Annotated in this window: 45 protein-coding genes and 3 pseudogenes (2 of these 48 cut by a window edge); 19 read left to right on the top strand and 29 right to left on the bottom strand. The window is 40.5% G+C overall.

The genetic code is table 11. The annotated features are described in order from the left end of the window. The 4 genes from cobN to PL9214_RS22400 all read right to left on the bottom strand — a co-directional run. A protein-coding gene (gene cobN / locus PL9214_RS22415; protein WP_072721057.1) for a cobaltochelatase subunit CobN crosses the window boundary here: on the bottom strand, positions 1 to 789 show its beginning. 2,949 nt of this gene lie to the left of the window's left edge; only the first 789 of its 3,738 coding nucleotides appear in the window; its start codon is at positions 787 to 789; its stop codon lies beyond the left edge, outside the window. Between the two features lie 19 nt (positions 790 to 808). Further along, complete coding sequence (locus PL9214_RS22410) at positions 809 to 1,180, bottom strand: cupin domain-containing protein (protein WP_072721055.1); 372 nt, start codon at positions 1,178 to 1,180, stop codon at positions 809 to 811. 172 nt (positions 1,181 to 1,352) lie between these two features. Beyond that, the gene (locus PL9214_RS22405; RefSeq protein ID WP_072721054.1) at positions 1,353 to 2,828 is read right to left on the bottom strand and encodes an alpha-amylase; all 1,476 of its coding nucleotides are present in this window, start codon (positions 2,826 to 2,828) and stop codon (positions 1,353 to 1,355) included. A 253-nt stretch (positions 2,829 to 3,081) separates the two neighbouring features. After that, positions 3,082 to 4,284: an argininosuccinate synthase gene (locus tag PL9214_RS22400; RefSeq protein ID WP_072721052.1), complete on the bottom strand. Its 1,203-nt coding sequence runs from the start codon at positions 4,282 to 4,284 to the stop codon at positions 3,082 to 3,084. A 174-nt stretch (positions 4,285 to 4,458) separates the two neighbouring features. Between PL9214_RS22400 and PL9214_RS22395 the strand changes: the two are divergent. Beyond that, a pseudogene (locus tag PL9214_RS22395) lies at positions 4,459 to 4,953 on the top strand (glycosyltransferase family 2 protein); the annotation flags it as partial. 56 nt (positions 4,954 to 5,009) lie between these two features. On the opposite strand, the gene PL9214_RS22390 reads toward PL9214_RS22395, so the two are convergent. Continuing rightward, a complete protein-coding gene (locus tag PL9214_RS22390) occupies positions 5,010 to 5,828 on the bottom strand; it encodes a squalene/phytoene synthase family protein (protein WP_072721051.1) in 819 nt (272 codons plus the stop codon). Positions 5,829 to 6,195: 367 nt separating this feature from the next. On the opposite strand from PL9214_RS22390, the gene PL9214_RS22380 reads away from it, so the two are divergent. Further along, entirely contained in the window at positions 6,196 to 7,404 is a 1,209-nt protein-coding gene (locus PL9214_RS22380) for a protein kinase domain-containing protein (RefSeq protein ID WP_072721047.1), read from the top strand. Between the two features lie 174 nt (positions 7,405 to 7,578). Here PL9214_RS22380 and PL9214_RS22375 read toward each other — a convergent pair whose 3' ends face one another. From PL9214_RS22375 to PL9214_RS22360, 3 genes are all read right to left on the bottom strand, one after another. Further along, positions 7,579 to 7,803, bottom strand: a complete 225-nt coding sequence (locus PL9214_RS22375) for a DUF4327 family protein (protein ID WP_072721045.1) — start codon at positions 7,801 to 7,803, stop codon at positions 7,579 to 7,581. A gap of 730 nt (positions 7,804 to 8,533) precedes the next feature. Further along, positions 8,534 to 9,136, bottom strand: coding sequence for a hypothetical protein (locus tag PL9214_RS22365; RefSeq protein WP_072721041.1), 603 nt, complete (start codon positions 9,134 to 9,136; stop codon positions 8,534 to 8,536). A 317-nt stretch (positions 9,137 to 9,453) separates the two neighbouring features. Beyond that, positions 9,454 to 9,972, bottom strand: coding sequence for a KGK domain-containing protein (locus tag PL9214_RS22360; RefSeq protein ID WP_072721039.1), 519 nt, complete (start codon positions 9,970 to 9,972; stop codon positions 9,454 to 9,456). 253 nt (positions 9,973 to 10,225) lie between these two features. Here PL9214_RS22360 and purD point away from each other — a divergent pair, with 253 nt between their 5' ends. From purD to PL9214_RS22315, 8 genes and pseudogenes are all read left to right on the top strand, one after another. Further along, positions 10,226 to 11,491 (top strand): phosphoribosylamine--glycine ligase, encoded by a 1,266-nt coding sequence (gene purD, locus PL9214_RS22355; RefSeq protein WP_072721037.1) that lies wholly within the window; start codon positions 10,226 to 10,228, stop codon positions 11,489 to 11,491. Positions 11,492 to 11,869: 378 nt separating this feature from the next. After that, entirely contained in the window at positions 11,870 to 14,116 is a 2,247-nt protein-coding gene (locus PL9214_RS22350) for an ATP-binding protein (protein WP_072721212.1), read from the top strand. 56 nt (positions 14,117 to 14,172) lie between these two features. Next, the gene (locus tag PL9214_RS22345; protein WP_072721035.1) at positions 14,173 to 15,855 is read left to right on the top strand and encodes a mechanosensitive ion channel family protein; all 1,683 of its coding nucleotides are present in this window, start codon (positions 14,173 to 14,175) and stop codon (positions 15,853 to 15,855) included. A gap of 230 nt (positions 15,856 to 16,085) precedes the next feature. Next, entirely contained in the window at positions 16,086 to 18,002 is a 1,917-nt protein-coding gene (locus PL9214_RS22340; protein WP_186440439.1) for an N-acetylmuramoyl-L-alanine amidase, read from the top strand. Between the two features lie 699 nt (positions 18,003 to 18,701). Further along, a complete protein-coding gene (locus PL9214_RS33110; protein ID WP_254175460.1) occupies positions 18,702 to 18,917 on the top strand; it encodes a reverse transcriptase N-terminal domain-containing protein in 216 nt (71 codons plus the stop codon). Then, positions 18,833 to 19,147 (top strand): annotated as a pseudogene (locus PL9214_RS22330) (HNH endonuclease); the annotation flags it as partial. The gene PL9214_RS33110 and the pseudogene PL9214_RS22330, both read left to right, overlap by 85 nt. Before the next feature lie 307 nt (positions 19,148 to 19,454). Continuing rightward, positions 19,455 to 23,804 carry a transporter substrate-binding protein gene (locus tag PL9214_RS22320; protein WP_083580128.1) on the top strand — a complete coding sequence of 1,450 codons (4,350 nt, stop codon included), beginning with the start codon at positions 19,455 to 19,457 and terminating at the stop codon, positions 23,802 to 23,804. 256 nt (positions 23,805 to 24,060) lie between these two features. Further along, entirely contained in the window at positions 24,061 to 24,816 is a 756-nt protein-coding gene (locus PL9214_RS22315; protein WP_072721031.1) for a fasciclin domain-containing protein, read from the top strand. A gap of 128 nt (positions 24,817 to 24,944) precedes the next feature. Here the strand turns inward: PL9214_RS22315 and PL9214_RS22310 are convergent, their stop codons facing one another. The 5 genes and pseudogenes from PL9214_RS22310 to PL9214_RS22290 all read right to left on the bottom strand — a co-directional run bounded on the left by PL9214_RS22310 (position 24,945) and on the right by PL9214_RS22290 (position 30,209). Further along, positions 24,945 to 25,865, bottom strand: a complete 921-nt coding sequence (locus PL9214_RS22310; RefSeq protein WP_072721030.1) for an NAD-dependent epimerase/dehydratase family protein — start codon at positions 25,863 to 25,865, stop codon at positions 24,945 to 24,947. Between the two features lie 70 nt (positions 25,866 to 25,935). Continuing rightward, complete coding sequence (locus PL9214_RS22305; protein WP_072721029.1) at positions 25,936 to 26,955, bottom strand: glycosyltransferase family 2 protein; 1,020 nt, start codon at positions 26,953 to 26,955, stop codon at positions 25,936 to 25,938. 34 nt (positions 26,956 to 26,989) lie between these two features. Continuing rightward, a complete protein-coding gene (locus PL9214_RS22300) occupies positions 26,990 to 28,132 on the bottom strand; it encodes a polysaccharide deacetylase family protein (protein WP_072721027.1) in 1,143 nt (380 codons plus the stop codon). A 307-nt stretch (positions 28,133 to 28,439) separates the two neighbouring features. Beyond that, positions 28,440 to 29,051: pseudogene (gene clpP / locus PL9214_RS22295) on the bottom strand (ATP-dependent Clp endopeptidase proteolytic subunit ClpP); the annotation flags it as partial. A gap of 42 nt (positions 29,052 to 29,093) precedes the next feature. Next, on the bottom strand, positions 29,094 to 30,209 hold the full coding sequence (locus tag PL9214_RS22290) for an acyltransferase family protein (protein ID WP_072721023.1): 1,116 nt from the start codon (positions 30,207 to 30,209) through the stop codon (positions 29,094 to 29,096). 861 nt (positions 30,210 to 31,070) lie between these two features. On the opposite strand from PL9214_RS22290, the gene PL9214_RS22285 reads away from it, so the two are divergent. Next, positions 31,071 to 31,634: a hypothetical protein gene (locus PL9214_RS22285; RefSeq protein WP_072721021.1), complete on the top strand. Its 564-nt coding sequence runs from the start codon at positions 31,071 to 31,073 to the stop codon at positions 31,632 to 31,634. On the opposite strand, the gene hypF is transcribed toward PL9214_RS22285, so the two are convergent. Then, positions 31,582 to 34,041, bottom strand: coding sequence for a carbamoyltransferase HypF (hypF, locus tag PL9214_RS22280; protein ID WP_072721019.1), 2,460 nt, complete (start codon positions 34,039 to 34,041; stop codon positions 31,582 to 31,584). The two genes, PL9214_RS22285 and hypF, sit on opposite strands and share 53 nt — an antisense overlap. A gap of 77 nt (positions 34,042 to 34,118) precedes the next feature. Between hypF and PL9214_RS32785 the strand changes: the two genes are divergently transcribed. The 3 genes from PL9214_RS32785 (at position 34,119) to PL9214_RS22265 (ending at position 36,149) form a co-directional block, all read left to right on the top strand. Then, positions 34,119 to 34,403 carry a calcium-binding protein gene (locus PL9214_RS32785; RefSeq protein ID WP_072721017.1) on the top strand — a complete coding sequence of 95 codons (285 nt, stop codon included), beginning with the start codon at positions 34,119 to 34,121 and terminating at the stop codon, positions 34,401 to 34,403. Then, positions 34,378 to 34,599 carry a hypothetical protein gene (locus PL9214_RS22270; RefSeq protein ID WP_072721015.1) on the top strand — a complete coding sequence of 74 codons (222 nt, stop codon included), beginning with the start codon at positions 34,378 to 34,380 and terminating at the stop codon, positions 34,597 to 34,599. Before PL9214_RS32785 ends, PL9214_RS22270 begins: the two co-directional genes overlap by 26 nt. A 269-nt stretch (positions 34,600 to 34,868) precedes the next feature. Next, positions 34,869 to 36,149 (top strand): pentapeptide repeat-containing protein, encoded by a 1,281-nt coding sequence (locus PL9214_RS22265; RefSeq protein WP_186440434.1) that lies wholly within the window; start codon positions 34,869 to 34,871, stop codon positions 36,147 to 36,149. 13 nt (positions 36,150 to 36,162) lie between these two features. Here the strand turns inward: PL9214_RS22265 and PL9214_RS22260 are convergent, their stop codons facing one another. The 15 genes from PL9214_RS22260 to hoxE all read right to left on the bottom strand — a co-directional run bounded on the left by PL9214_RS22260 (position 36,163) and on the right by hoxE (position 49,033). Continuing rightward, positions 36,163 to 36,432, bottom strand: coding sequence for a DMT family transporter (locus tag PL9214_RS22260; RefSeq protein ID WP_245824334.1), 270 nt, complete (start codon positions 36,430 to 36,432; stop codon positions 36,163 to 36,165). A gap of 71 nt (positions 36,433 to 36,503) precedes the next feature. Continuing rightward, positions 36,504 to 38,120, bottom strand: coding sequence for a mechanosensitive ion channel family protein (locus PL9214_RS22255; RefSeq protein WP_245824333.1), 1,617 nt, complete (start codon positions 38,118 to 38,120; stop codon positions 36,504 to 36,506). 69 nt (positions 38,121 to 38,189) lie between these two features. Further along, on the bottom strand, positions 38,190 to 38,969 hold the full coding sequence (hypB, locus tag PL9214_RS22250) for a hydrogenase nickel incorporation protein HypB (RefSeq protein WP_072721009.1): 780 nt from the start codon (positions 38,967 to 38,969) through the stop codon (positions 38,190 to 38,192). Position 38,970: 1 nt separating this feature from the next. Continuing rightward, on the bottom strand, positions 38,971 to 39,312 hold the full coding sequence (hypA, locus tag PL9214_RS22245; protein ID WP_072721007.1) for a hydrogenase maturation nickel metallochaperone HypA: 342 nt from the start codon (positions 39,310 to 39,312) through the stop codon (positions 38,971 to 38,973). A gap of 85 nt (positions 39,313 to 39,397) precedes the next feature. After that, positions 39,398 to 39,829 carry a hydrogenase maturation protease gene (locus PL9214_RS22240; RefSeq protein ID WP_072721206.1) on the bottom strand — a complete coding sequence of 144 codons (432 nt, stop codon included), beginning with the start codon at positions 39,827 to 39,829 and terminating at the stop codon, positions 39,398 to 39,400. A gap of 20 nt (positions 39,830 to 39,849) precedes the next feature. Next, positions 39,850 to 41,016: a SpoIIE family protein phosphatase gene (locus tag PL9214_RS22235; protein ID WP_072721005.1), complete on the bottom strand. Its 1,167-nt coding sequence runs from the start codon at positions 41,014 to 41,016 to the stop codon at positions 39,850 to 39,852. Between the two features lie 22 nt (positions 41,017 to 41,038). After that, positions 41,039 to 41,539: a PAS domain-containing protein gene (locus tag PL9214_RS22230; protein ID WP_072721002.1), complete on the bottom strand. Its 501-nt coding sequence runs from the start codon at positions 41,537 to 41,539 to the stop codon at positions 41,039 to 41,041. A gap of 2 nt (positions 41,540 to 41,541) precedes the next feature. After that, positions 41,542 to 41,805, bottom strand: a complete 264-nt coding sequence (locus PL9214_RS22225) for a (2Fe-2S) ferredoxin domain-containing protein (protein ID WP_072721000.1) — start codon at positions 41,803 to 41,805, stop codon at positions 41,542 to 41,544. Between the two features lie 72 nt (positions 41,806 to 41,877). Further along, complete coding sequence (locus PL9214_RS22220; protein WP_072720999.1) at positions 41,878 to 43,308, bottom strand: Ni/Fe hydrogenase subunit alpha; 1,431 nt, start codon at positions 43,306 to 43,308, stop codon at positions 41,878 to 41,880. A 63-nt stretch (positions 43,309 to 43,371) separates the two neighbouring features. Next, positions 43,372 to 43,920, bottom strand: a complete 549-nt coding sequence (locus tag PL9214_RS22215; protein WP_072720997.1) for an NADH-quinone oxidoreductase subunit B family protein — start codon at positions 43,918 to 43,920, stop codon at positions 43,372 to 43,374. After that, entirely contained in the window at positions 43,908 to 44,624 is a 717-nt protein-coding gene (hoxU, locus tag PL9214_RS22210) for a bidirectional hydrogenase complex protein HoxU (protein WP_072720996.1), read from the bottom strand. The genes PL9214_RS22215 and hoxU overlap by 13 nt, the downstream gene beginning before the upstream one ends. Before the next feature lie 140 nt (positions 44,625 to 44,764). Continuing rightward, positions 44,765 to 46,414 carry a hydroxylamine reductase gene (hcp, locus tag PL9214_RS22205; protein ID WP_072720994.1) on the bottom strand — a complete coding sequence of 550 codons (1,650 nt, stop codon included), beginning with the start codon at positions 46,412 to 46,414 and terminating at the stop codon, positions 44,765 to 44,767. A 51-nt stretch (positions 46,415 to 46,465) separates the two neighbouring features. Beyond that, positions 46,466 to 46,771, bottom strand: a complete 306-nt coding sequence (locus PL9214_RS22200; RefSeq protein WP_072720993.1) for an antibiotic biosynthesis monooxygenase family protein — start codon at positions 46,769 to 46,771, stop codon at positions 46,466 to 46,468. 63 nt (positions 46,772 to 46,834) lie between these two features. After that, positions 46,835 to 48,451: a NuoF family protein gene (locus PL9214_RS22195; protein WP_072720991.1), complete on the bottom strand. Its 1,617-nt coding sequence runs from the start codon at positions 48,449 to 48,451 to the stop codon at positions 46,835 to 46,837. Between the two features lie 60 nt (positions 48,452 to 48,511). Continuing rightward, the gene (hoxE, locus tag PL9214_RS22190; RefSeq protein ID WP_072720990.1) at positions 48,512 to 49,033 is read right to left on the bottom strand and encodes a bidirectional hydrogenase complex protein HoxE; all 522 of its coding nucleotides are present in this window, start codon (positions 49,031 to 49,033) and stop codon (positions 48,512 to 48,514) included. 402 nt (positions 49,034 to 49,435) lie between these two features. On the opposite strand from hoxE, the gene PL9214_RS22185 reads away from it, so the two are divergent. The 5 genes from PL9214_RS22185 to PL9214_RS22165 form a co-directional block, all read left to right on the top strand. Further along, a complete protein-coding gene (locus PL9214_RS22185; protein WP_072720989.1) occupies positions 49,436 to 49,669 on the top strand; it encodes a HypC/HybG/HupF family hydrogenase formation chaperone in 234 nt (77 codons plus the stop codon). A gap of 155 nt (positions 49,670 to 49,824) precedes the next feature. Then, a complete protein-coding gene (gene pflA, locus PL9214_RS22180; protein ID WP_072720987.1) occupies positions 49,825 to 50,610 on the top strand; it encodes a pyruvate formate-lyase-activating protein in 786 nt (261 codons plus the stop codon). Positions 50,611 to 50,772: 162 nt separating this feature from the next. After that, a complete protein-coding gene (gene pflB, locus PL9214_RS22175) occupies positions 50,773 to 53,049 on the top strand; it encodes a formate C-acetyltransferase (protein ID WP_072720985.1) in 2,277 nt (758 codons plus the stop codon). 529 nt (positions 53,050 to 53,578) lie between these two features. Beyond that, on the top strand, positions 53,579 to 57,235 hold the full coding sequence (gene nifJ / locus PL9214_RS22170; protein WP_072720983.1) for a pyruvate:ferredoxin (flavodoxin) oxidoreductase: 3,657 nt from the start codon (positions 53,579 to 53,581) through the stop codon (positions 57,233 to 57,235). Positions 57,236 to 57,342: 107 nt separating this feature from the next. Further along, positions 57,343 to 57,671, top strand: partial view of a dihydroorotate dehydrogenase-like protein gene (locus tag PL9214_RS22165; RefSeq protein ID WP_072720981.1) — the start only. 682 nt of this gene lie beyond the right edge of the window; only the first 329 of its 1,011 coding nucleotides appear in the window; it begins with the start codon at positions 57,343 to 57,345; its stop codon lies beyond the right edge, outside the window.

Genomic DNA, 57,671 nt, shown 5'->3' with positions numbered 1-57,671 from the left:
TGAAAAGCTGGTTGTATTGATTAGTAATTGAATTCTTTGAGGTTGAAAATAGGTTAAAACTTCCGTTTGAAGATCAGGATCTCGCAGCGAAGAAACGAAAATCGGAATGGGTTCTAAGTTATATTGAACTAAGGCTTGACAGAGGGAATCAATCGGATCTAAATTACCAGATAGGTAATGAGCGCGATAAAATATAATTCCAACTTTAGCAATATAATTCTTAGATTTTAAATTAGAATTCCATTGATAATAACCAACTTTTGGGATAACAACTGGAGGAGTAACAGAATAATTTTTATTAAAAATATGATTAGCAATTAATAATAATGCTTGAGTAAAATTATCAACCCCTCCTTCGGTTAAATATCGCCAAACTTGATTAACAATCGATAACGATACCGTTGAATGACTGATTAAATCCGGGTCAGGACGATCATCACCCGGAAGAATAATTAATTGTGCTTTAGTTTTAGTAACAGTTTCTTGTAATACTTCTAACCCATACGACCAATAAGAACGTCCTCCTAATAATCTTAAAATAATGATTTTTGCTTTTTCTAAAATTTTTTCTGCATAGGTATCAATGGTTAATTGTTGTTGTAATTGTAATAAATTTGTAACTCGCAAACTGGGAAAATTGGCTGGAAGTTTAGACCCTAGGGATGCTAAGGTTTGAATGTCTGTATCCGCCGCCGTTAAAAAAATAATGGGTGCTGGGGTTTGTTCAATAAAAATAACCCCTTCTGTATCCGGGTTCCATCCTCCGGGTGTAGCTGCAATTCTGTGCATTTTTAATTCAAAAATAATATCAATTAATGTCCTGATCCCGATGAACAATATTAGGAGAAAAAGCCGGAATACAAACCGCCACATATTCCGCACCATCTTCCGTTGGTGTACTATAACGTACCCATTCTCCTTTGTAAGTAATCACCGCTTGTCCTGCTAAAATATCCCGTTGACCGCCTTCATATTCTACCCGTAATACTCCCTTTAAAACAACTGTAAATTCATCAAATTCTGGTCGCTGTCCCGGTTCAATCCATCCCCCCGGAGAGTTCATATAAGCGATACTAACTGCGTCGGTTTTACTATTCACTCGTCCGATATATTCATCAATTAATTTTGGTTTATTTCCTGCTGCTGTAATTCGACTGGGTTGTTCAATAAAATCAGGCATGGTAATTTGTTAACAAAATATTTGAGGGTTAAAATTCTGAACAAGAAAAGACTCTTAAAAAATCTAATCAATATTAACATTCTCAGCTTGTTCAGAATTTATTATAACTTATTTTCAAGTTTGAAAAACTATCGCACTCTTAGAAATTGATTAAAATCCGAAATTTAAAACCCTACTTCTGAACCCAAATGGAAACAGAACCCCCTTTACAAGAAAATTCACCCCAACCAGAATCATTTGTTTCAATGGGTGCTTGAATATTCCCCGTCAGGTCATAAAATTTGGTGTTGGGTTTACCCACTTCCATTGGTTTAATTCCTTCTGGGCCATCACTTAAAATCACCGCCATTGCTTTCGGATGTTGTTCATCTCCTAAGCGAGTCCAACCAATAATATCGGGGTGATCAAAATAGTCATATTGAGAGCCATAGCAGAAATTTTGACGCGCATAAAGACACTGATCAATAAACTCTTTATGGGAGGGTAAAACAATTTTATACGTATTGCTATCCCGTCCTTTATCTTCATATTCTGCACCGTAATAATCGGCATAAAAAATACAAGGATAACCCTCTTGACGCAATAAAATAATGGCATAAGCTAAGGGTTTAAACCAAGGTTCAACGACTGATTCTAAGGCTTGTAACGGTTGAGAATCATGGTTTTCAACAAAAGTAACGGCATTCATAGCACTTCCTTTAATTAAAGTTCCATCCAGAATCGTCCGCATATCATAATATCCCCCAGCCTTACTAGCATAATGAAAATTATAATGAAGGGCAACATCAAACACCGACATTCGTTGACCAACAGTGTCTAAATACCAATTCAAGATGCCAGTATCAGGCGCCCAATATTCTCCAACGGTAAAAAGTTCCCGACCTGCATATTTTTCCATGGCATCCAACCATTCTGGGAAAAACCAAGCGGAAATATGTTTAATAGCATCTAAGCGAAATCCATCCACATCTGTTGTGTCGAGATACCATTTCCCCCAGTTGATAATTTCAGTTCTGACTTCTTCATATTGGAAATCTAAATCTGCTCCCATTAGATAAGCAAAATTGCCATTTTCCAAGGCAACATAATCATCAAAAATTTTGCCTTCAAATAAATAAACGGTTCCTGATTCTTTGGTAAATTCATCATAATCAACAGCATCAAAATGCCACCAATGCCACTCAAATTTAGAATATTTTCCTTGGCGACCTGGAAAGTTAAAGATAGTATAAGCTTTAATATCTCGTAAATCTCCTTTTGGATTTTTCCGATCATATTGAGGAAAAGGAGTTGCTTTTGCCACTTCTGTTCCATCTGCCCCGATTCTGTGATTTAATACCGTATCAGCATAAACTTCAATTCCTGCTTGATGTAAGCTGTTTATCGCATCTAAATATTCTTGACGAGTGCCATATTTCGTTCTAATTGACCCTTTTTGATCAAATTCTCCCAAATCATAAATATCATAAACGGCATATCCCACATCCATTCCACCACTTGCGCCTTTGTAAGCCGGGGGTAACCATAAAGCCGTAATTCCTGCATCCGCTAACTCTTGGGCGTTAATTTTTGTTTTATCCCACAAGGTTCCATCAGCCGGGAGATACCAATGGAAATATTGCATCATCACACCATTAATTTTTGCCATGTTCCCTCATTGATATAAAATCGTAAGTATGGATTGGGTTTGGGGTTAAGTCTCTTAAATCCTTTGATTTAGATTAAAATAATCGCCTTTCTCCTTCCCTGGGAATATTATACTGAGAGTAATCATCCTAGACACCTTTTATAGAAATTTAGCGAGATTGTTGATATGGTAATGTTTGAACGATATGAAGACCAGGGACATATTATATTTTGATTGGCTCGTAGGGTGAGCAAGGACTCACCCTCTGATGAATTTAACCTCTCATTTTTTCCGACCAAACGCGAGTCGGTAAACCCCAAACATAAATGAAACCTTCGGCTGCTTTGTGATCAAAAACATCCTCAGAACCATAGGTTGCTAAGTCGTGACTATAGAGAGAATTTTCAGATTTGCGACCCACAACAGTTGCATTTCCTTTGAACAATTTCACCCGAACTGTACCAGAAACTCGGGCTTGAGTTTGTTGGATAAAGGCATCTAAAGCTGCTTTTAACGGACTATACCACAGGCCATTATAAACTAACTGACTATAGGTTTCTTCAATGCCCCGTTTATACCGAGTCACATCGGCGGTTAACGTTAAACTTTCTAAATCTCGGTGGGCATTAATTAACACAATCATCGCCGGAGATTCGTAAATTTCTCGTGATTTAATGCCGACTAAACGGTTTTCAATCATGTCAATGCGTCCGATGCCATGATTTCCGGCAATTTCATTTAATTTTCCAATTAACTGAACCCCGTTCATAGTTTCCCCGTTTAAACTGATAGGAACCCCATTCTCAAACCCAATTTCAACATATTCCGGTTCGTTAGGCGTTTCAGCAATGGGTTTTGTCATTGCATAAACTTCTTCTAAAGGTTCCGTCCAAGGATCTTCTAATGGCCCTGCTTCAATGGCAATTCCCAATAAGTTTTTATCTAAACTGTAGGGTGAGGATTTTTTCACCGGGAATGTAATACCGAATTTTTCCCCATAGGCGATGGTTTCTTCCCGACTCATTCCCCATTCCCGCGCGGGGGCTAAAATTTTCAATTTCGGGTTTAATGCACCCACAGACACATCAAACCGCACTTGGTCGTTGCCTTTTCCGGTACAACCATGAGCAATAGCATCCGCACCGTATTTTTCGGCGACTTCCACTAAGGTTTTCGCAATGAGCGGACGAGCTAAGGCTGTAGCGAGAGGATAACGGTTTTCATACAACGCATTGGCTTGAATGGCGGGGAAAGCGTAATCTTTAACGAAACTCTCCTGCACATCAATGACTAACGATTCTACAGCACCAGAGTCTAAAGCTTTTTGTTTGACTGGCCCCAGTTCATCCCCCTGTCCTAAGTCTACGGCGAGGGTAATCACTTCTTTAACGCCAAATTCATTTTTCAAGTAGGGGATACAAACGGAGGTATCCACTCCACCGGAATAAGCAAGCACAACTTTTTCAGCGCGACCCATGATTAATATGTTCTCCTGAAGTAACCAAATGTTACATTATCTCGTCTTTGATGCTCTTTGGATGTCAGGGATTGAGAATATTTAGTTTAGGGTCGCAGAAACACGAGGCGGCTAGATTTTCTGACTGTGAGTAGTTAATAATAAGATTGATTGAGGTTTTAGGTTATAAAAACTGTGTTTTTAAGTGTTGTCATTCCCACCTATAATCGTTTACCGATTTTACAAAAGTGTTTACAAGCCTTAGAACAACAACAATATCATTATCCGATTACCGATTATGAAGTGGTTGTTGTCGATGATGGTTCAACGGATGGCACATTAATCTGGTTAGAGGAAAATCGGTTAAAATTGCCCCATGTCCGGGTATTTTGTCAATCCCATCAAGGGCCAGCGGCTGCCAGAAATTTAGGGGTAGAACAGGCAAAAGGGGAGACTATTATTTTTATTGATAGTGATTTAGTGGTGACAGAAACGTTTTTACAATCCCATGCAGAGACATTAGCAGAAGGATACAAAACTTCAGATAAAATTTTTACCTATGGTCGAGTGATTAATACTTGTAATTTTGAGAATCCCACGTCTGAACCTTATAAAATTACAGATTTTTCTGCGGCTTATTTTGCGACAGGAAATGTTGTGATCGCTCGTCATTGGTTAATTGAAGCGGGATNCAAGCCGCCCTGACACACTGACCCCTCTCCCCCTCTCCCCTTCCCCCCTATCTCCTACTTCCCTCCACAAACCTGTTCAATTAACTGCACAACAGCACTGCGAGTCAGTTTGTCTTGACCATCAGCTAAGACATCTAACGTCGCATGAGCTAAGGCTAAAGGAATGCGACAAAAATCCAACGCTGGGCCAGAGGGTAAAGCTTCGGTATAGGCATCCGCTAAGGCTAAATTCCGTTTAGCGTAGTTGTGCATTTGTTCCGGTGTCCAACCATCAGGGAAGAAATCCACCCCTCGGTGGTTATCGTCTTTGTAATTGCGGAGAATATTCACCGCCTGTAACCCTCGACCAAAGCCAATGGCGTGAACCCGGTTGGTCTGTGTACCATCGTACCAAGCCCATAAATCCGACAACAATAGCCCCACAGAACCCGCCACACTAAAGGTATATTGATCTAACTCCGCTTCGGTTTCAATCCGCCAATTACGTTCAGCCCAAAATGCCATGCGGTCAGCCATCGCCGCCGTTGCATCCCAAATCCGAGGGGCAATTCGTTCTGGGGCTAACTTCGCCCATTCTCCCACCCGGAGGGTGACTTCTTCTAACATTCCCGTGTGGGAAAATTCTGCAAACCAATCATCAGCAATGGTTTCTCGACAGACCGATGCTTGAAAATTTTGGCTCATTCTATGCAGCAATCGGGCTTTTGTCGCATTATCTAAATCAGGGTGATCTTCAACTTCATCAATCGCCCGCATACACAAATACGCAGAAGCAACCGCTTCTTGGAGTAGGGGAGGTAAACGACTAATGGGGATATAAAATGTTCGACTTGTATCTTGTAAAACGGACAAGGGATCTTTTTGCCAATTCATTCCTTTTACTCCTCACACCAAGAAGCGATTTAATCGCTGTACTTTCGCGCTCGATATTGTACACTGGATTCCAGTAACACTCCAGGCTTGAATCTGCAATTCTCTGGATCATCATCTTGCTAGTCCAGTTTTCATCGAAAATTTTGGGTAGAAACCCCTAACTTCTAGTTAGGCTTTACATTAATTTGAACTGGGACTTTACATTAATTTGAACTGGGATTAGAATAATTAAAACCACGATGACCTTAATTGACGGGTGAGATTCCCAGTGGTGGGACGCTCTAANATAACTGACAACTGATAACTGATAACTGATAACTGATAACTGATAACTGATAACTGATAACTGATAACTGATAACTGATTTATGTTAATTCTCACCTGGTTAGATCCGCACCAAAAAACACCCCTGAAACAATGGACATTTGTACAACAAAGTATTATCCGCATTGGACGGGCGGCGGATAATCAGGTTGTCATTGTTGATCCTTTAGTGTCCCGTTATCATTTGGAATTACACCCTCCCCAAGATGAAAGCCAGAGTTCTCCTTGGGTGCTGGTGAGTAAAGGAACCAATGGAACTTTTGTTAATGGAGTTCTGACCACTCAAGGGTTAGTGGGAGATGGAGCTTTAATTGAATTAGCCAAAGATGGGCCTTTATTACAAGTTAAACTCCAAGGGAGTGTGATTGCAATTCCCGTCAATGCACCCCCCTGTAACCACGAGGGAAATGCTAAGGGGAATTTATTTTGTATTCATTGCGGATTTCCCATTCAGGTAGAACGGACTGTCCGACAGTATCAAGTGTTGAGAACCATCGGACGAGGGGGAATGGGAACAACAACATTGGCGTGGGACTCCACTACAGCCAAATCTGCTGTACCTGTTGTCGTTGTTCTGAAAGAAATGAATACGGATATGGCACAAATTGCTAAAGCACAAGAATTATTTGAACGGGAAGCCCGTACCTTAAAGAGTTTAAAGCATCCAGGTATTCCCCAGTTTTATGACTTTTTTGTGGATGAGGGTAAAAAATATTTAGTGATGGAAATGATCCATGGAACGGATCTCGAACAGTATATCCATCAACGGGGGCCAGTGATTCCCCAACAAGCCATACAGTGGATGATGCAGACCTGTGAGATCTTGAACTATATTCACTCACTCGATCCGCCTCTGATCCATCGAGATATCAAACCTGCCAATTTACTGTTGCGGCGACGAGATCACCACATTGTTGTTTTGGACTTTGGAGCCGTGAAGGAAATTGGAACCCCTCCAGGAACCCGCATTGGTGCTGAAGGATACAGTGCTCCCGAACAAGATCGAGGACAGCCTCTTACTCAGTCGGATTTGTATGCGATCGGTACAACGTTAATTTTTTTACTGACCGCCGAAACACCCTTAAAATTTTATGGCAAACGGGGGAATAGTTATGGTTTTGACCTCGATAACGTTCCCACCATTACACCTCAACTGCGAAAAGTTATTGAACAAGCCACCGAATACCGACCCAAAGAGCGTTATCCAACGGCTCAAGATCTATCTCAAGCTTTAGCCCATTGCCTAAATTGATCAAATTTCAAATTGTGAGGAAGAAAAACGCAAAGGAAGGGGAAAGGGCAATGGACTCAAAGCTGATGGAGAGAAATACAAAACTTGAAACAGCAGCTTTAATAAAGGGTGAATTCAAGATTTAGGGCAAACCGACTGAAATCTAAAATCCGGGAAAGGGAGAGAAATCGGTTTCTACTCTTCGTCTTCATCCCAAGCTTCAACGGCTAATAACTCGCTGATGGGATCTTGCATGGAGAAACCAAACTCTAACAATTCCTGCTTCCAAAATTTCCATTCATCACCATAGAGAAGGGCAATTTTCCACAGACTCTCGGAAGGTTTGATAATGTCAGACTTGACCAGGGAATGCACCTGACGTTGAAACTTATCCATCGGGTGTATAACCTTTTGGCTCATAATACCTCTTAAGTTGTTCTAATTCTAAAGTTGTTAACGCTTTTCAACCTGAACGTTTTCCTTTGCGTAGATGGTCGATGCTGGTGAAAGCAACTTCCTCAATCCTAAATATAGCATAAGCTTTGAAAAAAAGTAATCTTTTTTTAGCGAATCTAGGGGTTGATTTCACGAATTCAAGAGTTAGAGGAGGTTCGGGTTTCACCCCAATATCCACCAATCGCTCTCTTTCCAGCAAAACCCAATCCTCAGAACTTCCTTACACCCTGAATTTGGGAAATAGGGGGAATGGATGGGAAGTTCCCTTGACCCAGAAATATTGACAGTTGGGTTCTCATAGCCAATCGCAAAATGGTTTGAATCTGACTCTGAAGCCTATCATATTAGGGAAAAGGATCGACTGTAATCTCTATATAGATAGATTAAATCTACGCGGATTTTAGCGAGATCTACCATGACCACTCAAACTTGAAGGACAAGGGGGAAACAGTGAGATCTTCAGGTATAGCTCAACAATTATACTGCTAATGGTATGCAGAGGATTGTTCAGCTAATGATGTTATCGCGTCAAGTGATAAATCTATCTTGGGATAGTAGCGTAAATTCGGATTGTTTGGTGTTGCTTGTATTGTAGCGTGTTTTTTGAGCGTTGTAACCAGTTTTTTTAGGGGAATAGGTTAAAGGGGAATTTTTCCTGAACCGAGGATTAGAATGGCTCATTCATCAGATCTGACTAATCCGTATCTGTAATACATAATAGCCAAATTTGATAGTTTCGCTTATCTAGTCCGAACCAAGTTACATCCCAAGCGACATCAGCAAACCACTCTGTCCAAGGTTCTTGAGAAATATACATCTGAACTTCGTCATACCGACTTTGAAATAGTGCCTCGCAAAATTTCATCCCTAAATCTTTGGCTTGTTTCGCAGTTCCTTCAAATTCTTCATAAGCACCTCCAAACACTAAAATCTCTGCTAATTCTCCATCCAAGGTAAAGGAACTCGTATCGTCTGTTAAATCTAAGGAGGTTGCTAAGGGGATTTCAATTTCTAAAGCGGATAAACCATCCATCACCGGAGGTAAGGTAACAAATTGTTCAAAAAAATTGATTTCATTGAGTAAATCCCGTGAACCAAACCACTCTAAGACGGGGTGAGGAGAAAGTTGAAACCGAGCAAATTCTGCACCCCCATTCAGATGAGTTTTTCGTAACTGCTTTAAGAGTTCGTCAATAGCCGGATCTTTTAACGGCACAGATACAACTTCTAATTCCTGCCACATTTCGTCAATTTCTTCTTCCGAAGGACGGTATTGCTCTCGATTGGGAACTAACATTAACCCTGATCTCCAGTTAACAACATTTCTTCTACACTTTACTGGAATCTTTAAAAACCGACAAGATTACCTCCAAAAATATTATAAAAATTAACACAAAAAATAGATTTTTAATGATATTGATATTGATCATATTATCCTCAAACTAAATCAAGAGAAATGGAAAATTTTTACTAACATTTTTGTTCTTAAAAATGGAGGAATTTGCAGGTTTTACAGTGATGCTAATTCTGATTATAAAAAAGAGCCTGCTTGTAAGGTGTAGTTAACCTCAAAAAACGGTTTTTAAGGGTTTCCTAAAATATCCCTAAACTCTATTATTGATAAAGTTTTAGTTTTTCTCTCAATTCATCTAAGGAAGAATCAGGGGTTTCTATTTGTTCGAGTGACGTTTCTAATGATTCGGATTCATCGGGACAGAATTGTAATTCTATCTCAATTTCAGATTTTGGATAAGGTGAAGAATCTGAATCATAAGTAAAATTTTTATAGTCTTCAGGAAAAAGATTAACTGTGCTTTTTATTATTAATTTCCCACTAATCCAACTTTTACCAGAGCTTAAACTTAATAATTTACATTCAACAGACGCACTAACATTACTCCAAGAGCTTTGCGTTAAGGGTAGTTTGACTTTATTATCAATTATATAATTATAATTATTAAGAGTATTAAATAAAATTTCTAACCTTTTATCTGATGGGAAATTTCGGTCATGATAAATTTTATCATTCAAAGAATCCATCACAAATTCTTTAAACCGAGCAACGGTAAAAGTATCTTTATCAATTAATAAAAGATCGTCATCACAAGTTAAAGGATAAAAATTATCAGTCATTGCGCTTAACCTCAAAAGCAAATGTGTTTTAAAATTATACTAAATTATACATAGCAAATTTCAATCTATTGTAGAAATGGCTTGAAATTCAATTCATCGTAGGGGCGAGGCGCGCCTCGCCCTTACACAGTTATATAGATATTTTTCCAGGTTATTTTTTTGAGTTAAAATATAGCAATCCTCAACCGGATGTAAAAACAACCGCCACAATTGTACAATCAAAAACTGCTAATCAATTCGAGAACAAAAAACCGTGAAAATTCTAGTCGTTGGAAATGGGGGACGGGAACACGCCATTGCTTGGACATTACTCCAGTCACCCAACGTTGAACAAGTGTTTTGTACCCCTGGAAATGGGGGAACTGCCACCCTCAAAGGCTGCCAAAATTATCCGATATCCGTAGAAGACTTTGAAGGTATCAAAACCTTAGTGGAAACTCAGGGAATATCCTTGGTTGTCGTCGGGCCAGAATTACCCCTCGCCCTAGGAATTACGGACTATTTACAACAACACAATATTAAAGTATTCGGCCCTAACCAAGCCGGAGCGCAACTCGAAGCCAGTAAAGCTTGGTCAAAAGCCTTTATGGAAGAAGCGGGAATTCCCACTGCGAAGGCGGCTGTCTTTACCGATGCAGCCAGTGCTAAAGCTTATGTGCAAACTGCCCCTATTGTCGTTAAAGCGGATGGGTTAGCTGCGGGAAAAGGGGTCACGGTTGCCACAACCGTTGAAATAGCCCATGAAGCTATTGATAGTATTTTTGCTGGGGAATTTGGCCAGGATAACCTGCGAGTTGTCGTGGAAGACTTTTTAACCGGACAGGAAGCCTCCGTACTTGCCCTCACCGACGGCCTAACCATTCGCCCCTTGGTTCCCGCCCAAGACCATAAACAAGCCGGAGAAGGGGATACTGGCCCCAATACGGGGGGAATGGGTGCTTACGCCCCAACTCCCATTGTTCCGGCTGAACTGATGCCCCGTGTCCAACAAGAGGTTTTAGAACCTACTTTAGCCACCCTGCGTCAACGGGGAATAGATTATCGAGGAGTGGTGTATGCGGGGTTGATGATTTCCCCAGAAGGCGAAATTCAGGTTTTAGAATTTAACTGTCGGTTTGGCGACCCGGAAACCCAAGCGGTTCTCGCTTTATTAGACACCCCCTTAGATGAAGTGTTACTCGCCTGTTGTGAACAACGCCTAGAACAAGTTCCTCTCACCTGGAAACCTGGGGTTTCTGTTTGTGTGGTGTTAGCCTCCGGGGGTTATCCAGGTTCCTATCAAAAAGGCCAGGTTATTACTGGAATAGAAGAAGCAGAAGCATCGGGGGCCATCGTCTTCCATGCCGGAACCAAACTACAAGACGGCCAAATTCTCACCGATGGTGGACGAGTTTTAGGGGTTACAGCCATTGGGTCTACCTTCAAAGAAGCCATCACCCAAACCTACAAAGCCGTTGACTATATTAACTTTGAAGGATTCTACTGTCGTCGGGATATTGGGTTTAGGGTTGACCGTTAACAGTTATCAGTTATCAGTTATCAGTTATCAGTTAAGAAGTAGATAGTTGATTCACTCATAAAGCTAGAGTTTGTAGTGACTGGATTAAGCTGGCTTTCAGGAGATAGCCAGACATTAGGGGGATTTATCAAGATTCTAGCTAATAATCCACACCTGACAGCAAGCCGCCCTGACACACTGATAACTGATCACTGATGACTGATAACTGATTACTGCTGTTAGGATGTATAGTGTTGTTAACAAAACTTAATGCTGACTGGGGATAAAACTCTGCATCTCCACAGATGAATATGGTATATCGACAAATCAGGAACCCTAACTGTATTGCCGATGAACCCAGAGTTACCCCCGAACCCTCAATCCCCAAATCGTCCTAAAATGCTGAGAGTCCTCAAACAAATAGGTGACATTATTGGCAAATGGTGGTCAGAGTTTACCCTGCAAACTCGGTTAATGGCGGGGGCAACCCTGGTGGTTTCTTTGTTGATGAGTAGTTTAACGTTTTGGGCAGTTAATACCATTCAGGAAGATGCTCGTCTGAATGATACCCGTTACGGTCGAGATTTAGGGTTACTTTTAGCCGCCAATGTTGCCCCTCTAATTGCTGAAGAAAAACGGGATGAAGTCGCACGATTTTCTCGTCAATTTTACACCAGTACCTCTAGTGTCCGCTATATGTTATATGCGGATCAAGAGGGGGAAATTTATCTAGGTTTACCCTTTTCTGATTCGGCGGTACAAAATTCCTTAACACTGCGGCGACGGATGCAATTACCAGATAATTTTTTAGCCAGTGTGGAGTCAGGAAATTTAGCTGATTTACCGATGGTTAGACAACATTTAACTCCCGCCGGAGAAGTGACGGATGTTTTTGTTCCTTTGATGCACAATGGCAGTTATTTAGGCATTTTAGCCATCGGAATTAATCCAAATCCGACCGTTGTGGTGTCCTCGAATTTAACCCGTGATGTTACCTTAGCGGTGTTTGTTTCTATTTGGGTGATGGTGATTTTAGGGGCGGTTTTTAATGCGTTAACGATTACTCAACCGATTAAGGAATTGGTGCAAGGGGTTAAAAATATTACGGCGGGAAATTTTAATCAACGGGTAGATTTGCCCTTTGGGGGAGAATTAGGAGAATTAATATCGAGTTTCAATGAAATGGCAGAACGCCTAGAAAGTTTTGAAGAACAAAATTTTGAAGAACTAACAGCCGAAAAAGCGAAATTAGAAACCTTAGTTTCAACCATTGCTGATGGGGCGGTTTTAATTGATGCAGAACTGAATTTAATGTTAGTGAATCCCACAGCACGCCGTCTCTTTGGGTGGGAAGGAACAACGGTTATTGGCAATAATGTGCTTAATTTTTTACCCACTTTAGTGGCGGAAGAATTATCTCAACCTTTACAAAATATTGCCTGTGGAACCCTTGAGGGGGGAGAGTTTCGCTGTTCCTTGGGAGAACCAACTAATCGCACATTAAGAATTTTATTAACAACGGTTTTATTACATAAATCTCCGGGGACTGAACCTCTGTGTCATAGTTGTATTAATGATACGAATAATACTTGTGAATTATCAGAACGTCCCTATGTTCAAGAATGTACGTTATATGAAAAGGACACCGAAGACCACAGACTGGAAATAGACAATTATGATGTTATGGCAACCCATCCTGAAGAAGGGAATTATCGGGAAAGTTTAAAAGGAATTGCCATGACCATTCAGGATATTACCCGTGAAGTGGAGTTGAATGATGCGAAAAGTCAGTTTATTAGTAATGTTTCCCACGAATTAAGAACACCGTTATTTAATATAAAATCTTTTATTGAAACGTTGCATGATTATGGGGAAGATTTAACGGAGGAAGAACGACAAGAATTTTTAGCAACGGCGAATCATGAAACGGATCGTTTAACTCGTTTAGTCAATGATGTGTTAGATTTATCTCGATTAGAATCTTGTCGGATTTATCATTTTGAACCTGTTGATATGGCACAAGTCGTCGAACAAACCTTGAGAACCTATCAACTGAATGCTAAGGATAAAGGCATTGAACTGAGTCGAGAAATTGAACCGGATTTACCCTCAGTTTTAGGACATTATGATTTATTGTTGCAAGTTTTAACCAATTTAGTCGGGAATTCTTTGAAATTTACCTCTTCGGGGGGACGAGTGATTATTCGGGTTTATCTGTTAGAAGAAGATGATCTCAAGATTGATCAAGAACTTGAAGAAATAGAAAAAGGGGGCTGGATTATTTCACCTCCTCCCCCTCGTCCTGTTGATTTGCATTTAGTTGAAAATAAGCAGAAAACTCGTTATATTCGCACAGAAGTTTCTGATACAGGGACGGGAATTGCACCGGAAGATCAAGATGCTGTTTTTACTCGGTTTTTCCGAGTGGAAAATCGAGTTCATACTTTAGAAGGAACCGGATTAGGGTTGTCTATTGTTAAAAATATTATTGAAAAACATCGCAGTCAAGTGCATTTAATTAGTGAGTTAGGTGTGGGAACAACTTTCTGGTTTGATTTAGCCATCTGTCAGGAAGACACCCAATCTATAACCTTCAATAATGATATTTTGATGGGGGAACAATCGATCTCTATTTCTAAAGTTTAGAGGAGTATAATTTTAAATTTATTTTCCTAAACTGTTTAATTTAACTATTTGTTAAAATGCGTTTTTTTAAGTCTAAATATCCAGGAATTTTTTTGATCAGTTTAATGCTGATTACCTTGAGTTTAATCACGATACCGAAAGCTTGGGGACAAGTCCAAAATGCAAATTCTTTGAACAATTTTGTCAGCCCTGGAGATGATTCCGCTTTTGTACAAGGTACTGTCAGATTAGATGGTCAAGAATTGTTTCAAATTAGTGCCCCTCGTGTCAGTAATGATGACAATGGAAATCCTGCGATTAATAGGCGGATTAGAAAGATAGAAAATCGGCTTTTATTTATTATTAATAGTAATTTTGATCTGAATAGTTTACAGATTTTTTATCAAATAAAAAATAATTTACCTGTAATTTATGCCTCTTGGAAAGAGCGAGAAAGACCCTATGAAATCATGACTGTTACGTCATTAGATGCCGAAATTGATGGTGTTGATCCTGAAAGCCATGCTATGGAATTAATTCCGATTATTAAGGAAGGAATTTTCCAAGCCAAATCAGAACGTCAGCCTGACTTTTTAAATCGAAAATTTGCCATTGCTTTTTCTCTATTCTTGGGAATTTCAATAGCAACAGCTTTAATTTCATATCGACAAGAACAATTAAAGAAAAAATGGAAAATTCTCTCGGAAAATATTCCATCCCATCCTTTAAATCATGATAAATCAAAACCGATTACTGATGTTAATTCTGAGCAATCAAATCAAGAGTTTATTGAAATTAAAAAGCAAATTAATTGGAACACATTTCAACGCCAAGCTTTGCAGATATTAAAAATCATCATCGTTTACACGGCTTTTTTTATTATTTTAGGCTTGTTTCCTCAAACTCGCTATTATCAATTAATTTTAAAAGCTATTAATATTCTATTAATTATCACAATTTTTATCTATCTTTCTAATCGCTTAACTCTTTTGTTTATTGATCGGTTTATGACTGCCTTAGAAGATTCGTCTTTTTTTATTGTTAATCCTGATGTTTCTCGTCGTAGCTCTTTACGAGCTTACACCTTAGCGCAAACTTTAAAAAGTATTGCGATTGTGGTTTGGTTGATCATTTGGATTATTACGATTCTGACGGTTTTAAAAGTCAATTCTGCCAGTATTTTAGCCGCAGGGGGGTTAATTAGTTTAGCTTTATCAATTATGTTCAATGATTTAATTAAAGATATTATTGCTGGGGTCTTTATTCTGATTGATGATCAATTTGCAGTAGGAGATGTGATTACCATTGGTCAACTAACTGGTAAAGTCGAGAATATGAATTTACGAATTACTCAACTGCGAAATACAAACGGGAATTTAATTACTGTCCCCAACCGAATTATTACCAGCGTTGAAAATCTTTCTAATGGTTGGTCACAAGTTGATTTAACCTTAAGTGTGGAGTATAATACTGATGTTGATCACGCGATTCAAGTGATTAATGAAGTGGCTCAAACCATGAAGCAAGACCCGGACTGGAATTTCTATATTTTAGAACCACCAACGGTTTTAGGAGTCGATGAACTCAATCATACCGGAATGGGAATTCGGATTTTTATTAAAACCCAACCTCTACAACAATGGCCGGTAGCACGGGAATATCGACGCCGTTTAAAAATTGCCTTTGATCAACATCAGATTTCTATTGGTATTCCCCAACAAAATATTCAATTGACAAATTCTCACCGAATTAATCAATAACTGGATGTAAATAAAACTTGCGATCGCTAAATTATGATATGATTCACTCGCTTTGCTGATTCTGTCCCAGTAGGACAAATCGCTGTTGTTAAGACGGTGTGAGGATTCGAGCTTCGGACTGTCCAGCAACAACCGATGACATCGAAGACAATCCCAATTTGGTGTGGCTGTGGGAGTGTAAAACCTTGACCCAGGTTCAATTTTTAATTCAGGTTCTTAGCGTGTCACGAATGGGAAAAACTCTATTTTTGCGTTGGTTAATACCCAGTTTAACGAGCTTTTTGATCCTAACCGCTCCCGCCGAAGCCGCGAGGCTGCAATCTTGGCAATTTGAAACGGCTCAAAACCGCCTAACGTTTACAACCGATAGCGGGGTACAACCCAAAGCTCAACTTTTGTCCAACCCCACCCGCTTAGTCATTGATTTACCCGGAACCAGCTTAGGGGGTGTTACCCGTCAGCAGGTGATTGGAGGTGCTATTCGGGAAATTCGAGTCGGTCAGGTGGATAATCAAACCGCTCGGATTGTTGTGGAATTAGCCAATGGTTACACCCTCGATCCTCAAGGGGTACAGTTTCGCGGCATTTCCTCAAGTCAGTGGAGCGTACAACTGCCTTCGCCTCAACTGATCGGTACATCTGCACCGAACCCGGTAGCACAGCCCAATCCTGTAGCGACAACCCCTCGCCCTTTGCCCCCGCAGCCTCCAACGCCCCAACAGACGGTTAATCGTTCAATTCCCAATCAAGCAAATACAACCTTAGCTCAGGTCGAAATTCGCGATAATGGCATTGTGCTGCACACCACAGGCAAAATGCCAGATATTGAATTTAAACAAAGTCAAGATCGCAGTTGGATGACCTTAGATATCTTGGGTGCAACCTTGGCGAGTCGGTCAACCAGTGCTGGAAAACAGGTGAATCGAGATGGGGTGACGATTACGCAAGTTACCCAACTGTCCAGCAGCCCTCCGGTGGTTCGAGTTACCATGAGTACTCCGAAGCGGAATCAAAATTGGCAAGCTAGAGCCTCCGCCGGAGGGGTAGCGGTTTGGCCCCAAGGAGGGACACCTCCAGCCGTTCAACTTTCGGCGGGGTTTGCGACGATTAAATCCGTTGAAATCCGTAACCAACAACTTCTCATCCAAGCGGATCAACCGTTGAACTATAGTAGTGGCTGGGATGCTGAAACTCAGTCCTATAGTATTACGTTTTTCTCTGCCGCTTTAGCTGAGGGAGTCTCTCTACCCCAACGACAGGTTGGGAGTCCGATTATTTGGACAAGGGTGCGTCGAGAAGACCCGGAAACCTTTACCTTATTAATTAAACCCGCAACCCGGATTGAAGTGGGTCAAATTAGCCAAAGTAGTCCGAAACAACTGGCTTTACCTTTTGTCGGAGAAGGGTTAGGGCTTCAGCCGGCCGAACGCACTCCCGTGGCTACAGTTCCAACTCCTAATCCTAGACCTCTTCCTCCCAGAACGAATACGAATCCCTTACCGTTTCCCCCTCGTTCTAATCCTCCGCAAACGAATCCGAATCCGTTTCCGTTTCCGTTTCCGCCACGTTCAGCAACTCCACCGTCTAACCTTCCCCTTCCCAATAGTCGAGTTGTGGTGATTATTGATCCCGGACACGGGGGAAGTGATGTGGGTGCTGTGGGTGTGGGAGACCTGCGAGAAAAAGATGTCGTCTTCTCGATTTCTCAACAAGTGGCTCAGATTTTGCAACAAAATGGGGTGCAAGCGGTGATGACTCGTTTGGATGATCGCACCGTTGAGTTAGAACCCCGTGTGGATATGGCCAATCGCATGAATGCAACGTTGTTTGTCAGTATTCACGCCAATGCCGCCACCAATGCAGCCGCCAGTGGGATTGAAACTTATTACTACAGTAGTGGGTCTCGTCTAGCTCAATATATTCAAAATAGTATTATGAGCAGTTTTTCACAACTGCCCAATCGAGGGGTTAAACAAGCGCGTTTTTATGTGTTGCGAAATACCTCGATGCCTTCGGTATTAATCGAAACGGGGTTTGTGACGAATAATTATGATGCCTATATGTTAGGTGATCCGGCTCAACGCAGTCGTATGGCCCAAGCGATTGTCCAAGGAATTCTCCAATATTTACGCGATAATCGATATTAGAGTGCGAGACGTTCCTGTCAAAGTCTAGGTATAAACCCGAAACGTAAGCAGGGAGATGGGTTCAGTCAATTGGTTAAATCCAATCAAGCCTGTCTTAACGTTGGAAATGTGACCTTAAAAGGAAGGTCAACCCCGGAGTCAATGGTAAGGATTACCGAACCTCAACAGGTAGAGTATCCCATACCAAAGGGGTAAGGCAATTCCCACAGTGTCAGACTGATTATCAAAACGCTGAAGCTGGGAATAACGGGAAAACGGATATAAGTCAAATATCTAAGTAATTTCTCTAGCCAATTGCCTATGAATAACGAAAGTGAACATCTGGCTTGAACTGTCGAAACGATTAAGTAGCGAAATTGACTTGATTACGCTGCGTTCAAAAGAACAAGGGGAAAGGTAGAGATTTTCTAATTTCATTTACAAAGGTAAGGTTTTTCTTTCGGAACACTTACTAAGACTCCCAAAAGTACCCCGGCAGAGAGGATGATTCTAAAGGTAATAATCCCATTTTCAAGGAACGTTAAAACCCCTCACCCACTCCTACAGAGGTCGAATACTGTTAGGTAGCTACAAATCTAAAGCGTATGTTGTGAGGGCGAGAGATGGAACTCAGAAGCTAAGGATTGAATGTAATGTTCAATATATGCTGATAGAGTCCGGTTTAGTTGTTAGGTAAGGTTTCAATTAGCAGTTAAAACGGTGAAAACGAGTATAACCAAGACTACGGCTGCATGGAATTCTATCAATTGGGCGAAAGTTCAACGGATAGTATTTAAGCTGCAAAAGAGAATTTACCAGGCATCATTATCAGGACAAAATGCAAAGGCTCGAGACCTGAAGCATCACCTTATGACGGAAACTGGACTTACTGGAGTACAAGAAAAGGAACCTCTTACGATGTTCCCAAACGAGTAGCAACTTTGCTCAAAAAGCAAAAAGGTAAATGTAACTTCTGTGGTCAATATTTCACCCCGGAAGATATTGCAGAAATCGACCATATTATCCCAACATCGAAAGGTGGAAAAGATGAATATAAAAACCTGCAATTATTACATCGCCATTGTCACGATATTAAAACGGCAACAGATGGGTCTAATAACCCAAAAGAAACCGGATGCTCTGATGATAACAGTCAACTAAACTAGGAGCTGTGTGCGGTGAAAGTCGCAAGCACGGTTTTGAATGGGAGGTGAGGGTTGTAAAGCCCTCATCGACCCCTAATCGGTTGCAGGTTAACCGTTGATAGGTTAGGGTTGACGGTTAACTACCAACGTCATCAAAATTTGCTGCTAAGATCATTAAATTATCGCATTAGAGATTTAAGCTCATCGAAGCTTAGACTGTTGTGATAGGACAGTCTATCAATAGGTGGGGCATCAGGGTAAAGAAATTTGAGGGTGCGGCTATCTTACCCGAAATTGAAAGTTTAGTTCTACCAGCCGTTAATCAATTATGCCAGGTGTACGAGTCGGGTTACTGCATTCTCTCAGTGGAGCAATGGCTTATCGGGAAAGGCTTTTGCTAGAAGCAGAATTAATGGCGATCGCCGAAATTAATGCTCAGGGTGGGGTTTTAGGACACATCATTGAGCCAATGATTGAGGATGGAGCCTCAGACTGTTTCACGTTTGAGCGAAAAGCAAAAAAACTGATTCAACAGGAGAATCTAACCACCTTATTTGGGTGTTGGACTTCAGCCAGCCGTCATGGGGTTAAACCGGTGCTGGAAAATTTTAATGCTCAATTGTGGTATCCAGCACCTTATGAAGGATTGGAAAATTGTACCCAAATTTTCTATACCGGATTTTGTGCGAATCAACAAGTTGAAGCCACAATTACTTGGTTACTGCGAAATCAAAAGATTCGGTGTTATTTATTGGGTTGGGATCAGGTGTTTTCCCATACTCTAAATAAATTGATGAAAGTTCACCTAAGATCTCACGGGGGACAGGTTGTAGGAGAAGCTTATGTTCCTTCTTCGACACGGGATTTTGAACCGATTATTACCCGTATTCGGCAGGCGCAACCGGATATTATTATTAATACCTTAAGAGGCGATCGCAATTTAGTATTTTATCGCCAATTTTATGAAAGTGGGATTCGCGCTTCTGAGATCCCGATTTTAGCAACTTCTTTATCGGAAGATGAAGTTCAACAACTTCACAATGCGGCGATTGGTCATTTAAGTTGTTTTCATTATTTTCAAAGTCTCAATACTCCAGAAAATCATCAATTTGTCCAATCCTTTAAACACCGTTATGGAGAAGATCGGGTTACAAATGACCCTATGGCAACGGCTTATAGTCAACTTTATCTATGGAAACAATCTGTTGAATTAGCAGAGTCCTTTGATGTGGAACGCATTCGTATTGCCTCCTACGGACAGCGTTTCCTCGCTCCGGGTGGGTTGGTTCGTTTAGAAACAAATCATCATGTTGCTAAAGTTTGCCGAATTGGTCAAGTTTTACCGAATCAGCAATTTGAGGTTTTATACACCAGTGAACAACCGATTAAACCTTTACCTTGGTTAGGGTTTAATGAAGCTAATTTTAATGCCTCTGATATTGTCTTTGAATTATTAGCTGAAGTGAGTCAAGGAATTGAACGCGCCGAACAGTTAGAGCAAAAATCTATAGAATTAGAAGCTACAAAAGCTCAACTTCAACAGGAAATTGAAATCAGAAAACAATTTGAAGCAGCGTTACAAAAAGCCAATGAAGAATTAGAAAATAAAGTGACAGAACGCACAGCAGCTTTAAAAGAATCGAATGATAATTTAGTACAAGAAATTGTGCAACATCAACAAGCTGAAAGTGCACTTCGTATGGCAAGAGATCAACTGCAAACGGTCTTAGATGCAGTTCCGGGTAACGTTTCTTGGATTAATTCAGATCTCCGTTATATTGAAGTGAATGACCGATTAGCTAATATGCTAAATCTCCCCAGGGAGGCTTTTATCGGTCAACATATTGGCTTTTTAGGAACCAGTTCCGAATTCCAAGGCTTTGTACAAGATTTATTTGATAGTCCTGAAATTGATGCTTATCGAGAAGTGAGAACCCTAATTCAGGGTCAATGGCGACATTATTTAATGGTGGCTCAAAAATATAATAATAATCAAGCGGCTTTTGTGGTCGGAATCGATATTACGGCTCGAAAACAAGCTGAAGAATCCTTGAGAACGGCAAAGGATCAATTGCAAACGGTACTAGAAGCCGTTCCCGGTACGGTTTCTTGGATTAGTTCAGATTTGTGTTATATCGAAGTTAATCAACGGTTAGCGGAGATGTTTAACCTGCCTAGGGAAGCTTTTGTAGGTCAACATATTGGGTTTTTAGGCGGTAGTTCTGAATTCCAAGACTTTGTACAAGATTTATTTAAGAGTCCTGAAATTGATGCTTATCGAGAAGTGAGAACAAAAGTTCAAAAAAAATGGCGACATTATTTAATCGTTGCTCAAAAATATAATAATAATCAAGCGGCTTTTGTCGTTGGAATTGATATTACGGCTCGAAAACAAGCTGAAGAATCCTTGAGAACGGCTAAAGATCAATTACAAACGGTATTAGAAGCAGTTCCTGGAAGTGTTTCTTGGATTAGTTCAGATTTGCGTTATATCGAAGTGAATCAACGGTTGGCGGATATGTTCAACTTGCCTAAAGAACATTTTATCGGTCAACATATTGGGTTTTTAGGAGACAATTCTGAGTTTACTCAATTTGTCCAACATTTATTTGATAGTTCGATTATTGATGCCTTTCAAGAACTCTCTGTTTCTATTAATGAACAGGTACGACATTATTTAATGGTGGCTCAAAAATATAATAATAATCAAGCGGCTTTTGTGGTCGGAATTGATATTACGGCGCGTAAGAATGCAGAAGAAGCCTTACGATTAACCCAAGATCAATTAGAAGCGGTATTAGATGTGATTCCAGGGACAGTTTCTTGGATTAGTTCAGATTTACGCTATTTAGGAGTTAATCGTTATTTAGCATCAACCTTTGACTTAAAACCCGAAGATTTCGTCGGTCAAGATATTGGATTTTTAAAAGCTAGTTTTCAGTTTAATAGTTTCGTTCAAGGCTTTTTTCATCAGTCCGAAAGAGATGCTTATCAGGAAGTAATGTCCGTGATTAAAGGCAAACCTCGAAACTATTTAATTGTTGCTCATAAATATAATAATAATCAAGCGGCTTTCTTTGTGGGAATTGATATTACTGAACGCAAACAAGCAGAAGAAGCTTTAAAACAAGCAGAAGCAAACTATCGCAGCATTTTTGAGAACGCCGTTGAGGGTATTTTCCAAAGTACACCGACAGGAGTGTATTTAAGTGCAAATCCGGCTTTAGCTCGAATTTATGGCTATCAATCTCCTGAAGAATTAATGGAAAATTTAACGAATATTCAAGATCTATTGTATGTTGAACCCCAACGTCGTCAAGAGTTTGTTCGACTCTTAGAAGAACAGGGGTCAATTGTAGGATTTGAATCCCAAATTCGTCGCTTAGATGGACAGTTGACTTGGATTTCAGAAAATGCGTTTGCGGTGCGAGATGAAGCGGGTACTTTACTTTATTATGAAGGAACTGTTGAAGATATTAATGAGCGAAAACAAGCTGAAGTTGCCCTGCAAAAGGCAATGGAAGAGTTAGAAATCCGTGTTGAAGAACGGACGGCTGCTTTACGCGAAGCCAACCATCAATTAGTTCGAGAAATAGCCGAAAGAACCCGGATTGAAGTCGCTTTACGAGAATCAGAAGCAGAATTAAGAGCCTTATTTGCGGCGATGACCGATGTAATTACGGTTTTTGATGGAGAAGGAAGATATAAAAAGATTGTGAGCACCAATTCCGAAGTTTTATATAGTCCTACGGAGGAACGTCTTGGCAAAAGTGTATTTGAAGTTTTTCCTCCGAGTCATGCCGCTTTATTTTATGACCAAATTCAAAGAGTATTAGAAACAAAGCAAACTTTAAATATTGAATATAGTTTAAATTCGGCCGAATCTGAACCCGGACATCATGCACCTAATTCCTCTGATTTCATGGCAGGGGATGAAGTTTGGTTTGCTGCAACTGTTTCTCCCATGCCTGATAACTGTGTGATTTGGGTCGCTCGCAATACAACAGAACGACGCAGGGTTTTAGAAGCCTTAAAAGCAGAACGGGAAAAATCGGAACGGTTATTACTCAATATTCTACCGCAATCCATTGCAGAACAACTCAAACAAAACCCCCATTCAATTGCTGAACGCTTTGAACAAGCTACGATTATGTTTGCTGATATTGTCGATTTTACCGGATTTTCCGCCCGTATTTCTCCATCGGAATTAGTCGATTTACTCAATCAAATTTTCTCGGCTTTTGATGAATTAGCCGACAAACACAATTTAGAAAAAATTAAAACCATTGGAGATTCTTATATGGTCGCTGGAGGTTTACCCATGCCTCGTGAAGACCATGCAGAAGCAATGGCAGAAATGGCTTTAGATATGCAGGCAGAAATTCAACGATTTCAACGAGAAACGAACCAATCTTTTAATTTAAGAATTGGCATTAATACAGGGCCGGTTGTTGCGGGTGTAATTGGCACGAAAAAATTTATTTATGATTTATGGGGAGATGCCGTTAATATTGCCTCCCGCATGGAATCTCAAGGGGAAGGAGGAAAAATCCAAGTCACGGCTACCACCAAAAACCTGCTCAATGGGAAATATAACTTTGAAGAACGGGGTTTAATTGACGTTAAGGGTCGGGGACAAATGCTCACCTATTGGTTGACCCAACGCCAATTTTTCTAACAAAATGAAGGTTAGAATTATCCCCCAATTTCTTCAAGTGTTTTGAGACAAGAATCTGCCATTTTAGCAAATCTGGCAAGCGGAAATTTTTCGAGGTGCATTCCTCGGTAACTTAAAGCCTTCAGGGGTTGAGGCGGTTTGGAGACTGAATTTTGCAACAGGACTTGAAATTTTGTGAAGATATGTTACTATGCGTAGAATTACATACGCAGTTTGTGTACCTGTTTACAAACAAAACGCCTAAATTATGAATAGCATGGCTCAAACAACCCAAAAATTTCTGACTTTATTAGCAACTGTCAGCAGTGTCGCTGTCCTGGCAGCCTGTGGTCAGCCTACTGCCACCAATACTACCCCTGAACAACCTGCGACTCAACAAGCAGCCACGACTCCTGAGTCTACAACCTCTACAACAACAGCCACCACGGCTTCCCCCTCTCCAGGTGCTGATACCACAGCCAGTACAGCTACTACTGCTTCCCCCTCTCCGGGTGCTGATGCTACAGCCAGCACAGCTACCACAACTCCTGCCGTTGCTTCCGAAAATACTGGAACAGATGCAGCTTTAGTTTCCAACGAGTCAGAAACCGTTGTTCAAATTGCCAGCAGCAACCCCTCTTTCAGTACCTTCACTAAAGCCGTTGAAGCGGCTGGGTTAACAGAAACCCTATCTGGTGCAGGCAATTACACCGTTTTTGCCCCTACCGATGAAGCTTTTGCCGCCTTACCTGCGGGAACTTTAGAAGAGTTAATGAAGCCAGAAAATAAAGAAAAATTGGCTAAAATTCTCCAGTATCATATTCTCCCGAATAAAGTCGCTTCGGCTGAAATTCAACCCGGCGAAGTCGCTACAGTTGAAGGAGATCCGGTTAATTTAGAAGTGGCTGAAGGCAAAGTTAAAGTTAATGGTGCTGAAGTTGTTCAACCGGATATTAATGCCAGCAATGGTGTTATTCATGTGATCAAGGTTGTCATTCTTCCCCCTGAAACTCCTGCTCCTAAAGCTCAATAAAATTTAAGGAGTTCTCAAATTCAAGATTAATCGATTTTGAGATCATCTAAAAGCCCGGTTTCTTAAAAGTTACCGGGTTTTTGAGTTGATAGCAGGGAACAGTCTACACTATTATCAACCTGAACAAATTAATTAACATTAAAGCTATTAAAAAGTTTTTGCAATCCTTCTTGAATGCTAGTTTCTGCTTGAATATTAAAATACTGATTGGCTGCTGTGGGATCGCCAATGGAGTGACGAATATCTCCTTCGCGAAGAGGTTGATATTTAATCGGTACGGTTTGATTGGCAACTAGCATAGCAGTACGAGCGAGTTCATTGATAGAGATGCCTTTTCCGGTACAGACATTAAAAACAGGTGCGGCAGTCGTTGTACGATCTAGAGCAGCAATTAAATAACGAACAACATCCTCAACAAATATAAAATCTCGGGTTTGTTCTCCATCTCCAAATATGTTGATGGGGCTGCCAGAAGTAATCCGATCACAAAAAATAGAAATGACCCCAGAATAAGGGGAACTCGGATCTTGTCGAGGGCCATAAACGTTGAAAAATCGAAGGCCACAAGTTGGGATACCGTGAATATGACCAGCTACAGCAGCGTGCAATTCGCATCCCAGCTTGTCTGCTCCATAAGCTGTTAAAGGTTTTTTGGGAAAAGACTCTTGAATTTTTGTTGGTTCTGTGGTTCCGTATACAGCAGCAGACGAAGCATAAACGATAGGAATCTGAGTCTGGCGACAACTATTAAAAATGTTAATGGCTCCTGTGAGATTAACTTGATGAGTACCAAGCCAATCTTGATTTGACAGTTGAGTGGAGGCGATCGCTGCTAGATGAAAGCAAGCATCTACATCTTGCATTACTGAATTGACAGTATCAGCATCAGTGATACTTCCTACAGTCAGTTGAGCATCAGGGTTTAAATTCTCCATCTTACCTGTTGAAAGGTCATCTAAGACTTTAACCTGATGTCCATTTTTAATGAGTGCATCAATTAGATTCGAGCCGATGAAGCCACATCCACCTGTTACCAAAATTTTTCTCATATTTACTTGACATTTGTTCAATATGGACTTTTGATTTAACCTGGATTTCAAGATCCGTTGTTTATCTTAGTTAGCAAAACGGTTTAATGATTTGCCAATAAATTCCGAAAATACCATTATAAATTTGTATTAAAAGAGTGTAGAAACTTCCTTTAACTAAGGTTTCAGGAATATAAAGTTCTCCACTTCTGAGCCATTCACGGTCAGATTTTATTTTTAATTTTTGGAATTCTTTTCGTTTTTCTAAAAGCATGGGGAGATTTTGAAAAACAGCTAAATTCCCTCGGATATAATCTTTAAAAGCTCCTTTGACAATTAACAGTAAAGCTTGAGAAAACTCAAAAATAATCAGCATCGGGAGAGCTAAAATCAAAGTTTTCCAATCATAAAGTTTAATGATAAAATACCAGCGATTCCGCACCATATAAAATGCTTTAGATGTACCCCTGGGTTTGCTTTTATGATGAACAATAGCTTGAGGAACATTTAAACATAAATAACCAGCTAAGGTTAATCGAGCCGAAAAATCGCCATCTTCCCAGTTAAAAAAGTAATCAGAATCAAACCCGCCAATTTTTAACGCCGTTTCCCGTTTAACCAATAAAGCTCCCGCAGAAATTACATCAAAAATTTCATATTCTTCTCGTTCTTGATCGGGTATGGGTCGATCAATGTATGCACATAAATAATGAATCCATCCCCCATTATAATGATGGAATAAAGGATTCTGGCTATCTAAAATATCAGGATGACAAGCTCCTGCATTGGGTACTTTCTCCATCACTTGCATCAAATAAGTTAGAGCGTCAGGTTCTACCACAATATCATTATCTAAAAACAGAATATATTCATTTTGACAGGTTTCTAAAAGAGCTTGACGAGCACCCGGTAATCCTCTGTTAGACTCTAAACACAGACATTTCACTTCGGGATGATGTTCCTGTATCCATTCTCGACTCCCATCAGTAGAACAATTATCTGCAACAATCACCTCAAAATCGGGATAGTCTAATTGTTGGAGTGCAGACAAGGTTTCAGGAACACAAACCATGCCATTATAGTTAACAATTCCAACGGTTACGGGTTTCATATCTTTTTTTTATCTAGGGTAAAACTGTCAGGAATTAATACAAATCTATGGTTTTTGCTCTACGGTTGAGCTTGTCTTTGAAAATTTTCCAAAGCGGTTTTCTGCCTGCTCCGGGTAAACGCATGAGATAATCATCTTTGATTCGAGGTGTATACAAGGGTGAGTCGCCTTTCTGGTTGGTAGACCGTTGAGGGATCGAATCCCAAAAATTACTGATATAACCAATTTCTTGACTTAATTTTACTGAAAGTTCACTACCTTGTCCCCAAGGATAACACAGGTGTTCAATGGGTTTATTTAAACGTTCGGATAGGTGGTTTTTAGCTGGCCCTAAATCGAGTAGGATTTGTTCTTTTTGCTCCTGTTCAGATTCATAGTCTGCGAGTTCATTCTGCTCTTGAGCTTCCTGATACACCCTTTGCAGTTGTTGTCTCCAATTGGAACGCTTAAAGACTTCTACTCCTCCTTGATCCTTGACCCAATTGATGCACGTTTCTCGAATTTCGGGGGGATCAAAATAGCGTCGCTTTCCTTTTAAACGAGCCGCATTTTCATAAATGGGAGTGCCTAAAGGCAACTGATTTGTATAAGAACCTTGATAATTAATCCAAGGGGTTTGCATTCCTAAGCTATTGGGATAATCGGGATTGAAAAAATCAATAACTTTAGGTTCAGTAAAGATTTTTCCATGATAATAGCTGTGAGATTCAAATTCAAAAACACCACTTTTTTCCATTTCTATAACTTCTGGCCATGAAAGCCAACTTTTCCCTTGAGCCGATTCGGGTTTTTCTTTAATATAAAAGGGAACTAAAAAACCTACGGCATGAAATCCATACTCTTTGAGTAAAGGATAGGCAACTTCATACCAACTTTTCTCTCCATCATCAACTGTGATTAAGACTGACGGTTGCTTCAGTTCAACTTCTCCTTTCAAAAAAGCTATAAATGTTTTTAAATCTAGGGTTTGATATTGATTGATTTTTAGATATTCTAATTGCTGTTTAAATAGGTTAGGATAAATCGTGTGAAACATAAAAACAGGAACTTCATCCTGCAACCTTTCTAATTGATTGTTGGTAATAAAATCAGGATATTGATGAGAAACAAAACGCCCAATTTCAATGGGTACTTCTTGAAATCCTTTTTTGATTTTTTGGGTCACTTGATTTAGCATAAGTTTAGGCTAATGGGTGTTTCAAGCTAATGGAATTGGAAACTCATCCTGGGCTAATCTAGCAACAATCTGGTTATTGTTGACAGTGAATAATTGAACAGATTTTTAACCAACTAAATTGTTATAACTTAAACCTTCTCTATTAAGGCGTCAATGATAAAGACCCTGAAAAGACCCTGAACTTAAAAAAAATTAACAATTGCTTAGAACAGTTTAAGAACAAATTTTGGGGTTTGTTTTCTATCAACCCTCCGCTCACCTAAAAGGTGTAGCGGGGGTCTTCAAACCGACACGTTATCAAGAATAACTAACTCACAACCGGATTTGATGCAGAAGGACGACGGTTAATGACTTGATCAATTAAACCGTATTGCATGGCTTCTTCAGCCGACATAAAGAAATCTCGTTCTGTATCTTCTTCAATGCGGGATAAGGGTTGACCTGTGTGATCGGCTAAATGTTGATTTAGGCGTTTTTTCAGATACAAAATTTCTTTAGCCTGAATTTCAATATCCGTCGCCTGTCCTTGGGCTCCTCCTAACGGTTGGTGAATCATAATTCGAGAATGGGGAAGACTCATCCGTTTACCTTTGGCCCCCGCACTCAACAGGAACGCACCCATACTGGCGGCTAACCCAATACAAATCGTACAAACATCGGGACGGATGTGGTTCATGGTATCAAAAATGCCTAAACCAGCCGTCACCGAACCCCCCGGCGAGTTGATGTAGAGATAAATATCCTTCTCTGGATCATCGGCATCGAGGAACAACATCTGCGCCACAATTAAGTTAGCCAGGTCTGCTGTCACCTGTTGTCCCAGGAAGATAATGCGATCGCGTAATAGCCGAGAATAGATATCAAAGGCTCTTTCGCCCCGACCCGATTGTTCAATAACGGTTGGAATCATAGGAGTTTTCTGCTCATAGTCATTCTGTTGTCATTGTAGCGATTCCAGGGTTTAAACTTTCACAAACCATCCCTGACGATACATGAAATAGGAAATGACCCACCAAAATAGAAGAGTTGCGATCGCAAAGGCCAGAGAACCATTCATCGGGCCAAAGATTGATTGAAAGACGGTTTCATACAACCAAGTTTTAGCAGTGGGAGCTTCGGGGGAATTTCCTATTTTAATGAAATTAAGAAGTCTAGCGACAAAACCAGAAGCGACAAAGATAGTTAGAGCATTTAATCCCATGACTTTAAAGGGAAATCCCCATTTTGTCCAGCCTCGAACTTCTAAGGTTTCATAACAAAATGCTAACAGCAGTAATGACCATCCGACGGTAACAGTGGTAAAGGAACTTGTCCACAAAGATTTATTTAAGGGAAAAATTTCCGCCCACAAATATCCCACAACAAAACAACTAATTCCAAATACAATTAAACTAATACTGGTGTAGGTTCTAATGGGTTGTTTTCTAATCCAATTTCCGGTTAAATAACCTGCTAGAACTGTAACAACTGCCGGAAAGGTACTAAACAATCCTTCAGGATCATAAACTCCCCCTTTCCATAAATGTTGTTGACCTAAAATCATGCGATCAATATAGGCGGCAAAATTTCCCTCCGGTGTTAGATTTCCAGCGCCATAGCCTGGAACTGGAATATATTGCATTGCTATCCAATATCCAACTAAAATTGCAGCACTCAATATCCATAATCCTTTTCGGGATAGATTAAAAATAGCGATCGCCGCTAAAAAATAAGCTACACTAATTCGTTGTAAAACCCCCATAATCCGAATTTGGGCGAGGTTATAAGTTGGAAATCCATTCAGGAGTAATCCTAATAAAAATAAAATGCCACATCGTTTAGCAATTCGCCAATAAATCGACTCAGGAACGTTCGTTTCTGGATCTCGATACTCTTTTGTATACTTCAAGAGGGAAAACGCCATTGCTACCCCAACAATAAATAGAAAGAAGGGAAATACTAAGTCTGTGGGGGTACAACCATTCCATTCTGCATGATTGAGCAAGGGATAGACAAAATCCCAACTACCGGGGTTATTGACCAATATCATACTGGCGATCGCGATTCCCCGAAACACATCCAAAGCCTGTAGGCGCATAAGTCATCCTAAAACGTGCCTGGTATTATAGCCCGGTGTGGGGGTTCAAAGATTTTAACTAATATTAATAATAATATTAATAAATAATATGAACTTAAATTAAAGGAGATGGAATTTTTGAAGACTGAGTGAATAGTTGAAAAATATAAAAAAGGAGGTTAATGGGGATTTAGGGAAGACTGGTTAGGGAAAATCCGGATCAATTATTCCTCGCCCCTAGATGTTAACTTCAGACAAAAATTGTCACAAAGCGTAAACTAGGGTGAGAAGGATCTTGACCCGGTAGGCTATGATTAGACATAGTAAGAGTCTATTGAGGAAAATAAAGATGCACCTGATGGCAAGATACCTAGATCGATCAACTTCCTGATGGCTTTCCTGTGAACCCCTGATGGGTTAGTTGGACAAACATGGACACTATGGACAAGTCACGTCTGAGTTGAATGATCGATCAAGGTGTGCGAGTCTATGTTGATTATGGCAGGCAGATTTTAACGATTTCAAGAGGTCTTTTGCAATCACCCACTTTTTCTGAAAGTTACTTAAATTTATGACGAATTTAGGCATAGCTTAAGGTTTTGGGTTAAGCTGCTTGTAGATTGATCATTAAGCGTGTTAATTAAGATTTTCTGGAGTCAATAAAGCGGTGTTAGCTGTTTCGGTGTTTCCGTTCGACTTGACACCCTAACCAGATTAAGCTTGAATGTCCTCAAGTCCATACCGTTTGTCTACAACCACATCCGTGAGTCTGAGGATGTTTGTAGCCCATGAGTCACGGAGAATAGGGCTTACACATTAGACATCATCAAGGATTGCATGAGTTGAGTTGAAACTGTATTTCTAGTAACGGTCGGTGGACAAATGCAAACGGAAACCAAAAGGCAACGAGCATCAACAAATACGATTGTTCGACGACAGGCGACACCGAAAGAGCGAGAGTTAATTCACCTGTTAGCAAATTTGGGGTGTTCTCAAGCTAAATATGGTTTGAAACACGCCACCAGCAAAGGGGTAATTAGTCCAGAAGAACGGTTGCGATTAGCGGAATGGCATTATCTTCGCTTACAACAAATTCGTCGCGTTGAACGCAGTTTAGATCCCGTTGCCACCCTCAAACGTGTCTATTTCAAAAGTAAGTTGAGTCCCCGCAATTTAGAATCTTTGAAATTATTGTGGGTTGAAGAAGAAAAAACCAGAGTCAAACGAGTTGATCCTGAACTGGATGATTTGTTGTGTGAAGCTTTAGATAAAGGGGATACCCTGAAGCAAATCTTTCGGATCATTGAAGTCAAAGAACGACAATTTGCGCGAACGCCTGAACCGGGTAAAATCCCCCTTTGGGTGCAAGAATGGGAAGATTCCAATTATGAAATTAACTTTTTTCCGCCTTCTTTCCCCGATTGGGCACAGATTGTTGATGATTAATTAAAAAGGCAGCTTGTCCTAGTGCTAATCCTCCATCATTTGGAGGAATTTTTTGTGACCAATACACCTGAAATTGTTCTTGACAAAGCCGTTTAATCATGCGTTCAATTAAGTATTGATTCTGAAAACATCCTCCACTTAAGGTTATTGTTTTTTCGCCTAATTTTTTGGCTATTTCTACAACCGCTTCAACTAAAGTGTTATGAAATTTAGCTGAAATTAAATTAAGGGGTTTGTGGTTGATTTTATCCTGTAATATCCCTTGAATGGTAGATTCCCAATTGAAATACTTCAGATTTTCCCCTTTTTCTAAAGGTTGGGGAAGATCACACCATTCAAAAGAATAATATTCATCGGTTTCTAAACCTTCAATGGCAAATTCTAAGGCCATTGCCGCTTGTCCTTCAAAACTGACTGTTTGAGCAATTCCTAATAAAGCAGCCACCCCATCAAAGAGTCTGCCTACACTTGATGTTAAAGGTGTATTTAATTTCCGATTTAACATCGTTTGCATAATTTTTAACTCTTGAGTTGTGAAAGATTGCATCAAGTCTAAATTTATCTTGAGATTAAATATAGAATTTCCGAATAATTCATATAACAATCCTAACGCAATTCTTCGAGGTTCATAAACCGCTTTATCTCCACCCGGAAGGGGAAAGGGACGAAAAGAACCAATACGTTGAATTTGGGTTTCTGTTAGCTGAAAAAATTCTCCTCCCCAAATAGTTCCATCTAGTCCGTATCCAGTTCCATCCCAGGCTATTCCTAATAAGGGAGATTGTAAATGATGTTCAGCAATGACAGAAAAAATATGAGCGAGATGATGTTGTACGCGAATCAAAGGAATGGGGGGATTTTGTTGGGATAACTTCTCTGCAAATTGAGTGGAATAATAATCAGGATGAGCATCACAAACAATCACATTCGGTTGAAAATCATAAATCTGACTGAGGCTATTAGTCACCTCTTGAAATGCTGCTAAGGCTTGGGGATTTTCTAAGTCTCCAATATGTTGACTTAAGAATGCTTTTTGATTAAATACTATAGCAATTGTATTTTTTAAATGTCCTCCCACCGCTAAAATTTTTTTGGGAGTTTCTATTGACAAATCAGAAGGCTGTGCTAAACTAAAGTTAGTTTGATAGAATGGGGATCTGTCTGCGCCTATAGACTCTTCTGGAATCGGAACAGGTAAAGGCGCGTAACCTCTGGCGCGACGCAACACCATTTCTTCACCTGCAATCACCCGAACCACAGAATCATCAATGGGTCTAACAATCGGGCGGTTATGAACTAAGAAAAAATCCGCGATTTGATTCAACCGAGTGACCGCTTCTGCTTCGTCAATACAAATCGGTTCACTGGTAAAATTGCCACTGGTTGCCACAATGGGAAAATTTAATTCTGCTAATAATAAATGATGTAAGGGTGTGTAGGGTAACATCACCCCTAAATAGGGATTTCCGGGTGTAACGGATGGGGAAATTATCCCTCCTAATGGAGAAATTCGACGTAACAAAACAATCGGAGAAGCTGGGGAAGATAATAATTTTTCTTCTAATTCAGAAACCAAACAATCCTGCTTAACTTGTTCTAAATTAGGATACATCACCGCCAACGGTTTAGCGGGGCGACGTTTGCGAGTGCGTAAATTCTGTACGGCGGTTTCGTTTCTAGCATCAACGATTAAAAGAAATCCACCTAACCCTTTTAATGCTAAGATTTGACCCAAACGAATTATATCCGCCGATTGTTTTAACGCTTCCTGAAAACTAGCAATTATATAACCATTTTTATCCCATAATTCTAACTGTGGCCCACAAACCGGACAAGCATTGGGTTGAGCATGAAATCGACGATTTAAAGGATTATTATATTCCTTCTGACAATCAGAACACATGGTAAAAGTTGCCATTGTGGTGTGATTTCGATCATAAGGTAACGCTTGAATAATCGAATAACGGGGGCCACAATTGGTACAGTTTGTAAACGGGTATTGATAACGGCGATTTTCAGGATCAAAAATTTCTTGTAAACAGTCGGAACAGGTTGATAAATCGGGTAATACAATTGCCGATTTTTGAGCGTGAGTTGTAGATTCAGAAACGTGGATTTCAAATTGAGAATAACCTACCGTTGGTAACCAAACCGAGTCTAAACTTTGGATTTCAGATTGAGGTGGTTTTTCCTGTTGAATACGGCGTTGAAACTGTTCTAAATTCTCCCGTAAACCTTCCACTTCAATACAGACACCTTGAACGGAATTATTCACCCATCCGGTTAAGTTTAACTGAGTTGCGAGACGATAAATAAACGGACGAAAGCCAACGCCTTGCACTGTTCCTTGAATTCTGAGTTGCAAGCGATATTGTCGAGAATTGAGATCAGAAGAAGGTTGTGACATAGATCAGACTCAGAACAATTTTATTATAGCTATATTAGCGAGCGATCGCAAAAATGATGTTAATTTAGGGTGATATTATGGTTCTGATTCCTGACCCATCTGGAGAACAACGTTTAGTTGCAACGAATCAATCCGACTCTATTTTACTAACGGCTGGACAGTTAATCAATTATTCATTAGGTGTAGGGTTATTAGAAGGAAATGATACTTTACAAGGGTCGAATGATTCTGAAAAAGTGAATGGGAATTCTGGGGATGATATGTTAATCGGATTTGGGGGAAATGATTTGTTATGGGGTGGACAGGGAGAGGATTATTTAGTGGGGAATGATGGCAATGATACGTTGTTTAGTTATTCCTGAAAATCTTAAACCCTTTTTCCCTGAACAACAAGCTTCTGATTTAGTTGATATTACTAATCCTGAAGCAGAGGGAATCTTGACTTATATTTATCTCAAAACCAATGAAAGAAATATTTTAATTGGGAGTGTTAATGATGTCACTCCGGCTGAAATTCGAGATAGGTTTATCACGATAACAGAAGGTTTTGTCTTTTAAAAGTAGAAAATAGGGAATGGGATTTAAACTGTATTATATTCTAGGGAGCGGGGACGCTCCCCCTACAATAATTGGGTAATTTCTTCATCACAATACTAGAGAATGAACAGCTTAGTTTAGGAGATTAGTTTAGCGAAACATCCAAAATTGCTCAAAATTTATCCGGGTTTGTAGATAGACCCCCCTCCTCATCGGTAAAAAATCGTGGTATGAAAGGTAAAACAGGATTGTCAGCGAGCAAACCCGAAAGGTTAGAATCATTAGAAACAATGCTAGAACCAAACTCCAAAGAACGCTTTGACTCGAAAAAAGCCTTACCTGGTTTAAAATCATCGGATTTAGGAACAGAATCAGAATCTCCAACCCCTAAACCTAGAAAAGCTGTTGCTAATATGATTTTGGCAAGTGTGGCTGTTTTGAGTACAGGAATAGCAATTTGGGTTTGGGTCGAAAATAGTCGCCTGAGCCAACGTTTGAAGACAGAAGCGTCTAATTTAACAACATCATCGGCTAAAAAGCAACCTAAAAATCCGCAAGAAACTCTATTAACAACAAAGAAATGTCCTGAATGTAATTTAAGTAAAGCTAATTTAAAAAAAGCGTCTTTGAGAGAAGCATATTTATGGAAAGCAAATTTAGAAAATGCTGATTTGAATGATGCAAATTTAGAGTTAGCTGATTTACGGGGTGCAACCTTAGCGGGTGCAGATTTACGAGATAGTCAATTGGCAAGTGCTAACTTAGGATATGCTAATTTAATGGGGGCAAAATTGAATAATGTTGATTTTCAACAAGCTAATTTATGGCAAGCTAATTTAAAAAATGCGAACCTCAATAATGCTACATTCAGACAAGCTGATTTACGCAAAGCAAATTTAGAAGGTGCTATTTTAGAATCTGCTAATTTCTTAATGGCTAATTTAACGTCAGCCAATCTCAAACAAGCTCAATTAAAAAATGCTAATCTCAATGGTGCTATTTTAGAAGATGCGAATTTAGACAAAGCTAACTTGCAAAATGCGGTTTTAACGGAAGCAAATTTAACCCAAGCCAATTTAGGGAATGGGATTTTAAATCAAGCGAATTTACAAGATGCTAATTTATCTGAAGCGGTGTTATGGTTAGCTCAATTAGAAAAGGTTAATTTAGAAAATGCCAATTTAGAAAAAGCCAAGTTAGGTTATGCTAAACTGAATCAAGCGAACTTGAATAATGCTCAATTAATTGATGCCGTATTAGAAGGTGCAAGCTTAGAAGATGCAGAGTTAAAAAAAGCAAATTTAAAAGGAGCAAAATTAGAACGAGCTAACTTATTAGGCGCGTATTTAGAACGAGCTAATTTACAAGAAGCCAATTTAGCGGGAGCAGATTTACGAGGAGCAAATTTAAGTAAAGCTAACTTGCAAAATGCCTATTTACAAGGGGCAAATTTACGCGGAGCTAACTTAAAAGGGGCAGATTTAGAGGGGGCAAATCTACGGGATGCCCAGTTAAAAGGAGCAACAATGCCGAATGGAAGAATTTATGTGGATGAAGAAGAAAAGGAATAAAAGATGAGTTAAATTAGGAGGAAGTTGCTTTTAAGCCAATTAAAGAAATTACTAATAAACTCAGAAAAAATAATCTTCCCAAACTAACCGGATCTTTAAAAATAAGAATTCCCAAAATTATAGTTCCTAATGCTCCAATACCTGTCCAAACGGCATAAGCAGTACCCAGAGGAATAGTTTGCATGGCTTTACTGAGGAACCAAACACTTAACACCCCAAACCCAATAAATGCTAAAATAGTCCCTAGAGCGATGCCAGGTTTATTGAATCTGTTGAATAGCACGACAAAAGATCTCGTTAAAGACTTGTAGATGTAAATTCGTGTTTAGTTTCTCACTACAAAAACTAAATTCCCTACATCAAATACTCTTGTCTCAAGTGCCAAATTAGCTCCTGACGCACTTCACTCTTGATCCGATTTCCCCGTTCGCAATGCTCTAGCTTGATGTCATCAATGTAAAACTTAACGGTTGTATCCCGAACAAATTCTCCCTTCACTTCGTTGATTAATACCTTGGGATCTTGCCATTCATTGCGCGATGATTTGAAGCTTTCTTTCATCCAAGACCGCAATTCCTCAATCAGGTTATCCACACGAGTCTCTTGACCTGTAGGATTATTGACAACTCGGAAGACCTTGTTGGCTTTCGATTTGAGTAACCCGAGTTTTTGTTCCCAATATCGGGGTAGCATCACAATATCTTCCTTAAAGAGATCTGGATCTGTGATCCATGTTTTATACCACTGTCGGATCGACTCAATCAGCGTCATCTCTCCACTGCCAGAGGCTTCTACCAAACGAGGTCGCCTGCGCTTATCAAAGTGATCGGAAAACAACTCCAGGCCAATCATTTCACAAATCTCCAGATAGCACCCTCGCAGCAGCCGGATTTCCTCTCCATCTAATCCGCCTTTTTCCATGAACCCTAGCTTTTCAGCCAAATTGGCTAACGCGGTTTCAACGTTGTCCAAATTTCTGCTGACCTGTTGCTCAGCGATCAACCGCTGTTTTCCTGACTCCCGCTTCTCGTTCGCCAACACCGGTAGCGAATAGCCGTAATAGCGATCGATGACTCCAAGCTTTTGTCCGATATCTCCCATCGTACCGGGATGAGCCAAAACCACCTTCTGCATCAAGGCGATCGCTCGGGCTGGATCAACATCGCCTTTAATGGGGATAGAAACGGTGTAGTAATAGTGGTTGGTTGGACGGCTCAGGTTCAGGATGCTGTCACTTTCCAGTTTGCCATTTGGGATGTAAAGTTCGGCGTGAGAATCGATCAGATAAAGTTTTGTGACCCGCAGTCCGATTTTACGAATGATAGCCCGCTCATTGTCACCGAGTGAAATGACATCGCCAAAGCTAAACGGGGTATCAATCAATAGAACTAACCCACTGAAGAAGTTAGCCAGAATGTCTTTGAGTGCAAAGCCTAGAATAAACCCAATTCCGCCTAATGCCAGCAGTAACTTTGATAAATCAACGCCTAAAGTTTGCAAAACCAACAATCCACCCACCAAGTAGATCAGCAGAGGAGCGATGACTTCGATAATCGGCACCACCACATCGTCCCACATTGCTTCTGACTGTTCGGCATACTGTTTAAGCCCATAGACTAGAACCTGATTGACCAGTTGAACAATCCAATAAGTTGCAATGACCAAAATCAGGACTGTTAAGGCGGAATGAAGCGACTGGACGATACCAGACAGACCTGCGGCTGGCAACTCAGGCAGGAGGAAGTGGATACCTGTGAAGCAGGTCATTAACACTAGAGGTATCCGCGAAACTTCTACCGCCACTAAAGGCAGATCGTTGGGCAGTTTCCGGAAGATTGCCCGCAAAACAGACATGAGCAGCAGTAGGAAGAAAATGACGGCAACTAAGGTAATGGACTTGTTGAAGAGTTCTCCCATGTTGCCCAGGTTTAGTGTGATTCCCAAAATGGGAAATAGTGAAATTTTAATCATGGTGATAAGCTGTTATGTATTTAAACTGTGATTATACTATTACCTTTGCTATTTTTCAATATTCTTCTATTACACAGAAGCTACTTCTAAAATCTGTTGTTCTAAAAATTGATACCATTGATTCATCCCTTGACCTGTTTTTGCAGACACTTCAAAAATTTGAGCTTGGGGAACTATTTTTTTGATATTATTTAAAGCTAATTCTCGGTCAAAACCGACGGCTTCCGCAATATCCATTTTATTAATAATCACCACATCAGCCGTTTTAAATAAGGTTGGATATTTTAACGGTTTATCTTCGCCTTCAGTGACAGACAGTAACGCAATTCGTTTGTTTTCTCCTAAATCGTAGGCGGCGGGACAAACTAAATTACCGACATTTTCAATAATTAATAGTTTAACCTGATCTAAGTTAATTTTAGGCAGGGCTTTTGCAACCATATCCGCTTCTAAATGACAAACGCTTCCGGTGGTAATTTGAACGACTTGCGCCCCTGAACGTCTTAAGCGTTGAGCATCATTATCCGTCGCTAAATCTCCCACAATAACCGCCCCCGGAAGACGAGAATTAATATCGGTTAAGGTACGTTCAATAAAGGCGGTTTTCCCTGAACCGGGGGAGGATAAAACGTTTAAAACAAACAGTCCTTTTCCCCAAAAAAAGCCTCGGTTTCGTTCGGCTAATCGTTCATTTTTGGATAAAATAGCTTCATGAACCGTTAAGGTTTGATGGGAATGGTTATGATGAAAATGGTCATGATTATGATCATGGGTGTGGGGATGTTCATGATCATGATTATGGATTTCAATAGTTCCAGGGGTAACAGCACAGCCGCAATTTGTACACATATTAAGAAACCTCTAAAGATGTTAATTCTAATTCTTTTCCTTGACGAATATCAAGGCTATATTGATGACAATGGGGACATTCATCAATAAAGTCATCGGGTTGAAATTCGACGTTACAATGATGACAATAACAGCGCACGGGAATAGATTCAATTTCAAAACGAGCGGTTTCTGCTATTGTTCCTTTGGTCACAACATCAAAGGCAAATTCTAACGCTTCTGGAATGACTCCTGATAATGTCCCTACTTTCATTTTAATCCGATGGATTTGAGTTGCCCCTTGTTGTTTAGCATGATTTAAGGCTATCTCTAGGGTTTGTTCCATAATACTGACTTCGTGCATAATTTGTAGTCACCCCTTTAGGGGTTTCTTTTTAGGGGTTTCTTTTGAGTCCTGAAGGACTCACTACGGTTGATTATAATTAATTTTAGGTTTTATTGATAAGATTTTGAATGATTTTTAAGGCTTCTTGAATGCCATTTAATGCTTTTTGAGAAAGGGTTTCGCTGAGTTCAAAATTCTCTCCAGGGATAGCAATTAACCAAGCTTGAGGGCTTTTTTGATAGAGAAATTGAGTTAAGGATAAAAGCGATCGCGGGTTTAAAGAATGACCCCAATTAAATAAATCTGAGGGTAAAGGTTCCAAGGATATAATATTAACGGTATCTCCTTCTAAACCAGCATCGACAAAAATAACGGTTTCAACTTCTGCCATTTCTGCGGCAATTTCCGGGGTAAGTTGATGGAGAGATTGCGATCGCACATTGGCTAAATTCCACTGTTCAACCTCCGCGATCACCGCTTGACCAATGCCATCATCGCCACGAATGGGGTTGCCATATCCGATAATTAATATCATCTTTTTTCCAAATTCCCCTGTTAACAATATTCTACCATAACTTCTTTTTGTTGGCTACGAAGTAAATGGACTAAATCTTCGATTAAATTACGACGAATTGAAATATTTTTAGGTAATAAAGGATTTTGATAAAACTCATTCATTTGTTGACCGACTAAAAAATAAATTGAATCCCCTTCTAAGATTTCCCGTGCTAATAATATTGCTCCATTTCTATCGGAAGATAATCGAGAAATATCTCCTTTACATTTTCTAATAATTTCCGTTGCTTTAGAAATGGTTAAAATGCCTTCGGTGACTAAATCAACTTCTTTTAATTTGCCAATAGGAGGTAAATCTTTTCGCATCGTGGGAATATCCATTTCAATGGTTTCTCCCATATAATTTGCGACTAAATTTCCCGTTGTTCCTCCACAAATGACTTTACGACCCGGAAAACTTAATAACCGTTCTGCATAAACTTCATCTTGAGTAATATCTAAAGGGGGGCCAGTAAAAATCATGACGGGGTTGGGTTTTCTAACATAAACCCCCACAAAAGTTGCATCATCACCAATTTTATCTCGATATAAAGAGCGAGTTTCTGATAAAACTTGCTCAATAATCATCCGTGAATTTGTGGCTTGACTAATAAAAATTCGCTCCATATATTTAGCAATATTATCCCAACCCCAGCCAAAATTCATCGTATCTCCTAACCCTGCATACAGAACACCATCACTAATAGCTCCAATAAAATCCCCTCGTTCTAATTTTCCTTGAGAAGATTCTATTTTTTTTCCTAATATTTTATCAATTTTGGTTTCTAATTTAACAATGCGACCTTTTTTAAAATAAAGAACCGGAGGGTTATCAAAATTAATCACTTTAAATTCATTGGTTAAATGATTAATTGAAATAATGGTAAAAGTAGCATAGGCAATTTTTCTCACCTGACAAATGGGTAAAGTTCCTATAACGGTTTTAATCACTTCTTCTAAGGGAACATCCGCATTTAACATCGTGATTAAAATTTCAGTGGTTAACGTTGCTAAAATACTGGCTTTTACCCCACTTCCTAACCCATCGGATAAAACAATCGTGCTTTTTGTTTCAGTTTTAGTAAATTTAACTTGATCACCACAAAGTTCTTCGCCTTTTTTATTTAGGCTAAGATTACAAATATCAAAAAAGTTATCTTGATTCATATTATATTAAGTTTGTGATAGTTTACTGATTCACCATTTCAATAATTTTAAGTAAACTCACTTTTGTTTCTGCGGTGGTTTCTCCTAATAACCCAGCTATTTCTTGAGCGACTTTCATTTGATTATCTACCACTTCATTCACTTTTTTAACGGTTTCTGCTTTAATTCTATCGGCTTCTTTTTTCCGTTCCATCTCGGCGGTAATATCGGTCATAATACAGCCAATAATATTTTCTTCTTTAATCGGAAAAATAAATTCTCGAATATATAAATCATATTGGGAATAGGAAGTTTCTCGACCTCGAATCACGGTATTAGTTTCCCAAGCTTCTTGGAAATGCTCAATATTTCCTAAAATTTCCGTTGCAGATTTTCCAATAATTTTTTCTTCTTCTAAGTTAAAGATTTGACAAAATGCTGGATTAACTAATTTAATAATTAAATCTGAATCTACGGCGATTAAACCGTTCGGATCATATTTCCATAAAAGTTGCCAAAGGTGATTTTGTGCTTTTTCTAACATAGTTAATTATTGTTTTCAATAGCAGGAAGGATTTCTTTTAAAAATTTATCTTCTATATTTTGAGGGCTAATATTAATAAAATGCAAATCTCGAAACTTCATTACAATTCCTGAACTGCACGTTTCTAAACAAAATGAACCTTTTAACTCAATTTTTTGATCAATATTATATTCACTCATTAAAGCTTGCAATTTGGGTAGAACTTCATAGACTCCCATTTGGTGACAAGCGGAACCCATACATAAATATAAGTTTTCTTTTGACATTTTTTCTCTCCTAATAAAGGGAGTAGAGGAGAAGGGTTTGGAAGGGCGAGAAAACCTCGCCCCTACGGGTGATTAATTGCGATATTTTTCTTGAATTATTGTTCCATCCTTTTGAATTAATTGAATGTGTAATGGCATTTGTCCGACGGCGTGGGTAGAACAACTTAAACACGGGTCATAAGCACGAATTCCAGCTTCCACTCGGTTTAACATTCCTTCAGGAATCTCATTTCCATGAATATAATGTTGGGCAATTTGAGTCACGGTTTTATTCATGGCTAAATTGTTTTGTCCGGTGGCAATAATTAAGTTAACTTTCTTAATTAAGCCGTTTTCATCTACTTGATAATGATGGAATAAAGTACCGCGTGGTGCTTCACTCACTCCCACTCCTTCTAAACAGTTAATTCCTGCTTCTGAACGCACCCGTTTTGAGACAACATCCGGGTCATCAATTAACTGTTCAATGGCTTCAATACAAGCCATAATTTCTACTAATCGTGCATAATGATAGAAGAAGGAAGAAGTGGCAACTCGTCCCCCTGCGCGATGACGAAATTCGATTAATTCTCGGTCTGCATCTTCGGTTCCAATACAGTCACAAACATTCAATCTTGCTAACGGCCCAACGCGATAAATCCCATCAGGATATCCCAGAGGTTTGTAATAGGGAAACTTGAGATAAGACCAATTTTCAACAGCTTCTCCGAGGAAGTCTTGATAGTCATCTTCGCTTAAACCATCGGCAACAATTTCGCCATTACTATCAATAAATCTTAGATGTCCTCCGTAATGTTCCCAAGTGCCATCGGGGGCAACTAACCCCATAAATAATGAAGGGAATTTCCCAAAAACATCAACTTCTTGGGCTAATTCACTATCTAACAACCGTTTAAATAAACTAATCGCTAATTCGGTGGTTTGTCGAGCTTCCGGTAAGCGTTCTATAATCCAGTTTCGCCCGTCTTCAGACAGAGGAGAACGCACCCCACCGGGAACCGCCCAAGCCGCATGGATTTTTTTTGCGCCTAATATTTCAATCACCGTTTGTCCGAACTGACGCAAGCGAATTCCCGCCCGTGCTAAATCAGGATCAGCCGCCATTAAACCGAAGACATTGCGTTTAGCAGGATCACTATCCCAACCTAATAGAAAATCAGGACTACTGAGGTGGAAAAAACTTAAGGCATGAGATTGAGTTAACTGGGCTAAATTCATCATGCGGCGAAGTTTTTCACCGGCGGGAGGCACTTGAACTGCTAGGATTTTATCGCCTGTTTTTGCTGAAGCTAAGAGATGACTAACGGGGCAAATTCCGCAAATTCTGGCGGTAATTCCGGCCATTTCAAACATCGGTCTACCTTCGCAGAATTTCTCAAACCCGCGAAATTCTACAACGTGAAATCGAGCGTTTTCGACTTCTCCCGCATCATCTAAATAAACGGATATTTTAGCGTGTCCTTCAATCCGAGTAACGGGATCAATAATAACTGTTTTAGACATATTTTTAACCTCTGGAATTTGTATTGTAGGGGCGGGGTTTTCCCGCCCTTCAGCAAGAACAGGTTAACCGAATTTCAGCATTTCTCGCCCAACCATAGCGGGTTTTTGTCCTTCTAAAAGAGGAGCAATAGCGGCTTTAATTCGCTCCGCAGACGGAGGACATCCGGGTAAAAAGATGTCAACATTAACTAATTCATGAATAGGGCGAACGCGGTCTAACAGTTCGGGTACAATTCCCGGTTCTTTGGGGAGTTGAGTCCCTGTATCACTGAGTTCTAAATAACAACGTTTTAACACAGGTTCCGTGCTGCCTAACATATTTCTCATCGCCGGAACGTTAGCCGTTACAGCACAATCTCCAAAAGAAATTAAGAGTTTTGTGCGTTTTCTGACTTGATTTAATAACTCTAAATTTTCTTCGTTAGCAACAGCACCTTCCACTAAACAAACATCGACGTTTTCGGGATAATCTTTTAAGTCGCAACCGACGGGACTAAACACAACATCGACTTTTTCCGCGAGATCAAACAGCCATTCATCTAAGTCTAAAAACGACATATGGCAGCCGGAACATCCCGCTAACCAAACTGTAGCAAATCTTATCTTGTCCATTGATGTTTCCCTCTTGCTTCTGCTAAGAATTCTAGTTTTTCGCGATCGCGTTGCATTTCGGCTGTTGTTGTGCCTTTTCTGAAGATAGAACCCGTCGGACAAGCATCAACACATTTGCCGCAGGATGTACACGCATCCACTTCACCCCAAGGTTGATTTAACCCTGTAATAACTTTGGCTGCGGCTCCCCGATAGCCGATATCCCAGACGTGGGCTCCTTCAATTTCAGCACAAACTCTGACACACCGAGTACACAGAATACAACGGTTATGATCGATGCCAAATTTAGGATGAGTAATGTCTACTTCTCGTTCAGGAAAACGATAGGGAAAACGACTATGATCCATCCCCACTTCAATGGCAACGTCCTGTAATTCGCAGTTTCCATTGGCAACACAAACCGCACAAACATGATTTCCTTCTGCAAATAATAGCTCTACAGTCATGCGTCGATAATCTTGCAGTTGGGGGCTGTTTGTAAAGACTTCCATGCCTTCGGAAACTTCCGTTACACAAGCGGGTAATAAACGATTAATGCCTTTAATTTCAACTAAGCATAACCGACAAGCTCCCACATCGGAAACGCCTTCTAAATGACAAAGTTTCGGAATTTTCACTCCTGCTTCTTCAGCCGCCTTCAGAATTGAGGTTCCTTGTTCTACAGCAACATCAATTCCATCAATAGTTAGGGTTTTTACAGACATATTTTTTTGATCTCCTATAAGGTTTAAATATGAAATTTAATCCTTTAATTTTAAGAGGTATCTAGTTTCATTATAGCATTTTTTCCTGGAATTTTTAACATGATTTGTAGGAGAAAGGTGGGCAAAAGCCCACCCAATCTTTAAGCTAAACAAGCTGCCAAATCTTCATCGGGAGTTGAAATCGGTTTGAGATGATAGGTTTCTGACAGTAATTTGAAGACATTGGGAGAAATAAAGGCGGGTAATGTGGGGCCTAAACGGATGTCTTGAATGCCTAAATAGAGCAGCGTTAATAAAACTGCAACGGCTTTTTGTTCATACCATGACAAAATCATTGATAGGGGTAATTCATTGACCCCAATATCAAAAGCTTTGGCTAACCCTAACGCAATTTGAATAGCAGAATAAGCATCGTTACATTGCCCCACATCCATCAACCGAGGAATGCTCCCAATCTCCCCTAATTGTTTATCAAAAAAGCGGAATTTCCCACACGCTAATGTCAGGACAACGCAATCTTGGGGTACTTTTTCCACAAATTCGGTATAGTAACTCCGTCCGGGTTTTGCTCCATCACAACCCCCCACTAAAAAGAAGTGACGAATTTTTCCAGTTTTAACGGCATCAATCACATGATCTGCAACATTTAAAACGGCATTGTGAGCAAATCCTGTTTTGACTTCACGGGGAGTTTCATCATCAGAAAATCCAGGGAGTTCTAAGGCTTTTTGAATCACCCGAGTAAAGTCAGGAATACCGCTTTCATCTGAGGGTAAATAATTTAACCCTGGATACCCCACAGGCCCAATGGTAAACAGTTTTTCATCATAGGTTTCATGGGGTGGCATTAAACAATTGGTTGTGACCACAATCGCCCCTGGAAACTTAGCAAAATCTTTAGTTTGATTCTGCCATGCTGTGCCAAAATGTCCGTACAAATGGGGATATTTTTGTTTTAAAACCGGATATCCGTGAGCGGGTAAAAGTTCTCCATGAGTATAAACGGTAATTCCCGTTTCTGCGGTTTGTTGTAACAACGCTTCCAACTGTTTAATATCATGTCCAGAGACTAAAATAGCCTTACCTTGACGATGATTTAAGGGAACCGTTGTTGGGGTTGGATGTCCATAATGTCCGGTATGTCCGGCATCTAATAATTCCATCGCCCGCAGGTTCATTTCTCCGACTTTTAACGCTAAACCGACCCAAGCATTTAAGTCTAAATCTTGCTGATCTAAAGCAGCTAAGGCTTTATAGATGAACTGATAAATCTTTTCATCTTCTTGCCCCAATTCGTAGGCGTGGAAGGTGTAAGAGGCTAATCCTTTTAAGCCGTAAATCGTGGTTAATTGCAAGGAATAAATGTCAATATTCCCACTGGCTTTTTGAATTAAATCTAAAGCAAACTGTTGTCCTTGTTCCGCTAAACTTTCTTCAAAGTTCGGCTGATAGGAACAGATTTCTGGCCATTGAATCGACGTTTGATTTTGCTGTTCAACGGCTTGTTTTAAGGTTTCTCGAAAATGCAATGCTTCTTTGGCGGAGTCAGAAAATCGCTTCGTATTGAAGTTAACATTCGTCATCGTGGAAAAGATCGATTCACAGCTAAAACGATCCAGTTCCCGATTTGGAATTCCTAACTCATAGGCTTTTAACGCAATGGGGGCAATACTCCGTAAGCAATACATTAATAAATCTTGGACTGCATTAACTTCAGGACTTTTACCACAAGCTCCCCATTGATGACACCCATTTCCACTCGCTGTTTGTTCGCATTGTTCGCAAAACATAATTGACTTACCCTCGTTTAAAGTGTGTGTTGTAATGGGTGAATTACAATCCTATAGAAGCGTTAAATCTTCTATTTCCTCGCAGACTTGATGGGATAATAACTGACTAACCGTTTGCATGATTTGAAAAGCTTGGGGATCGGGTGGATCACCTTGCCAAAATTTTTGCCAGTGTTCTAAAGTTTCCCATCGAGCGATCGCAATAAATTCCGATGAATGTTGGGTAGAACGCAGTAATAAACTACCTTTTGAACCTAAAACCTGATGTCGAATGGTTTCAGTGGCTTGTGTCCAAGCTTGAATAAATTCTGTTTTCTTTTCAGGTTGAACTTTCCAACGATAAATCACTCGAATCATCAGATTAATCACTCATCGAAACTAACGCCAATCTCAGAGCAAAACGATTTCCGTTATGTCAATTTAAGACACCGGAACTTGTCCGTTTTCTTCCGATTTCAATAAAGTCGTATATTCCTCTGGGAAATAGCGTAAGGTACTCAAAACCGGGTTCGGTGCGGTTTGTCCGAGTCCGCATAAACTGGTGGCTTTCACCATTTCCGACAACTGTTTCATTTTCTCAATATCTGCGGAAGTCGCTTGTTGATTGAGAATTTTTGTTAACATTTGATACAGTTGCACCGTTCCTGTCCGACAGGGAACGCATTTTCCGCAGGTTTCCCCTCGACAGAATTCCATATAAAATTGGGCGACTTGAACCATGCTGGTGTCTTCATCCATCACCACCATGCCTCCTGATCCCATCATAGATCCTAATTGGGCCAATGATTCGTAATCAACCGGAGTATCTAAATAATCGACGGGAATACAGCCACCCGATGGCCCCCCGGTTTGCACGGCTTTGACTTTTCCGCCCCCCGCAATTCCGCCCCCCATCTCCTCGACAATTTCCCGTAGGCTAATGCCCATCGGGACTTCAATGAGTCCGGTATTGCGAATTTTTCCGGTAAGGGAGAAAATTTTCGTCCCTTTGCTCTTTTCTGTACCAATACTAGCAAACCAGTCGGCTCCTTTTTTGAGAATTGGGGCAATATTGGCAAAGGTTTCGACGTTATTAATTAAGGTGGGACAACCCCATAACCCAGAAACGGCGGGATAGGGGGGACGGGGGCGAGGTGTGCCACGTCCGCCATCAATGGAAGCAATCAGGGCTGTTTCTTCCCCACAAACAAAGGCTCCCGCCCCGACCCGGATATCAATGCGGAAATCAATGGCTGATCCAAAGATTTGACTGCCTAAAAAGCCTTGGCGTTTGGCTTGTTGGATGGCTTTTTGCAGACGGCTAATGGCCAGGGGATATTCAGCCCGCACATAAATATACCCTTGGGTCGCCCCCACCGCATAACCTGCGATCGCCATCCCTTCTAAGATCCGATGGGGATCACTTTCTAGCACACTCCGATCCATAAACGCGCCGGGATCGCCTTCATCGGCGTTACAGATGACGTATTTCTGACCCGGAGGCATTTTGGCAACGGTGGCCCATTTTAACCCGGTCGGATATCCCGCGCCGCCTCTTCCCCGTAAACCGGATTTGGTAATTTCGGCAACGACATCCGCCGGACTCATTTCATAAAGGGCATGATATAAGGCTTGATATCCGCCAACGGCAACATATTCGCCAATTTTTTCTGGGTCAATTTTACCGCTATTTTCCCGAACGATTAATAATTGACGACTGAAAAACGGATGATGGCGATCGCCTTGGACGGGTTTGGCTTCTCCCCCATTAATGGCTTCAATAATTGAAGGCGCTTCTTCCGGGGTGACTTTCTCATATTGCAGTCCGACGGGTTCGACTTCCACCATTGGCCCCCGTCCACAGAAGCCCATACAACCGACACCCACCACTTGCACTTGCTCTTCAAGTCCAGCCGTTTTAACGGCTTGTTCCATTTCCGTTTTCACCCCCAAGGAGTTAGCCGCCACACAACCCGTTGAGGTACAACAGTGAACCCGGATCGGCTTTTGAGCTTTTTGTTCCTTCTCGGCTAGTTCTAATAATTCGCTATATTCCATAATTTTTGTGTTCCTCTGCTCTGTATTGTGGAACAGGCATCTTACCTGTTAAAAACCTCTCTACTCCCATTCCGCAATGCGATCGCAAGCCACCTCTGGGGAAATTTGGGGAGCAACTTTACCATCAAAAACAACAGCCGGAGCAATGCCACAAGCCCCAATACAACGGGCGGTCATAATGGAAATTTGATTATCGGGAGTAGTTTCCCCCGCTTTAATTCCCGTTTTCGCTTCCAAGGCGGCTAAGACATCCCCGCTACCTTTGACGTAACAAGCGGTTCCCAAACACACAACACAGGTATGGGCCCCATTGGGTTTGAGGGAGAATAAATGATAGAATGTGGCCACCCCGTAGACATAACTCAGGGGCAGTTTTAAATTGCGCGCCACATAGATTAAAACTTCTTCTTCTAAATAGCCAAAGGATTCTTGCGCTTTATGCAGCACTTCAATTAAAGCGTCCTGACGATATTGATTCCGTTTCATCGTCATATCGAGGACTTTAAATCGTTTATCGCCTCCTTTGGCAGTTTCAGCCTTGGGCTTATCGGTTTTTGCAGCAGTTACCGTAGAAGATTGCATAGTTCAGTTCTCTACTCATGATGTGGATTGTTGCTGATTTTTAATGCCAGATCCGTTGCAAAAAGTTCTGTTCAGTTCAGCAAAATGATCACCAATTCAATAACGTTTGTGGACTTAGGGATTGTAGACTTTGTTAAGAGTTGGTTATACAACCCTTATGTTGTTTATCTCGACGATTCTTGGTTTGACTCCAACTTCTATTCTAAATTGTAAGTCTACTTCCTACTTCTGGAAAAAAGTCTTAAAATAAAAAAAAGAATTAATCAGTGTGAGTTAATAATGGAACCATGAGATGGGGTTCACACCAAACAGAAGGAAAATCAGCCCCCCAGAACAGGTGTTGATTTCCTCATAAGCTCTCCTCTGTCCTTCAAGAAATGTAACAATAATATAGGTAAAGCAATGTGTTTAGCGATTCCCGGTCAATTGCTCAGTATTTCTGGCAATGATCCCTTAGAAAAAATTGGGAAAGTTAGCTTTGGCGGACTGGTCAAAGAAGTCAACCTAGCTTATGTTCCAGAGGTTAAAGTCGGTGATTATGTCATTGTTCATGTGGGTTTTGCGCTGAGTATTGTCGATGAACAAGCCGCACAACAAACCTTAACAGATTTACAACAAATGGTGACAATCAGTTAAAATACGTTAAGAGACGATTTCAATTTTCCCTGTTGTGTTAGAGAATAACATCAGGGAACACCGGGTTCCTCACAAAAAAACGAGGGAGATAGACTTTAAACGTTCTTAAAACCTTCTTAATCTGGGATTGGATATGATGAAATTAGGGTATCACCATGACGGTTAAAACCCATCAACATCCAGAAACCATTCAAAGCATTTCACGGCTTTCTAAAGTTTCAGGTCGGATTCATTCTATAGAGACTTGTGGCACCGTTGATGGCCCAGGAATCCGATTTATTATTTTTACTCAAGGCTGTTGTCTCCAGTGTCTTTATTGCCATAACCCTGACACTCGAAACCGAGAAGATGGCATAGAAATTACTGTTGATGAACTAATTGCTGAAATTCAAAAATATCGCTCTTATATGCGATTTTCGGGAGGGGGTGTTACGATTAGCGGGGGTGAACCCTTAGTACAACCCGACTTTGTGCAAGCAATTTTCCAACGCTGCCAAGAAATCGGAATTCACACCGCCTTGGATACTTCAGGTTTCGTTAACTTAACCGTTGCTAAACCTGTACTCGAATTTGTAGATTTGGTTTTATTGGATATTAAATCCTTTGATCCGTTAACCTATCGTCAAGTAACGGGTACTTCTATTGAACCCACCTTGAGATTTGCTCACTATTTGAACGAGATTAAAAAACCCACTTGGATTCGGTTCGTTTTAGTTCCTAATCTGACCGATGATCCCGACAATATTGAAGGATTAGCTAAGTTTATTTCTCAATTGAAAAATGTGGAAAAAGTAGAATTATCACCTTTCCACAAACTCGGAGAATATAAGTGGGAAAAACTGGGATACACTTATCGCCTCCAAGATAGGCCCGTGCCAACTTCTGAGCAGATTAATCAAGTTAAAGACTGTTTTAAGCGTTATGGAATTTCAGTTCAATAAAGTTGCTAAGATTAAAGAAAACAGGAAATAAGCAACATTTGAACTAAAGAGAAAAGCTTTCAGGTTGAGTCATCCGTCTCTCTTATCACTTCTAACATTTATCCGCTACTGCTATTTACGTCAAAGCTTAAAGTTTAAAATCGAATTAGGTTAGTCTGAATTATGATTGCTACAAATGAACGTCGAATCTTAAATCAATCCCCTAGTAATTTATGTGAACAATGGCAAGGATTTATTGAAGGGAAATGGACAAAAGAAGTTAATGTCAGAAATTTTATTCAAAAAAATTATACCCCTTATGTTGGGGATGAATCCTTTTTAGTTCCTGCCACTGAACGAACTCAAACCCTGTGGAATTTAGTTCGAGATTTGATGCGGGTAGAACGGGAAAAAGGTATTTTAGATGTGGATACAAAAATTCCCTCTAATATTGTTTCTCACAACCCAGGTTATATTGATCAAAGCTTAGAACAAATTGTCGGTTTACAAACCGATCAGCCCTTAAAACGTGCAATTATGCCCTTTGGTGGAATTCGGGTTGTTAAAGCTTCTTTGCATTCCTATGGTTATGAACTTGATCCCGAAACCGAAGAAATTTTTACGAAATATCGCAAAACTCATAATGATGGAGTTTTTGATGCCTATACTCATCAAATGAAAAAAGCGCGACATTCTGGTATTATTACCGGATTACCCGATGCCTATGGACGGGGACGAATTATTGGCGATTATCGTCGCATTGCGTTGTATGGAATTGATCGGTTAATTAGTGATAAAAAAGAACAACTTGAATCCTTAGAATTGGATGAAATTGTCGCAACCACCATTCAACTACGGGAAGAAATTTCAGAACAAATTAAAGCCTTAAAAGAACTCAAAATCATGGCGGCGAGTTATGGATTTGATCTGAGTCTTCCGGCTGCCAATGCCAAAGAAGCGGTACAGTGGACGTATTTCGGTTATTTAGTGGCCGTTAAAGAACAAAATGGTGCTGCGATGTCCTTGGGACGGGTTTCAACTTTCCTAGATATCTACTTTAATCGGGATTTAAAACAAGGTATTTTAACGGAATCTGAAGCCCAAGAAATTATCGATCATTTTGTGATTAAATTGCGGATGGTACGATTTTTACGAGCCCCAGAATATAATCAATTATTCTCAGGTGATCCCACTTGGGTAACAGAATGTATCGGAGGAATGGCAGAAGACGGACGCTCATTAGTCAGTAAAACCAGTTTCCGGTTCCTACATACATTATCAACGTTAGGCCCCGCACCAGAACCGAATTTAACGGTTTTATGGTCAGAAAACTTACCTGAAAATTTCAAGAAATTCTGCGCTAAAGTTTCGATTGATAGCAGTTCCATTCAATATGAAAATGATGATCTCATGCGTCCTATTTATGGGGATGATTATGGAATTGCTTGTTGTGTTAGTGCCATGCGGATTGGCAAACAAATGCAGTTTTTTGGAGCACGCGCTAACTTAGCTAAAGCTTTACTTTATGCGATTAATGGCGGAAAAGATGAAAAAACTGGGGAACAAATTGCCCCCCTATTTGCTCCGATTACTTCTGAATATTTAGATTATGATGAAGTCGTCACCAAATTTGATCAAATGATGGAATGGTTGGCGAAATTATACGTCAATACCTTGAATGTGATTCACTATATGCACGATAAATACTGTTATGAACGCATTGAAATGGCGTTACATGATCGGGATGTTTATCGAACCTTAGCTTGTGGGATCGCAGGGTTATCCGTTGTAGCTGATTCTTTATCCGCGATTAAATATGCTCAAGTCAAAATATTGCGGGGAGAAAATGGGTTAGCTCTGGATTATGAAATTCAAGGAGATTATCCTAAATATGGCAATAATGATCAACGAGTCGATGAAATTGCCGTGAATTTAGTTCGGACTTTTATGAATAAAGTTCGCAATCAAAAAACCTATCGCCATGCCGTACCCACCCAATCTATTTTAACAATTACTTCCAATGTGGTGTATGGCAAAATGACCGGAAATACCCCCGATGGACGTAAAGCAGGTGAACCTTTTGCACCTGGAGCAAACCCCCTTCATGGACGGGATAGTAACGGTGCGATCGCCTCCTTTGCTTCTGTGGCAAAACTGCCTTATGAACACGCTCAAGATGGGATTTCTTACACCTTTTCTATTATTCCGAAAGCCTTGGGTAAAACCCTAGAGGATCAAGTTAATAACCTCACGGGAATGTTGGATGGATTTTTCTATGATGGCGGACATCATATTAATGTTAATGTCTTGGATAAAGAGATGCTCATTGATGCCATGAATCATCCTGAAAACTATCCTCAACTTACCATTCGGGTTTCTGGATATGCGGTGAATTTCATTAAATTAACTCGTGAACAACAGTTAGACGTGATTAAACGCACATTCCATGATCGGTTTTAGTGGAATAATTCTAGGGTTAAATCCCTAGAAACTCCCTTCACAATATTAACTACCGTAGAGACGCGCCATGGCGCGTCTCTACAGGGGTTTTAGGGGATAATCTACAGATAGTTGATCGGATCGTTAATCACTTTTTCCTGTTCCCTGTTCCCTGTTCCCTGCTATTACAAATCGTGACGATGAGTTAAAAAACGTTAAGTTGTGGTTCCCTTTCTGCCGTTTTTATTAGATGATCTAAAATAGGAATCTAGGGGGTAGACCTCAACAATCCTTAATCTAAATTTAAGGAAAAATTAATCTCGACGGATATTTGACTCTGGAAAATTCCAAATTAAACAATAGCTGGGGTAACAAAAGAAAGCTGAAGTAATTCTTAAGGAGATTTCTGTCCGTTTAATTACAGAATTAGAATCATTACCAACCCAAACTAAACAACAAAACAGTCAATTTTGGCGCATGAATTGTCACAATAATTCTGTAGGTAAACGAGCGAACACATCAAAGTTTTATTGCTAGAGGAATTTTAGGAATGAATACAAAAAATTATGCAACCCTAGATGGTAACGAAGCCGTTGCCCGTGTTGCCTATCGTTTAAGTGAAGTGATCGCCATTTATCCGATCACGCCTTCCTCACCAATGGGAGAATGGGCTGATACTTGGGCTTCTGTGGGTGATAAAAACCTGTGGGGAACGGTTCCAGCCGTTGTGGAAATGCAAAGCGAAGGGGGAGCAGCCGGAGCCATTCATGGAGCCTTACAAGCAGGTTCCCTCACCACCACCTTTACAGCATCCCAAGGGTTAATGTTAATGCTCCCCAACCTCTACAAAATTGCGGGAGAGTTAACCTGTGCCGTGATCCAAGTCGCTGCTCGCTCCTTAGCCGCCCAAGGGTTATCAATTTTTGGCGATCACAGTGACGTCATGGCTGCCAGAGCCACAGGGTTTGCTTTGTTGTGTTCGGCTTCGGTGCAAGAAGCCCAGGATATGGCGTTAATTGCCCAAGCCGCCACTTTAGAAGCACGGGTTCCGTTTATTCACTTTTTTGACGGATTTCGCACCTCTCATGAAGTTCAAAAAATTGATTTGTTAGATGAGAGTGTCATGCGAGACATGATCGATGATCAATACGTTTATGAACATCGTAACCGGGCGTTAACGCCTGACCGTCCCGTACTGCGAGGCACAGCCCAAAACCCGGATGTTTATTTCCAAGCCAGAGAAACCGTTAACCCGTTTTATGCCAAAACCCCGGAAATTGTACAACGGGCAATGGATAAATTCGGACAACTGACAGGACGGAATTATAAACTATTTGAATATCACGGCGCACCCGATGCCGAAAAAGTGATTATTCTCATGGGTTCCGGTTGCGAAACCGTTCATGAAACCGTCGATTATTTGAACGCTCAAGGAGAAAAATTAGGAGTCTTAAAAGTTCGGTTATACCGTCCTTGGCAGGGAGAACAATTAGTTGCAGAACTGCCAGAAACCGTCAAAGCGATCGCGGTTTTAGATCGAACCAAAGAACCCGGTTCTAGTGGGGAACCTCTCTATTTAGATGTGGTTACGGCCGTTCAAGAAGTGATGTTAGGAGATAACGAGGATCTCAAAGCTAAGATTAAAAACCTTAAAACTTTAGTCGGCGGTCGTTACGGCTTATCCTCTAAAGAATTTAACCCGGCAATGGTTAAAGGCATTTTTGATAATTTAGCTCAAACTAAACCCAAAAATCACTTTACCATCGGCATTCATGATGATGTTAGCCAAACGTCATTAGAATACGATCCTAACTTCTCCACCGAACCGGATAACGTCGTCCGGGCAATGTTCTATGGTTTGGGCGCCGATGGAACCGTTGGTGCGAATAAAAACTCGATTAAAATTATTGGGGAAGAAACTGATAATTACGCCCAAGGGTATTTTGTTTATGACTCTAAAAAATCCGGGGCTGTTACCGTTTCTCACCTGCGGTTTGGGCCACAACCGATCCGGTCAATTTATTTAATTAGCCAAGCCAATTTTATCGGATGCCATCAATGGACATTTATCGAAAAATTAGACGTTCTCAAATGTGCAATGGACGGCACAACGTTCTTATTAAATAGTCCCTATGGCCCCGATGAAGTTTGGGAAAATTTGCCCATAGAAATTCAAGAAACCATCATCCGAAAAAATATCAAGCTTTATGTAATTAATGCCAACCAAGTCGCCCGTGATACGGGGATGGGCAACCGCATTAATACCATTATGCAGGTGTGTTTCTTTGCCTTAGCGAAGGTTTTACCACGGGATGAAGCGATCTATCAAATTAAAAAAGCGATCGAAAAAACCTACGGTAAAAAAGGTGCAGAAATTGTCCGCTTAAACTTAAAAGCTGTTGACGATACCCTAGAACATCTTTATGAAGTAGAGACGCGCCATGGCACGTCTCTACTGCGGCGGGCTTTACCCGTTCCTGAAGCGGCTCCCGCCTTTGTTAAAGAAGTTGAAGGCATGATGATCGCCGGACGAGGAGATGAACTACCCGTTAGTAAACTGCCTTGCGATGGTACTTATCCCACCGGAACCTCCAAATGGGAAAAACGCAATATTGCTCAAGATATCCCCGTTTGGGACGCCGATGTCTGTGTGCAGTGTGGCAAATGTATTATGGTTTGTCCCCATGCTGTTATTCGGGGTAAAGCTTATGATGCAGCAGCCTTAGAAAACGCTCCCGCCAGCTTTAAATTTACCGACGTTAAAGATAAAGCCTTTGGCGGTGAAAAATTCACCATCCAAGTCGCTCCCGAAGATTGTACCGGATGTGGCGTGTGTGTGGATGTTTGTCCGGCTAAAAATAAATCCATGCCGTCGAAAAAAGCCATTAACATGGCCCCTCAGTTACCCTTACGCGAACAAGAAGCGGAAAATTGGGATTTCTTCCTCAGTATTCCCAACCCGGATCGGTTAAAATTACGGCCAGATATGATCCGTCAACAACAATGGCAAGAACCGTTATTTGAGTTTTCGGGTGCTTGTGGCGGTTGTGGTGAAACCCCCTATGTTAAATTAGTAACTCAGTTATTTGGCGATCGCATGATGGTCGCTAACGCCACCGGATGTTCCTCCATTTATGGCGGTAACTTACCGACAACGCCTTGGACACAAAACGCCGATGGACGTGGCCCCGCTTGGGCAAATAGTTTATTTGAAGATAACGCCGAATTTGGCTTAGGGTTCCGTATGTCCATCGACAAACACACTGGGTTTGCCTTGGAACTGTTGCAAAAACTCGGTGGTGAAGTTGGGGATAATTTAGTGAGCCAAATTCTCAATAACCCACAAAAATCAGAAGCGGATATTTGGGAACAACGGCAACTCGTTGCTGAACTTAAACAAAAATTACAGGGAAATCATTCCCCCGATGCTCAACAATTATTGAGTTTAGCGGATTATTTAGTTAAAAAATCCGTTTGGATTATTGGGGGCGATGGTTGGGCCTATGATATTGGTTACGGTGGCTTAGATCATGTCATCGCCAGTGGCCGCAACGTCAATATTTTAGTGTTGGATACGGAAGTTTATTCCAATACGGGGGGACAGTCCTCGAAAGCCACTCCACGCGGGGCCGTTGCCAAGTTTGCGGCTGGGGGTAAACCGTCACCCAAGAAAGACTTAGGCTTAATTGCCATGACCTACGGTAACGTTTATGTAGCGAGTGTGGCGATGGGTGCACGGGATGAACATACCCTCAAAGCCTTCTTAGAAGCGGAAGCCTATGACGGGCCATCGATTATTATTGCCTATTCTCACTGTATTGCTCACGGGATTAATATGGCAACGGCCATGACCCACCAAAAAGAATTGGTGGAAAGTGGTCGTTGGTTGCTGTATCGCTATAACCCTGAACTCAAAGAACAAGGCAAAAACCCGTTAATTTTAGATTCTAAATCACCCAAGAAAACCGTTGAACCTTCCATGTATGCGGAGAACCGTTTCAAAATGCTCACCAAGAGCAAACCAGCAGACGCCAAACGGTTATTACAAGAAGCTCAACAGGACGTTAATAGCCGTTGGAAATTGTATGAATACATGGCCGCTCGTTCTGTAGAAACTAAGGAGCATAACGGTCATTCTAACGGTCATTCAGAGGCAAAATCTACCCCACCTTCTGAAACCAAACCCCCTGAAACCACACCTGTATAAACAAGGAACCGGGTTTCTAACTAACTGTTAGTTATCCTTACAATCTAGGAAAAGAAACCCGGTTTCTAATTAACTGATCCCATCTGCAAACCGAGGACGAAAAAACAATGGATTTATCAACAACATATCTCGGCTTAAATTTACGGACTCCCATCGTTCCTTCTGCGGCGGCTCCCCTTTCAGAAGATATTGATAATGTGAAACGTTTAGAAGATGCTGGGGCGGCGGCGGTGGTTTTACATTCCTTATTTGAGGAACAATTACTCCGAGAAAAATTTGAACTGCATCATCATTTAGAATACGGAACTAATAGCTTTGCAGAAGCGTTAAGTTATTTCCCTGAACCGGATGAATATCACGTTGGGCCAGAACTGTATTTAGAACATATTCGCCAAGCGAAAGAATGCACGAATATTCCGATTATTGCCAGTTTAAA

Origin of the sequence: Planktothrix tepida PCC 9214, assembly GCF_900009145.1 — a bacterium.
GTDB classification, from domain to species: Bacteria; Cyanobacteriota; Cyanobacteriia; order Cyanobacteriales; family Microcoleaceae; genus Planktothrix; species Planktothrix tepida.
Note: the sequence above shows the minus strand (reverse complement) of the source record. Positions and strands in the feature narration are given on the sequence as shown.

What these genes read in the sequence shown, in the direction of transcription:
- PL9214_RS22410 (WP_072721055.1), bottom strand. Translation starts at nt 1,180, where the DNA reads ATGCCTGATTTTATTGAACAACCCAGTCGAATTACAGCAGCAGGAAAT.
- PL9214_RS22405 (WP_072721054.1), bottom strand. Translation starts at nt 2,828, where the DNA reads ATGGCAAAAATTAATGGTGTGATGATGCAATATTTCCATTGGTATCTC.
- PL9214_RS22400 (WP_072721052.1), bottom strand. Translation starts at nt 4,284, where the DNA reads ATGGGTCGCGCTGAAAAAGTTGTGCTTGCTTATTCCGGTGGAGTGGAT.
- PL9214_RS22390 (WP_072721051.1), bottom strand. Translation starts at nt 5,828, where the DNA reads ATGAATTGGCAAAAAGATCCCTTGTCCGTTTTACAAGATACAAGTCGA.
- PL9214_RS22380 (WP_072721047.1), top strand. Translation starts at nt 6,196, where the DNA reads ATGTTAATTCTCACCTGGTTAGATCCGCACCAAAAAACACCCCTGAAA.
- PL9214_RS22375 (WP_072721045.1), bottom strand. Translation starts at nt 7,803, where the DNA reads ATGAGCCAAAAGGTTATACACCCGATGGATAAGTTTCAACGTCAGGTG.
- PL9214_RS22365 (WP_072721041.1), bottom strand. Translation starts at nt 9,136, where the DNA reads ATGTTAGTTCCCAATCGAGAGCAATACCGTCCTTCGGAAGAAGAAATT.
- PL9214_RS22360 (WP_072721039.1), bottom strand. Translation starts at nt 9,972, where the DNA reads ATGACTGATAATTTTTATCCTTTAACTTGTGATGACGATCTTTTATTA.
- PL9214_RS22350 (WP_072721212.1), top strand. Translation starts at nt 11,870, where the DNA reads ATGCTGAGAGTCCTCAAACAAATAGGTGACATTATTGGCAAATGGTGG.
- PL9214_RS22345 (WP_072721035.1), top strand. Translation starts at nt 14,173, where the DNA reads ATGCGTTTTTTTAAGTCTAAATATCCAGGAATTTTTTTGATCAGTTTA.
- PL9214_RS22340 (WP_186440439.1), top strand. Translation starts at nt 16,086, where the DNA reads ATGGGAAAAACTCTATTTTTGCGTTGGTTAATACCCAGTTTAACGAGC.
- PL9214_RS22320 (WP_083580128.1), top strand. Translation starts at nt 19,455, where the DNA reads ATGCCAGGTGTACGAGTCGGGTTACTGCATTCTCTCAGTGGAGCAATG.
- PL9214_RS22315 (WP_072721031.1), top strand. Translation starts at nt 24,061, where the DNA reads ATGGCTCAAACAACCCAAAAATTTCTGACTTTATTAGCAACTGTCAGC.
- PL9214_RS22310 (WP_072721030.1), bottom strand. Translation starts at nt 25,865, where the DNA reads ATGAGAAAAATTTTGGTAACAGGTGGATGTGGCTTCATCGGCTCGAAT.
- PL9214_RS22305 (WP_072721029.1), bottom strand. Translation starts at nt 26,955, where the DNA reads ATGAAACCCGTAACCGTTGGAATTGTTAACTATAATGGCATGGTTTGT.
- PL9214_RS22300 (WP_072721027.1), bottom strand. Translation starts at nt 28,132, where the DNA reads ATGCTAAATCAAGTGACCCAAAAAATCAAAAAAGGATTTCAAGAAGTA.
- PL9214_RS22290 (WP_072721023.1), bottom strand. Translation starts at nt 30,209, where the DNA reads ATGCGCCTACAGGCTTTGGATGTGTTTCGGGGAATCGCGATCGCCAGT.
- PL9214_RS22285 (WP_072721021.1), top strand. Translation starts at nt 31,071, where the DNA reads ATGCAAACGGAAACCAAAAGGCAACGAGCATCAACAAATACGATTGTT.
- hypF (WP_072721019.1), bottom strand. Translation starts at nt 34,041, where the DNA reads ATGTCACAACCTTCTTCTGATCTCAATTCTCGACAATATCGCTTGCAA.
- PL9214_RS32785 (WP_072721017.1), top strand. Translation starts at nt 34,119, where the DNA reads ATGGTTCTGATTCCTGACCCATCTGGAGAACAACGTTTAGTTGCAACG.
- PL9214_RS22270 (WP_072721015.1), top strand. Translation starts at nt 34,378, where the DNA reads ATGATACGTTGTTTAGTTATTCCTGAAAATCTTAAACCCTTTTTCCCT.
- PL9214_RS22265 (WP_186440434.1), top strand. Translation starts at nt 34,869, where the DNA reads ATGCTAGAACCAAACTCCAAAGAACGCTTTGACTCGAAAAAAGCCTTA.
- PL9214_RS22255 (WP_245824333.1), bottom strand. Translation starts at nt 38,120, where the DNA reads ATGATTAAAATTTCACTATTTCCCATTTTGGGAATCACACTAAACCTG.
- hypB (WP_072721009.1), bottom strand. Translation starts at nt 38,969, where the DNA reads ATGTGTACAAATTGCGGCTGTGCTGTTACCCCTGGAACTATTGAAATC.
- hypA (WP_072721007.1), bottom strand. Translation starts at nt 39,312, where the DNA reads ATGCACGAAGTCAGTATTATGGAACAAACCCTAGAGATAGCCTTAAAT.
- PL9214_RS22240 (WP_072721206.1), bottom strand. Translation starts at nt 39,829, where the DNA reads ATGATATTAATTATCGGATATGGCAACCCCATTCGTGGCGATGATGGC.
- PL9214_RS22235 (WP_072721005.1), bottom strand. Translation starts at nt 41,016, where the DNA reads ATGAATCAAGATAACTTTTTTGATATTTGTAATCTTAGCCTAAATAAA.
- PL9214_RS22230 (WP_072721002.1), bottom strand. Translation starts at nt 41,539, where the DNA reads ATGTTAGAAAAAGCACAAAATCACCTTTGGCAACTTTTATGGAAATAT.
- PL9214_RS22225 (WP_072721000.1), bottom strand. Translation starts at nt 41,805, where the DNA reads ATGTCAAAAGAAAACTTATATTTATGTATGGGTTCCGCTTGTCACCAA.
- PL9214_RS22220 (WP_072720999.1), bottom strand. Translation starts at nt 43,308, where the DNA reads ATGTCTAAAACAGTTATTATTGATCCCGTTACTCGGATTGAAGGACAC.
- PL9214_RS22215 (WP_072720997.1), bottom strand. Translation starts at nt 43,920, where the DNA reads ATGGACAAGATAAGATTTGCTACAGTTTGGTTAGCGGGATGTTCCGGC.
- hoxU (WP_072720996.1), bottom strand. Translation starts at nt 44,624, where the DNA reads ATGTCTGTAAAAACCCTAACTATTGATGGAATTGATGTTGCTGTAGAA.
- hcp (WP_072720994.1), bottom strand. Translation starts at nt 46,414, where the DNA reads ATGTTTTGCGAACAATGCGAACAAACAGCGAGTGGAAATGGGTGTCAT.
- PL9214_RS22200 (WP_072720993.1), bottom strand. Translation starts at nt 46,771, where the DNA reads ATGATTCGAGTGATTTATCGTTGGAAAGTTCAACCTGAAAAGAAAACA.
- PL9214_RS22195 (WP_072720991.1), bottom strand. Translation starts at nt 48,451, where the DNA reads ATGGAATATAGCGAATTATTAGAACTAGCCGAGAAGGAACAAAAAGCT.
- hoxE (WP_072720990.1), bottom strand. Translation starts at nt 49,033, where the DNA reads ATGCAATCTTCTACGGTAACTGCTGCAAAAACCGATAAGCCCAAGGCT.
- PL9214_RS22185 (WP_072720989.1), top strand. Translation starts at nt 49,436, where the DNA reads ATGTGTTTAGCGATTCCCGGTCAATTGCTCAGTATTTCTGGCAATGAT.
- pflA (WP_072720987.1), top strand. Translation starts at nt 49,825, where the DNA reads ATGACGGTTAAAACCCATCAACATCCAGAAACCATTCAAAGCATTTCA.
- pflB (WP_072720985.1), top strand. Translation starts at nt 50,773, where the DNA reads ATGATTGCTACAAATGAACGTCGAATCTTAAATCAATCCCCTAGTAAT.
- nifJ (WP_072720983.1), top strand. Translation starts at nt 53,579, where the DNA reads ATGAATACAAAAAATTATGCAACCCTAGATGGTAACGAAGCCGTTGCC.